General features: G+C 40.0%; 58 protein-coding genes (1 of these 58 running past the window's edge). 21 read left to right on the plus strand and 37 right to left on the minus strand.

Translation table 11 applies throughout. The annotated features are described in order from the left end of the window. Positions 1-206 precede the first annotated feature (206 nt). On the minus strand, positions 207-1634 hold the full coding sequence (gene ccoG / locus AN944_RS14795) for a cytochrome c oxidase accessory protein CcoG (RefSeq protein ID WP_055025417.1): 1428 nt from the start codon (positions 1632-1634) through the stop codon (positions 207-209). Between the two features lie 167 nt (positions 1635-1801). Here ccoG and AN944_RS14800 point away from each other — a divergent pair, with 167 nt between their 5' ends. Continuing rightward, the gene (locus AN944_RS14800) at positions 1802-2149 is read left to right on the plus strand and encodes a hypothetical protein (RefSeq protein WP_055025418.1); all 348 of its coding nucleotides are present in this window, start codon (positions 1802-1804) and stop codon (positions 2147-2149) included. Between the two features lie 83 nt (positions 2150-2232). Next, positions 2233-3135 (plus strand): 1,4-dihydroxy-2-naphthoyl-CoA synthase, encoded by a 903-nt coding sequence (locus AN944_RS14805; RefSeq protein ID WP_055025419.1) that lies wholly within the window; start codon positions 2233-2235, stop codon positions 3133-3135. A 116-nt stretch (positions 3136-3251) separates the two neighbouring features. Here AN944_RS14805 and AN944_RS14810 read toward each other — a convergent pair whose 3' ends face one another. Further along, positions 3252-4400: an endo-1,4-beta-xylanase gene (locus tag AN944_RS14810; RefSeq protein WP_055025420.1), complete on the minus strand. Its 1149-nt coding sequence runs from the start codon at positions 4398-4400 to the stop codon at positions 3252-3254. Positions 4401-4730: 330 nt separating this feature from the next. On the opposite strand from AN944_RS14810, the gene AN944_RS14815 reads away from it, so the two are divergent. Further along, the gene (locus tag AN944_RS14815) at positions 4731-5462 is read left to right on the plus strand and encodes an NrtR DNA-binding winged helix domain-containing protein (RefSeq protein ID WP_055025421.1); all 732 of its coding nucleotides are present in this window, start codon (positions 4731-4733) and stop codon (positions 5460-5462) included. A 209-nt stretch (positions 5463-5671) separates the two neighbouring features. Then, a complete protein-coding gene (locus AN944_RS14820) occupies positions 5672-5866 on the plus strand; it encodes a DUF2061 domain-containing protein (protein WP_055025422.1) in 195 nt (64 codons plus the stop codon). 18 nt (positions 5867-5884) lie between these two features. Here the strand turns inward: AN944_RS14820 and AN944_RS14825 are convergent, their stop codons facing one another. After that, entirely contained in the window at positions 5885-7084 is a 1200-nt protein-coding gene (locus AN944_RS14825; protein ID WP_055025423.1) for a potassium/proton antiporter, read from the minus strand. Between the two features lie 552 nt (positions 7085-7636). Here AN944_RS14825 and AN944_RS14830 point away from each other — a divergent pair. From AN944_RS14830 to AN944_RS14855, 6 genes are all read left to right on the plus strand, one after another. Beyond that, positions 7637-8446: a phosphate ABC transporter substrate-binding protein gene (locus AN944_RS14830; protein WP_055025424.1), complete on the plus strand. Its 810-nt coding sequence runs from the start codon at positions 7637-7639 to the stop codon at positions 8444-8446. 100 nt (positions 8447-8546) lie between these two features. After that, a complete protein-coding gene (gene pstC / locus AN944_RS14835; protein ID WP_055025425.1) occupies positions 8547-9452 on the plus strand; it encodes a phosphate ABC transporter permease subunit PstC in 906 nt (301 codons plus the stop codon). A gap of 2 nt (positions 9453-9454) precedes the next feature. After that, positions 9455-10324, plus strand: a complete 870-nt coding sequence (gene pstA / locus AN944_RS14840) for a phosphate ABC transporter permease PstA (RefSeq protein WP_055025426.1) — start codon at positions 9455-9457, stop codon at positions 10322-10324. Positions 10325-10382: 58 nt separating this feature from the next. Further along, complete coding sequence (gene pstB / locus AN944_RS14845) at positions 10383-11132, plus strand: phosphate ABC transporter ATP-binding protein PstB (RefSeq protein ID WP_055025427.1); 750 nt, start codon at positions 10383-10385, stop codon at positions 11130-11132. A 194-nt stretch (positions 11133-11326) separates the two neighbouring features. Then, positions 11327-11884 (plus strand): porin family protein, encoded by a 558-nt coding sequence (locus tag AN944_RS14850; RefSeq protein WP_144430201.1) that lies wholly within the window; start codon positions 11327-11329, stop codon positions 11882-11884. Between the two features lie 61 nt (positions 11885-11945). Further along, the gene (locus AN944_RS14855) at positions 11946-12197 is read left to right on the plus strand and encodes a hypothetical protein (RefSeq protein WP_055025429.1); all 252 of its coding nucleotides are present in this window, start codon (positions 11946-11948) and stop codon (positions 12195-12197) included. A gap of 32 nt (positions 12198-12229) precedes the next feature. Here AN944_RS14855 and AN944_RS14860 read toward each other — a convergent pair whose 3' ends face one another. The 11 genes from AN944_RS14860 to AN944_RS14910 form a co-directional block, all read right to left on the minus strand. Then, entirely contained in the window at positions 12230-13507 is a 1278-nt protein-coding gene (locus AN944_RS14860; protein WP_055025430.1) for a winged helix-turn-helix domain-containing protein, read from the minus strand. Positions 13508-13632: 125 nt separating this feature from the next. Next, positions 13633-14475 carry an ABC transporter permease gene (locus AN944_RS14865; RefSeq protein WP_055025431.1) on the minus strand — a complete coding sequence of 281 codons (843 nt, stop codon included), beginning with the start codon at positions 14473-14475 and terminating at the stop codon, positions 13633-13635. After that, a complete protein-coding gene (locus AN944_RS14870; protein WP_055025432.1) occupies positions 14459-15409 on the minus strand; it encodes an ABC transporter ATP-binding protein in 951 nt (316 codons plus the stop codon). Before AN944_RS14870 ends, AN944_RS14865 begins: the two co-directional genes overlap by 17 nt. Positions 15410-15411: 2 nt before the next feature. Continuing rightward, complete coding sequence (nosD, locus tag AN944_RS14875) at positions 15412-16728, minus strand: nitrous oxide reductase family maturation protein NosD (RefSeq protein ID WP_055025433.1); 1317 nt, start codon at positions 16726-16728, stop codon at positions 15412-15414. Between the two features lie 4 nt (positions 16729-16732). Further along, complete coding sequence (locus AN944_RS14880) at positions 16733-17236, minus strand: nitrous oxide reductase accessory protein NosL (protein WP_225442133.1); 504 nt, start codon at positions 17234-17236, stop codon at positions 16733-16735. A gap of 93 nt (positions 17237-17329) precedes the next feature. Then, a complete protein-coding gene (gene nrfD, locus AN944_RS14885) occupies positions 17330-18277 on the minus strand; it encodes an NrfD/PsrC family molybdoenzyme membrane anchor subunit (RefSeq protein ID WP_055025434.1) in 948 nt (315 codons plus the stop codon). A 2-nt stretch (positions 18278-18279) separates the two neighbouring features. Then, on the minus strand, positions 18280-18984 hold the full coding sequence (locus tag AN944_RS14890; RefSeq protein ID WP_055025512.1) for a 4Fe-4S dicluster domain-containing protein: 705 nt from the start codon (positions 18982-18984) through the stop codon (positions 18280-18282). 57 nt (positions 18985-19041) lie between these two features. Continuing rightward, positions 19042-19740: a tetratricopeptide repeat protein gene (locus AN944_RS14895; RefSeq protein ID WP_055025435.1), complete on the minus strand. Its 699-nt coding sequence runs from the start codon at positions 19738-19740 to the stop codon at positions 19042-19044. A 49-nt stretch (positions 19741-19789) separates the two neighbouring features. Further along, complete coding sequence (locus tag AN944_RS14900; protein WP_372037830.1) at positions 19790-20581, minus strand: FKBP-type peptidyl-prolyl cis-trans isomerase; 792 nt, start codon at positions 20579-20581, stop codon at positions 19790-19792. A 60-nt stretch (positions 20582-20641) separates the two neighbouring features. Next, positions 20642-21067: a rhodanese-like domain-containing protein gene (locus tag AN944_RS14905; protein WP_055025437.1), complete on the minus strand. Its 426-nt coding sequence runs from the start codon at positions 21065-21067 to the stop codon at positions 20642-20644. Between the two features lie 93 nt (positions 21068-21160). Next, the gene (locus AN944_RS14910) at positions 21161-23182 is read right to left on the minus strand and encodes a cytochrome c3 family protein (protein WP_055025438.1); all 2022 of its coding nucleotides are present in this window, start codon (positions 23180-23182) and stop codon (positions 21161-21163) included. Between the two features lie 477 nt (positions 23183-23659). Between AN944_RS14910 and AN944_RS14915 the strand changes: the two genes are divergently transcribed. The 6 genes from AN944_RS14915 to AN944_RS14940 all read left to right on the plus strand — a co-directional run bounded on the left by AN944_RS14915 (position 23660) and on the right by AN944_RS14940 (position 29223). Continuing rightward, on the plus strand, positions 23660-25648 hold the full coding sequence (locus tag AN944_RS14915) for a heme lyase CcmF/NrfE family subunit (protein ID WP_055025439.1): 1989 nt from the start codon (positions 23660-23662) through the stop codon (positions 25646-25648). Continuing rightward, entirely contained in the window at positions 25645-26082 is a 438-nt protein-coding gene (locus AN944_RS14920; RefSeq protein ID WP_055025440.1) for a cytochrome c-type biogenesis protein CcmH, read from the plus strand. The genes AN944_RS14915 and AN944_RS14920 overlap by 4 nt, the downstream gene beginning before the upstream one ends. Beyond that, positions 26075-26680 carry a TlpA disulfide reductase family protein gene (locus tag AN944_RS14925; protein ID WP_055025441.1) on the plus strand — a complete coding sequence of 202 codons (606 nt, stop codon included), beginning with the start codon at positions 26075-26077 and terminating at the stop codon, positions 26678-26680. Before AN944_RS14920 ends, AN944_RS14925 begins: the two co-directional genes overlap by 8 nt. A 180-nt stretch (positions 26681-26860) precedes the next feature. Next, positions 26861-27220 (plus strand): hypothetical protein, encoded by a 360-nt coding sequence (locus AN944_RS14930; protein WP_055025442.1) that lies wholly within the window; start codon positions 26861-26863, stop codon positions 27218-27220. A 138-nt stretch (positions 27221-27358) separates the two neighbouring features. Continuing rightward, positions 27359-28225, plus strand: coding sequence for a helix-turn-helix transcriptional regulator (locus AN944_RS14935; RefSeq protein ID WP_055025443.1), 867 nt, complete (start codon positions 27359-27361; stop codon positions 28223-28225). 203 nt (positions 28226-28428) lie between these two features. Further along, positions 28429-29223: a hypothetical protein gene (locus AN944_RS14940; RefSeq protein ID WP_374758504.1), complete on the plus strand. Its 795-nt coding sequence runs from the start codon at positions 28429-28431 to the stop codon at positions 29221-29223. A 106-nt stretch (positions 29224-29329) separates the two neighbouring features. Here the strand turns inward: AN944_RS14940 and deoD are convergent, their stop codons facing one another. The 19 genes from deoD to mioC all read right to left on the minus strand — a co-directional run bounded on the left by deoD (position 29330) and on the right by mioC (position 48590). Beyond that, positions 29330-30040, minus strand: a complete 711-nt coding sequence (gene deoD, locus AN944_RS14945; RefSeq protein WP_055025445.1) for a purine-nucleoside phosphorylase — start codon at positions 30038-30040, stop codon at positions 29330-29332. 56 nt (positions 30041-30096) lie between these two features. Beyond that, the gene (locus tag AN944_RS14950) at positions 30097-31323 is read right to left on the minus strand and encodes a NupC/NupG family nucleoside CNT transporter (RefSeq protein WP_055025446.1); all 1227 of its coding nucleotides are present in this window, start codon (positions 31321-31323) and stop codon (positions 30097-30099) included. 478 nt (positions 31324-31801) lie between these two features. Beyond that, on the minus strand, positions 31802-33631 hold the full coding sequence (gene glmS / locus AN944_RS14955) for a glutamine--fructose-6-phosphate transaminase (isomerizing) (protein WP_055025447.1): 1830 nt from the start codon (positions 33629-33631) through the stop codon (positions 31802-31804). A gap of 28 nt (positions 33632-33659) precedes the next feature. Further along, complete coding sequence (locus tag AN944_RS14960; protein WP_055025513.1) at positions 33660-34433, minus strand: DeoR/GlpR family DNA-binding transcription regulator; 774 nt, start codon at positions 34431-34433, stop codon at positions 33660-33662. 173 nt (positions 34434-34606) lie between these two features. Continuing rightward, positions 34607-35974: a bifunctional UDP-N-acetylglucosamine diphosphorylase/glucosamine-1-phosphate N-acetyltransferase GlmU gene (gene glmU, locus AN944_RS14965; protein WP_055025448.1), complete on the minus strand. Its 1368-nt coding sequence runs from the start codon at positions 35972-35974 to the stop codon at positions 34607-34609. Between the two features lie 194 nt (positions 35975-36168). Further along, positions 36169-36597: a F0F1 ATP synthase subunit epsilon gene (locus tag AN944_RS14970; protein ID WP_055025449.1), complete on the minus strand. Its 429-nt coding sequence runs from the start codon at positions 36595-36597 to the stop codon at positions 36169-36171. A 33-nt stretch (positions 36598-36630) separates the two neighbouring features. Further along, a complete protein-coding gene (atpD, locus tag AN944_RS14975; protein ID WP_055025450.1) occupies positions 36631-38022 on the minus strand; it encodes a F0F1 ATP synthase subunit beta in 1392 nt (463 codons plus the stop codon). 33 nt (positions 38023-38055) lie between these two features. Then, on the minus strand, positions 38056-38916 hold the full coding sequence (gene atpG, locus AN944_RS14980; protein ID WP_055025451.1) for a F0F1 ATP synthase subunit gamma: 861 nt from the start codon (positions 38914-38916) through the stop codon (positions 38056-38058). A gap of 51 nt (positions 38917-38967) precedes the next feature. Continuing rightward, positions 38968-40509, minus strand: a complete 1542-nt coding sequence (gene atpA, locus AN944_RS14985; RefSeq protein WP_055025452.1) for a F0F1 ATP synthase subunit alpha — start codon at positions 40507-40509, stop codon at positions 38968-38970. A 14-nt stretch (positions 40510-40523) separates the two neighbouring features. Further along, the gene (gene atpH, locus AN944_RS14990) at positions 40524-41057 is read right to left on the minus strand and encodes a F0F1 ATP synthase subunit delta (RefSeq protein WP_055025453.1); all 534 of its coding nucleotides are present in this window, start codon (positions 41055-41057) and stop codon (positions 40524-40526) included. A gap of 16 nt (positions 41058-41073) precedes the next feature. After that, on the minus strand, positions 41074-41544 hold the full coding sequence (gene atpF / locus AN944_RS14995) for a F0F1 ATP synthase subunit B (protein WP_055025454.1): 471 nt from the start codon (positions 41542-41544) through the stop codon (positions 41074-41076). A gap of 27 nt (positions 41545-41571) precedes the next feature. Next, a complete protein-coding gene (atpE, locus tag AN944_RS15000; RefSeq protein ID WP_012157432.1) occupies positions 41572-41829 on the minus strand; it encodes a F0F1 ATP synthase subunit C in 258 nt (85 codons plus the stop codon). Positions 41830-41861: 32 nt separating this feature from the next. Beyond that, positions 41862-42683, minus strand: a complete 822-nt coding sequence (gene atpB / locus AN944_RS15005) for a F0F1 ATP synthase subunit A (protein WP_055025455.1) — start codon at positions 42681-42683, stop codon at positions 41862-41864. Between the two features lie 12 nt (positions 42684-42695). Then, positions 42696-43079, minus strand: coding sequence for an ATP synthase subunit I (locus tag AN944_RS15010; RefSeq protein ID WP_055025456.1), 384 nt, complete (start codon positions 43077-43079; stop codon positions 42696-42698). Positions 43080-43304: 225 nt separating this feature from the next. Next, entirely contained in the window at positions 43305-44198 is an 894-nt protein-coding gene (locus tag AN944_RS15015; RefSeq protein ID WP_055025457.1) for a ParB/RepB/Spo0J family partition protein, read from the minus strand. Positions 44199-44213: 15 nt separating this feature from the next. Beyond that, positions 44214-44996, minus strand: a complete 783-nt coding sequence (locus AN944_RS15020) for a ParA family protein (protein ID WP_055025458.1) — start codon at positions 44994-44996, stop codon at positions 44214-44216. A 58-nt stretch (positions 44997-45054) separates the two neighbouring features. Continuing rightward, positions 45055-45675, minus strand: coding sequence for a 16S rRNA (guanine(527)-N(7))-methyltransferase RsmG (gene rsmG, locus AN944_RS15025; RefSeq protein WP_055025459.1), 621 nt, complete (start codon positions 45673-45675; stop codon positions 45055-45057). A 119-nt stretch (positions 45676-45794) separates the two neighbouring features. Continuing rightward, a complete protein-coding gene (gene mnmG / locus AN944_RS15030) occupies positions 45795-47684 on the minus strand; it encodes a tRNA uridine-5-carboxymethylaminomethyl(34) synthesis enzyme MnmG (RefSeq protein ID WP_055025460.1) in 1890 nt (629 codons plus the stop codon). Positions 47685-48137: 453 nt separating this feature from the next. Beyond that, complete coding sequence (gene mioC, locus AN944_RS15035) at positions 48138-48590, minus strand: FMN-binding protein MioC (RefSeq protein ID WP_055025461.1); 453 nt, start codon at positions 48588-48590, stop codon at positions 48138-48140. A gap of 114 nt (positions 48591-48704) precedes the next feature. Between mioC and AN944_RS15040 the strand changes: the two genes are divergently transcribed. Continuing rightward, positions 48705-50090, plus strand: coding sequence for a sodium:alanine symporter family protein (locus AN944_RS15040; RefSeq protein WP_055025462.1), 1386 nt, complete (start codon positions 48705-48707; stop codon positions 50088-50090). Positions 50091-50152: 62 nt separating this feature from the next. On the opposite strand, the gene AN944_RS15045 is transcribed toward AN944_RS15040, so the two are convergent. Beyond that, positions 50153-50644 carry a MarR family winged helix-turn-helix transcriptional regulator gene (locus AN944_RS15045; protein ID WP_055025463.1) on the minus strand — a complete coding sequence of 164 codons (492 nt, stop codon included), beginning with the start codon at positions 50642-50644 and terminating at the stop codon, positions 50153-50155. Positions 50645-50743: 99 nt separating this feature from the next. Between AN944_RS15045 and AN944_RS15050 the strand changes: the two genes are divergently transcribed. After that, positions 50744-51946 carry a multidrug effflux MFS transporter gene (locus tag AN944_RS15050; RefSeq protein WP_055025464.1) on the plus strand — a complete coding sequence of 401 codons (1203 nt, stop codon included), beginning with the start codon at positions 50744-50746 and terminating at the stop codon, positions 51944-51946. 191 nt (positions 51947-52137) lie between these two features. On the opposite strand, the gene fghA is transcribed toward AN944_RS15050, so the two are convergent. Together fghA and AN944_RS15060 are read right to left on the minus strand one after the other, a co-directional pair. Beyond that, positions 52138-52974 (minus strand): S-formylglutathione hydrolase, encoded by an 837-nt coding sequence (fghA, locus tag AN944_RS15055; protein WP_055025465.1) that lies wholly within the window; start codon positions 52972-52974, stop codon positions 52138-52140. 113 nt (positions 52975-53087) lie between these two features. Then, a complete protein-coding gene (locus AN944_RS15060) occupies positions 53088-54218 on the minus strand; it encodes an S-(hydroxymethyl)glutathione dehydrogenase/class III alcohol dehydrogenase (protein ID WP_055025466.1) in 1131 nt (376 codons plus the stop codon). A 143-nt stretch (positions 54219-54361) separates the two neighbouring features. Between AN944_RS15060 and AN944_RS15065 the strand changes: the two genes are divergently transcribed. The 3 genes from AN944_RS15065 to AN944_RS15075 all read left to right on the plus strand — a co-directional run bounded on the left by AN944_RS15065 (position 54362) and on the right by AN944_RS15075 (position 57344). Then, entirely contained in the window at positions 54362-55237 is an 876-nt protein-coding gene (locus AN944_RS15065; RefSeq protein ID WP_055025467.1) for a LysR substrate-binding domain-containing protein, read from the plus strand. Positions 55238-55445: 208 nt separating this feature from the next. Next, a complete protein-coding gene (locus AN944_RS15070; RefSeq protein WP_055025468.1) occupies positions 55446-56966 on the plus strand; it encodes a flavocytochrome c in 1521 nt (506 codons plus the stop codon). 24 nt (positions 56967-56990) lie between these two features. Further along, positions 56991-57344: a cytochrome c3 family protein gene (locus tag AN944_RS15075; protein WP_055025469.1), complete on the plus strand. Its 354-nt coding sequence runs from the start codon at positions 56991-56993 to the stop codon at positions 57342-57344. A 214-nt stretch (positions 57345-57558) separates the two neighbouring features. Here the strand turns inward: AN944_RS15075 and AN944_RS15080 are convergent, their stop codons facing one another. Further along, positions 57559-57671, minus strand: the 3' end of a protein-coding gene (locus tag AN944_RS15080) for a LysR family transcriptional regulator (protein ID WP_055025470.1). Its footprint extends 763 nt past the window's final position; only the last 113 of its 876 coding nucleotides appear in the window; the start codon falls outside the window, past its right edge; its stop codon occupies positions 57559-57561.

Below are 57671 nucleotides of genomic sequence, written 5' to 3' on the forward strand. Positions count from 1 at the left end.
AGGTGGTTAAAACCGCTTCAAATCAAGCTGACTCAGTGTTGGCTAGTGCCTGTTGCCGTGTCAGTGGATGCGCATTATAGGGAGATTATAAAACCGTGCAAGGGCTAAATTGAATTAATTTAATAAAACAGGGTTAACAGCTGAGATTTTGAACGAAACGCATAAAAAAGGGGCTAAACAGCCCCTTTTACCTATAATACCTAGGTTTAATCACCAAAAAATCTTGACTCTTGTTTGATAGAAACAGGCTTTCCATCGATATTTGCAACCACAATTAGATTAATTTTTGTCACTGTTCGCTCTAAAGCACCTGGATCAACCGCAATACTGACAGGAAGCGTTAATACTTCTCCAGCTTGTATAGAAACGTCTGTCGGACCGGTCCACTGATAGTTATCTAAACCTGTCATCGAAAGTTGATACTCTTGGGCTTGTTCAGTTTTGTTAAGCAGCTTCAATGTATATGTATTTTCTACAAGCCCGTCATTAGTAATACGATATAAAGCATTTCTATCTCTAATGACATCCATACGCACTGGCGCAATAGTCGCGCTGGCATATACAAAGACGAGTATCATGACTGTTAGCGCTACGCCATAGCCAACAAGTTTTGGCCTAACAATTGTCTCTTTAATATTCTCAAGTTTATTTTCGGTGGTGTAACTTATTAGGCCTTTGTCATAGCCCATTCTTTCCATAGTCGTATCACAGGCATCAATACAAGCACCGCAATTAATGCACTCATATTGCAAGCCATTTCGAATATCGATTCCGGTTGGGCACACTTGCACACATAAATCACAATCTATGCAGTCGCCCAATCCCATTTCTACAGGGTTTGCTTTACGAGATCTTGGCCCTCGAGTTTCACCACGCTTTGCATCATAACCAACTATATAGGTATTCTTATCAAACATAGCAGCCTGAAAGCGAGCATAAGGACACATATGAATACACATAATCTCGCGCATCCAACCAGCATTACCATAGGTTGCTAAAGTAAAGAATACGACCCAGAAGTAGATGCTTAGATCCGCGTTTAGGGTGAAAACATCAATGTAGACTTCACGACTTGGTACAAAGTAAGACACAAAGGTCATTGCTGTTAATAGTGAAACAAGTACCCAAGAAGTATGCTTCGCCGTTTTTCGCCAAAGTTTATTAAAGCTCCATGGCATTTGATCCAACTTGATACGCTTATTTCTGGCACCTTCGAATTTTTCTTCAAACCAAATGAAGATGAACGTCCAAACCGTTTGTGGGCAAGTATAGCCGCACCATACCCTGCCTAGATAAGTGGTCACAAAAAAGAGGCCGAATGCAGCGATAGTAAATAGTGCTGCTAGCAAAGTCAGATCTTGAGGCCAAATAGTCAAACTAAAGATATGGAATTTCTGTTCACCTAGATTAAACCAAACGGCTTGACGGTCTCCCCATGGTAACCATGGCAATATCAGAAAGAATGACATGGTTGCCCAACCAATACGTCTTCTTACTGTTGTCCAAAGTCCGGTTACAGCACGCACATAAATACTGTTACTTGGATTGAAACGATCTGCTTTATTAGCATCTGGCTGATGGATTTTAATCCGCTTTTGTTTGGAAAAATCTTTAGATGTCGATTCTTTTGTCATCTCGATGCCTTACTACTTAAAAAGGGGCAAACTCTATTGTGATTGCAGAAAAAGTTAATATTTTAAATAATAATCTACTGAAACTGCTACACACTCGTTTACAGAGTGTTAATTGAGTATATTATACTCGTATTATTCATGGTTATTCACTTTAATTGGACTAAATGATGAGAGGTTGGATCCTAATCGCACTGATTGCCGGTGTAATTTACTACTTTGCTACCGAAACCGATAAACTCGATGAGCCGATAGCTGAAATACAATCAGTTATGGACAATGCAGATGATAAAATATCTTCAATGACAGGCACAAAAATCATTAGAAAAAGTGACAAGGTCATTAAAATACCTTCAGGTGTAATAGAAAGATTGTCAGGTAAAGAGGTTAGCGCGTTTAAAGACATTTTCACTGACAATGAATCGGTTGCCAATTTTAAATCAGAATATTGTGGTTTTGGATCAAAACATCCTATTTTTGGTAAAGATAACCTTCAATTAATCTGTGACAAGATTTAATTCGAGCTTTACGACATCTGTAATTGACCTGAGATTTAAATCAGCCTAGCCTTTGGATAATCGTTTGAAAAAGGCTAGTAAACATGACTCAACAGGTTTCAGATATTTTTGACCCTTCTCTTTGGGACACAGTTAGTGGTTTCGACTTTGAAGATATCACTTATCACCGAGCAAAAGATCAAGGCACTGTTCGTATTGCGATAAACCGCCCTGATTGCCTCAATTCTTTCCGACCTAAAACAGTTGATGAGCTTTATACTGCGTTAGATCATGCTCGCCAATGGTCAGACGTTGGCTGTGTGCTCATTACCGGTAATGGTCCATCAGCAAAAGGCCAACACTCTTTCTGTGCCGGAGGAGATCAACGCATCCGCGGTAAAGACGGCTATAAGTATGAAGGGGCAGAAGAAGGTAAACCTGATGTCGCCCGTATGGGTCGCCTTCATATATTAGAAGTGCAACGCTTGATTCGTTTTATGCCGAAAGTGGTTATTGCTGTAGTCCCTGGTTGGGCTGTTGGCGGAGGTCATAGCTTACATGTTGTTTGCGATTTAACCCTTGCTTCAAAAGAGCACGCCGTTTTCAAACAAACCGATCCTGATGTCGGCAGTTTCGACTCTGGATATGGAAGTGCTTACTTAGCCAAAATGATTGGTCAAAAACGTGCTCGTGAAATTTTCTTCCTTGGGTTTAATTACTCAGCCGATGAAGCATTCGATATGGGCATGGTTAACCGCTCAATTCGTCACGCAGAGTTAGAAACAGAAGCTTTAGCTTGGGCAAAAGAAATTAACAGCAAATCGCCAACTGCCATGCGTATGCTTAAATATGGCTTTAACCTGCCAGATGACGGTTTAGTCGGTCAGCAACTATTCGCAGGAGAAGCGACTCGCCTTGCTTACGGGACTGATGAAGCACAAGAAGGTCGTGATGCCTTTTTAGAAAAACGCGACCAAGATTTTTCTAAATTCCCTTGGCACTACTAAAACAAGCTTAATTAACTTTAAGTTACTTGTTTCGCCAATAATTGAAAAAGGCGTGGCTTACTTCATCGTAAGCCACGCCTTTTGACTATAAATGCTTACCCTCAATCAAACCTGACTTAGTTTATGATGTCTTTTACAAACGGTTTTAATTGCAGCTCACGATCAAATAACAATGGGTAATCTGTTCGGCCTGTCATTGGCCAATCGTTTCTCCAAGTTTGACCATCATCGACCCCCCAAAATGTCACACGATCGATTTTTTGTTGGTGCTTTATAAATAAATCAATGATTTGCTTATAACGCTGCGCAAGTTGTTGCTCAACATCTGAAGGAAGTCCGTCAGCATAAGGATTAAACTGTTGCTGCAATGCCATATCTAAGCTGATATCTGCGCCTTGATTGTCTTCATCTGGAAAGGGTAATACTGATACATCAACCTCTGTAAACATAACGGTGACTCCTGTATCAGCAAATGCATTAATTGAGTTTTCAACTTCATTCAAATCAGGATAATCCAATGCATAATGCCCTTGAATCCCAACACCATCAATGCGAATACCTTTTGATTGAAGTTGCTTAACTAACTTAACCACCGCTTTACGTTTTGCAGGCTTAAATAAATTGTAGTCATTGTAATAAAGCGCAATATCAGCATCAGCTTGATGTGCATATTCAAACGCTTTTTCAATATAGTCAGGGCCGATGATAGCTAACCACTTTGAATCGCGAAGTGTACCGTCCTCATTAAATGCCTCATTAACAACATCCCATGCTTGCACCTTGCCTTTATATTGCTCTAACACGGTATTGATATGTGACTGTAGTCTTTCAAGTAAAGAGTCACGCTCAAGTAAATTACCCTTCCCGTCTTCAAATACCCAATCTGGCGTCTGCTGATGCCATAACAATGTATGTCCTACCATATACATGCCATGTTTCTGACCAAAACTCACCAATTTATCAGGCGTACTAAAGTTATATTGCTGAGGGCTTGGGTGAATTTCTTCCCATTTCATGACATTTTCAGCAGTTAAACTATTAAACTGCTGAGCAACCAAATCTAATACACCTGGTTTCTTATCTAAGATTTGCGCTTCACTTAATGCTGCACCGATTTTAAATTGTTCAGCAAAATGATCTTTTAATTGTAACTCTGTCTTAGCGTCAGCGGCTTGCAGAGTTACAGGCAAAAGTAGGCAAGCAAGTATTGGTACAAACCTCTTCAAACCAGCGCAGCTTATTAGCGAATTATCAGGTACAAACATATCAATCCCTTTATGTTAATAGTAATAATGAAGTCGCATTTCGATAATCTAAGAAGTGAGGACACGATTCGCTTCATAGGGTAAAACGGACAAAATCTAACAAAACACAACTTATTGTTAAAATGACTATTACATATAATCTTCCTAAAACCAAGATTCATTTCAAGTGATTTTTTGTAAACAACAGAATTCGTTGCGCCCAAAGTGCGCTTAATTTACTCTTATTGATTAAAATTTATTTTTCTTTTTATCGTGATTTCATTAGATTAAGCTAAATAACCTTTATATCTGACCGATATAGCCAACGTTTTACATATGCTAGGTACTATGATGACAGTAAAGCCGATTTTAAATGCCAATGAGTTAGCCCAAGAAGAAGCTTTGCCAGATAACACCATCACGAATGTGTCGGTGGATAATCTTATTTTCTCTATGCATGAAGGTAAGCTGAAAATTCTATTAGTGAAATACAATAGAGGATTAGCGGCAAACAAGTGGGGTCTTATTGGTCATTGGGTAATGATGGATGAAAACCTTGAAGATGCAGCATCGAGGGTTGTGAAACAAACAACAGGTGTCGATAACTTATATTTGGATCAGCTAGGCGCATTTGGTCAAGTCGATCGATACCCTACCCGTCGTATCATTACGGTTGCCTTTTATTCTTTAGTACGTTTTGATGAAACACGTTTAGCCATGGGCAATAACGCCTATGAAATTGAATGGTTTGATGTCTATAACTTACCTCAGCTCGTTTTCGATCACGCAGAAATTATTAAAAGCTCACTGAGTAATCTTAAATATAAAGTCCACCACGAACCAATTGGCTTTAATTTATTACCAGAGAAATTTACCCTGCTGCAGTTACAAGAGATTTACGAATCAATTCTTAACAGTAAGCTCGATAAGCCTAACTTTAGACGCAAGATATTAAAAATGAATCTATTGATCAATTGCAACGAAAAACAAAAGAACGTAGCTCATCGTGCTGCCGCATTATTTTGTTTTGATAAAGTGGTTTACGAGCAGCTTAAACAGTATGGATTTAACTTCGAGTTTTAATTCAATCCGCTAATGAAACGTTATTAAGTCGCCTAAGATACGCTTAAGCGACTTTTTTATTCTTCTCAATCAGATAGATATACACGACCCGACGAGATACTCCAGCTTAATCGAATAAACCTTTTGACTTAATTTGTAAAAAACGCTTTAAGTGGTAATGATAACTGTTATCATTTGAGTCGTTAAAAACAAACTTACTCGAGGTTCACATGAAAAAAACCATGACTTTCGCTATTTTGCATTTCAGTGTTGCATTCACCATTACATATTTACTAACTGGAAGTATTGTCATTGGTGGTGCTGTGGCATTAATAGAACCTGCCGTAAATACAATTGTTTTTTATTTCCATGACAAAGTTTGGAATAAAATAGAGGCAAACAGCTTAGCTAACGCTATCAGCTAGTGCCTCATATTAAGAAAACTACTTTGCAGGTTTGTCTTTTTCAAGTCCTAGCTTATTTGCCAATGGCGCTATCGCTCCACCTTGAATAAAGATAGAAAATAATACAAAGAAAAACACCATATGCACAATATCAATTGCGCCTGGAACACCAGCTGCAGCAGGTATTAACGCAAACACAATAGGTGTTGCCCCCTTTAGGCCTATCATAGAAATGAATAGTCGCTTTTTCCAACTGGCTTTTACAAAAGGTAAATAGCACAGTTGAACAGCAAGCGGCCTTGCAACAAATATGAGTAATAAAGCTGGAAGTATAGATATCCAGAATACGGTCATCAGCGTCTGTGGGAATATTTGTAGACCTAACACAATAAACATTAGTGCCTGAGCCAACCAAGATAAACTGTTAAAAAAGTGCAAGTTAACTTGCTGCCCTCTTTTAATACCGTTGCCAATAACGACACCCGCAATGTAAGAAGCCAATAATATATTGCCCCCCAATAAATCAGCACCGTAAGTCGCAATGATAAAGCTGGCTAATACAAACACTGGTATCAAGCCATACTCTGACAAACTAATCTTATTTAGCAGTGTTACAGCAAGCTTACCAATTAAAAACCCGACAATAATTGCAACAGCGATTTGAGTAAACAAGCTCAAACTTAAAGAAGATACAGTAACCGATTGTGTTGAAGACAGTGCCATCTCGGTTAATACAATAACCATTAGCATAGCTACTGGGTCATTGGTTGCTGACTCAAACTCCAAGACGGTGTCGGTTTCTTCTTTTAACTTTAACTTTTTCGACTCTAAAATCGAAAATACAGCCGCCGCATCCGTTGAAGACACAACAGCGGCAAATAGTAGGCAAATTATAAAATTGAAGTCGAGCAGCAAATATAAAATACAAGCGAAGATGAGAGTGGTAAATATCACCCCAAAGGATGCCAAAACACCCCCTTCTTTATACGCTATCTTAATTTTATCCGTCGAGGTATTAAGGCCACCAACAAAAACAATCACATTTAGCGCTAAGCCACCAATCCATGCAGTTTTGTCCAAATTGTCATAAACAAAATTAAACTCACCATTACCAAGTGAAAGACCCACTCCCATAAAGATGAATAGCGACGGGATCCCTAAGGTACGAGAAGGATGATGCAATAAAATGCCAATAACGATCAAAATAGACATTCCAATCATAATCATTTCTGTGGTCATAACGTCCCTTTTTATTTTGATAAGAAAATGAACTGAGAAGGCCACCAAAATCAAACTTAAGTTATAAAGACATCGCAGCTTATAACTTAATTATTGGCAGTGCTTGAGTGTAATAAAAGTTTAATAAAAATTTTTACGCTAAATAATTTGGCGGCAATATAACATCAATCCTCAAATCCACCTTAACCTAAGCTTAATCCAAGATTAACACTAAAAGCATTTTGCGCTTATTCAGTCAAATTGAACACCATTACACTTCAATAATACTTGGCTTTGACCCCTTCAATAGCAATTTAAGGTATTCAGCGTTTTTTTTGCTGAATTATAGTTAATAAACACATCCGCCACACATAAATATAACATAAAAAAAACATAACCTTAGGTAACTTTAGATAATCCAATTTCAACAAAGAACACTGTAACTTAACTGTCATATTGATCTGTCTTAATGCACTCGCTTCAAATTACAGCGAGAAAGAAGCACCCTAACTTTCAATATCCAAGATGGGTATTAAGTACAAATTTAAGTACAAATAATAAGTGGAATTTGTGATGAAAAAAGTGATTGGTTTATTAACTGCTGTTGGCTTAATGACGGCACCTCTTGTTCAAGCTGGTACAGTGACAGTATCTGGTTCAACATCTGTTGCACACGTTATGGAAGTGCTAGCAGAGAACTATCAAAACACTGCTAAAAAGAATGTTGAAGTACAAAGCACTGGCTCTTCTGCTGGTATTCGTGCAGCGAAAGACGGCACCAGCATGATTGGTATGTCTTCTCGTAACATTAAAGAAAATGAGTTAAACGATACAACAAAAGAAATCGTTATTGCTCGTGACGGTATTGCTGCTGCAGTAAACAAAGCAAACCCAGTTCAAGACTTAACTCAAGAACAAATTTCAAAAATCTACCGCGGCGAAATCAAAAACTGGAGCGAAGTAGGTGGCGAAGCTCGTCCAATCGTTGTAGTAACTCGTGAAAACGGTTCTGGTACTCGTGGCGCTTTCGAAGAAATCATGGACTTACAACGTACTGTTAATGGCCACAAGGTAACGGCTATTACACCTACAGCTCAAGTAGGTAATGGTAACGGTATGATCAAAACAATCGTTGCGAATAACCCATACGCCATCGGTTATATCTCTCTTGGTTCAGTTGATGATTCTTTAGTTGCTCTAAGTGTAGGTGGCGTTGAAGCTACTGACACAAACATTGCAGCTGGCGAATACCAAATTGCTCGTCCATTCATCGTTTTAGTGAATGACCAGCCACACCCGAATGCACAAAGCTTCATCGACTTTATCATGTCAAATGACGGTCAAAGCATTGTTGCTGAAGAAGGTTACATCCGCGTTCAGTAATAACTGACCACGGTATATTAAGAGGAGCTTATGCTCCTCTTTTGTAGTTTCTATCAAATATTAAAAATGATTAATCATCAGTACGACCTCGAGGCATATGATGAATACAGCAACTAAAGTCCAATCACAAGGACTGCAACTTGCACCAAAAAAAGCCATGGACATCAAAGAAATTTTCTTTCATGGCCTTTTCCTATGTTGCGCTATGGTTGGCGTACTATCGGTTTCCACCATCGGATGGTTTGTATTTAACGAAGGTTTACCTGCATTTAAAGAAGCAGGTGTTACTGAGTTTGTAACAGGTAAAGAATGGCTGCCACCAGCACTTTATGGCATTTTACCTATGATTGTTGCCTCAATGATATCAACAGCTGGTGCTGTAATCATTGGTGTCCCTATTGCTATTTTAACCGCTGTATTTTTGGCAGAAATTGCCCCTAAATGGTTAGCAGATTTAGTTAGACCAGCAGTTGAGTTACTGGCTGGCATTCCTTCTGTTGTATACGGATTTTTTGGATTGGTGATTATTGTCCCAGCCATTGAAACGATTTTTAATATTCCTGCTGGTAACACCATTTTGGCGGGAATCATTGTGTTGGCAATTATGATTTTGCCAACCGTCATTACTATTTCAGAAACATCTATTAGAGCCTTACCTTCAGTGTATAAGGAAGGTGCGCTAGCCTTGGGCGCATCGCATATATACAGTATTTTTAAAGTACTGATCCCTGCCGCTAAAAGCGGCATCTTTACAGGCGTTGCACTGGGCGTTGCTCGTGCAATTGGTGAAACCATGGCCATCATTATGGTTATGGGTAACGCACCGGCTATGCCAGGTTCGTTATTGGAGCCTGCACGTACACTTACCGCTAACATCGCAATGGAAATGTCTTACGCAACAGGCATCCATTCAAGTGCACTGTATGCAACAGGTATTGTCTTATTGGCATTTATCGTTTTGCTTAACGGTTCATTGTTATACCTAAATCGCAAGAGAGCGTATTAATCATGTCTAAGTTTACTCAATCAAACTCATTAGTATCGAGACAGAATCAAGATAAATTGCTTCATGGCGCTATTTGGGCTGCTGCCGGTATCACTATCTTATTTTTGTTATGGGTGGTTTGGCACATTCTTTCAAATGGATTAAGCCATGTTAGTTGGGAGTTTATTACTGGTGCCTATACCCGCATTGGCGAAGCTTCTGGTATTTGGGCGATGATTGTATCGACCGTATATATGGTACTACTGTCATTAGCTTTCGCAGCACCAATTGGCATTATGACGGCGATATATCTAACAGAGTACGCCAAGCCTGGCAGTAAAATTGTGCAAGTTATCCGTTTTTGTACTGAGTCACTCGCAGGTATTCCATCGATTGTTTACGGCTTATTCGGTATGACATTCTTTGTCACGACCTTAGGCTTAGGCTTTTCAATCTTGTCGGGTGCATTAACGCTAGCTATGTTGATTTTACCCGTCATCATTCGTACTACGGAAGAAGCCTTAATGGCTGTCCCAATGAGCTACCGTGAAGGTGGTTATGCATTAGGCAGTAGTAAAATTTACACTATTTGGCGCTTAATATTACCAAGCGCTTTACCAGGTATTGTTACATCGGTCATTTTAAGTACTGGCCGCGTTATTGGAGAGTCAGCACCTGTATTTTTAACCGCTGGTATGGTGACTCAAATTCCTGACTCTGTATTAGATTCAGGCCGAACATTGACTGTTCATTTATATAAGTTAACCCAAGAGTTATTTACTCAGCACGAATGGGATCAAGCTTATGCCACTGCAACCATCTTAATTGTATTGGTATTAGCACTAAATTTAGCAACCAAAGTCATTGCTACCCGATTAAATAAATCTTCTTAGCATTAAACAAACGAATAGTAATAACACGTAAAACATCGTGTTAATTAAAGGCCAGATCATGAACAAACTTGAAGTAAGCAACTTAGACCTATTTTACGGCGAAAACCATGCGTTAAAAGATATCTCAATTAACATCCCATCACGCCAAGTGACGGCTTTAATTGGGCCATCAGGTTGCGGAAAGTCAACACTGCTACGCACGCTAAACCGAATGAATGACTTGGTTGCAGGAGTCAAAATTACAGGCACTGTGGCATTCGAAGGTGAAGATATTTATGCCGACGTTGATGTAAAAAACCTAAGAATGCGAGTAGGTATGGTGTTTCAAAAGCCAAACCCTTTCCCGATGAGTATTTATGAAAACATCGCTTTTGGCCTTAAAGCCCAAGGCGTTAAAGATAAAGCCGTATTAGATAAAGTTGTTGAAGACTCATTACGTGGCGCAGCTTTATGGGAAGAAGTTAAAGACAGACTAAATACACCTGCTTTTGGTTTATCAGGTGGTCAACAGCAACGTTTGTGTATTGCCCGCGCGATTGCGATGGAGCCTGAAGTTATCTTAATGGATGAGCCAACCAGTGCACTTGATCCAATCGCAACCCATAAGATTGAAGAGCTAATGGATGAATTACGTAAAAAGTTCACCATTGTTATCGTGACTCACTCAATGAACCAAGCAAAGCGCATCTCGGATAGAACAGCTTTCTTCTGGATGGGTGAATTAGTAGAGCAAGGTGAAACGCACCAAGTATTTAATAACCCACAAGACTCACGCACTCAGGGTTATGTTAGTGGTGAGTTTGGTTAATACGATTGTGTTAATTTGTCACTAAATAGTTGGAAATAAAAAAGCCTTCAATATGATATTGAAGGCTTTTTTATTTAATCAAACAAATAGTTTCATCACCCAAAAACTAAAACGTCAATGACATGCTAACTGGCTTTTAACCTTGATATAAAGACACGCCAATTTTTAAGGCTGATAGTTCAAGGACACTTAAAGTGAAATACATATTCCTCATCATTATGTTGCAAGTTTCGGCTTTGACCACAGCAGAGGAACTTATTGACGAATCTCATCACGTTATCAGTTTAGGTGGTGGCTTAGGAGTATCTCGCTGGGCTGAAGTACATGGTTTTGATGAAGAGAGATTAAACTTAAAACATCATTATGATGTCGCTTACCGTTATCAATTCACTCCTAGTTGGGGAGGCGAAATCGGTTACATGTATCAAAAAATAACTGGCACTCTTATTTTAAACCCGTTGACCAGTGCATACATAGATAAAGTATCTAGCTTTCGTCTTGCGGCTGTATACTCGCAGCCATTATCACAACGATCTTCTTTCTTATTTAAACTAGGTATTGCCCAATATAATGTCATTGCAAATTTAAGATATGATGATGAGCATGTGGATACTGATAATGAAGGTGTTGGAGCATTAACATCCTTAGGTTGGCAATATAATTTTGCACCCAATTACGAGTTTTCTTTGGTTTATACCTATCAGAAGTTTGATACGAATACTTTAACCGCAAATTTTGGTTATCGGTTCTAGTCACTATCAACTCTACTGCGTTTGATTTACCATTTACTCTTCATTGATATCAGGAGCTATTTTGGCTAAACCAAACGCTAAAGGACCAACCCGCACCGTCGATATTTTTTGTGCTAAATGTAAAACCCAGCTATTTAAATACCGCAAGGGCGGAAAAGGTGCATTAGTTAAATGCTTCAAAGAACGTATTGTAGATGACTACACTAAAACCCCTTGTGTGTGTCCACAATGTGAAACACCTTTTGCACGAGATACCTTGGTTCGCGGCACGCCTGCTTTTAAAATAATTGGCGGCAAAGTGACGATGAAATAACCGTTCATCTTTGGTTAAAGGGGAAAGTCTTATTATAAGGAGACTTTTTCATAACGAGTCCAAGTAATAATGTTCTTAAATAGCGGGATTATCCAAACCGCAGTGCCATTGTCATGATAAAGCCGATAAAAATAGAGCTCTTTATCTTTCACATGATGTTTGCGAATACCACGATAAAAGCTCATTGCAGACTCACTCACTTGTTCAGGTAAAATAATATTTTTTTGCTTTACCTTCACCTGAAAGACATCAACTTCAATGTCACCAATAGATTGCCGATACTGCTCAAAGTCGCCACGCAATTTATACTTTATCGGCGTCGTTCGACAATCTTCATCTGTTAAGCAAATCGAATAATAAAATTGTCCACTTAGTGGTGCTTCGTAGATCATCGAAAGCCCCATATCGACTCTAATCAATAACTTATCGGCAACGGGAAAATAAACATCTGAAAAGTAGTGATGTTTATCTATTTCACCATCACTATAATCGACAGGCAGTATTTCTCTATTCACACGGATACGATTTTCCATACTGTCACGCAGTTGATAAAAATGCTCCATATTCAACCCTGCTGGAGTCTCATCTGTAGCAGCAATATTCATCGTATTGGTTTTTATGCAATTCTCTTCAAAATCTAAACACACGGCAAATGAATGAATATTATCATCAGCAAGAGCAAAGCCTTTAAACTGCTCAAAATGAGCAGATTCATTGCTCTCTGGGGCTAAATGTTTTTGCCACGATGACGCATGGGGCTGGGGTTTATTCTTAGGGTATAAAACGGGAACAGATTCTTTTACCCCACCAATATTTAACGAAATACTCGAGTGAGCATCCCAGCTAGAGGCTCTTTTTAAAACCTGATGGTAGTCACTGTAATACCATTGATAGGCGATGATAATAATCGCGAAGACTACGCCCGCAACCTTAATTAGCAATGACACATCAAATAAAGCAGCTTTAATGGATTGCGGATCGTTAACGGCCAACATCGTTACATGAGACTTAGCAACAATACGTATTTGATAACCACGTCGAGCAATGGTCTTTAGTTGAACTTCAGAATAGGGTTCAAGCTTTTTACGTAACGTACTAATACATTGAGTTAATGAAGAATCGGATACAACGCGACCAGGCCATCCCTGTTTTACAAGTGAGTCTTTAGTAGAAATAGCACCTGGTTCAATCAATAAATGCGCTAATACCGCAGATTCAGAAAATGTTAAATCAATAACCTGATTATTAGTACGATCAATGAGTTGCTTCGCATCTGGCGCGAGCTTTAGATAAGAGGTTATGTTTATCACTGTTCGCCTATAGTCTTATGGTTAATATGACATAGGATCAGCATAATTCAGACGGTATACGATTACTGTGACAACTTACTCAAATAACTAAGTAAAAGCAGAATAAACACTGAAAAATCAATTAACTAACTGGATTTAAATGCAACACTTGTAACACAATGCTTCAGCGCAAATAACAGTAAAACAAGCCACAAACAAAGTAAGCCAAACAAGAATGGAACCGTTAACTGTATTTGGCTTAAGGCTCCTTTATCAGCAAAACTGGCATCTATTCCTAACATATTAATCGCTCGATATATGTCAGCAGGGTTAAGAAGCATCATCAAACTAACGAAGCGCTGTGCCTGCAGGCCAAAATCAGCAACAAGTAATGCAAGCAACAACAGATCAAATACCAAAACAAAAGCAAACCACACCATAAATAAAAAACCTAACACTTTCCCCTTTTGCTGAGCATGAACACTCACGAGATAGCTCAGTAAAATAAATACTAAAGCGAGTAAACAGCTACTGATAATCAATTGGCCGTATAAGCGAATAACTAGTGCTGTATCCGCTTGTTCACTTAACAACCAAAATAATAGTCCACTACTACCATAGGTCAGTGTAATCGCGATTATCAGTAAACCTCCGTGAGCAACAAATTTTCCCAATAAAATATCAATCTGGCTTATCGGATAGGTGAGTAAAAGGGACAAGGTACCCGCCTCCCTTTCACCGACAAAAGCATCATAACTAATTAGTATTGCTACGAGCGGAATAATAAATACCGATAAACTGGTTAAACTACTAATTGTGGAAATAAGGGTCCCACCAGCCAGTTCACCACTCACAGCGCTCCCAGCTAAAGTTACCGTAAATGATAAGCCGCCAAACAACACAAATAGTACAACGCTCCAGTGGTTACGTATGCATTCTTGACGTTCTTTTCTGGCAAGAATGTTGACCATTTCAACATGCAATGACATCTTTTACCTCCTGCTGCTGAAAAGACTGATTGGCAAAACTCAACCCGCCTGTTGTAAGTCGCTGCACCTTCATTTTGTGATGATAAATATCAGTCAAACTAGGTAACTTAATATCAAATTCATATGTTGAACATATTTCAGTAAGCAATTGAATAACTATCGATTTATCTTCAGGAAAACAACGCAAAGTTCCTTGAAAATAATATGGGGACAATACCGGTTTTTTTAACACAAGAGTCTCTATATTTGGCACGATAAACGTCACCATGCAGCCACTTTGAGCCGCCAAGGCGTTAATAGATCCATAAGCTAATTGCTCACCACGCCCTAACATCAATGCGACATCTATGTGTTCTTCAATCAAGGCTAACTCATGAGTACAAATGACCACTGAGCATCCTTGCTCTCTTAACTGATTTATTTTTTGATATAAAAATTGAGATGCTTGTGGATCTAAACCTACAGTAGGTTCATCCAATAGGAGCAATTGAGGAGAGGCAATAATTGCTTGAGCAAAGCCCAGTCTTTGCTTCATACCTTTAGAGTAATATTTGACTTGTTTATGCTGGCTTTCCAAAAGGCCAAACTCTTCAAGCGTACAAGTAACAAGTTGAGTATTCACGCCTTTTAAGTCAGCAAAAAACTGCAACACTTGTTTACCTGTCATATTGTCATAAAACTGAATATTTTCAGGCAAATAACCAACTTCCACTCCGCCACATAATTGTTTTATTGGCAAGCCTAGAATATTAACCGTTCCTTGCTGTGGTTCGATCAAGCCTAATAGAATTTTAATGAGTGTCGATTTGCCAGCGCCATTATGACCAAGCAATGCCATCAACTGACCTCTAGCGAGCGAACACTGAATGTTTTTCAAAACAGGTTTACCAGAAAATGAATGTCCTACCTTATCTAGTTCAATTGTATAGGTCATGATTAATCCTTAATTGACAAATCTAATGAAGAGACTAAAGGGTAACTATCTATCACCCCGTTATAATCACTTTTTATCAATAACTTATCTAACCTCTTGAGCAATATAACTACAGGACTTTCCATCAAAAAGTGGGCCTCAGGATAAAGCCAAAAAAGCTTATCAAGTCGATCATTAGGTAAATGAAACTGCTCGCCTATTCCATTACCCGTCATATCCCATCCTTGATAATCACTCCAATAGTTCCCTTGTTGATTTTCGCTCCACTCAACGCGTATGTCGCCAACATATCTCACTTGAGTTTGATTATTGATAAAGTGATTTAAAAAAACTCGATTTAACTCTCCGCCTAACGCCATAGCGACACCGATATCGCAAGCACTTATCAGATTAGACTGCAAAATATTTCCTTGAGAGCCATAAATAAATATCCCTTTACCTGACTCAAATAAATCTGTCGGATCCCCACCTTTCCAATGTATATGGCGTACATCATTATTTTTTATCAAGGAGTCTTGGGTCAGATTAAGTAACACACCAAATTCGCTTGCATGACTGGCTTGATTGTCAATTAGCTGAATATTATTCGCACTCATTAATGCATACCCACCTAAAACTTGGGTGGCGATATTCTGGCTAGCCATATCTCCTTGGGTATACATATAATGAATAGCGTACTGTAACCCTTTGAAGTGGTTATAATTCACTACACTATGACCACCCGACTCGAGATAAACACCGTCTCTGACATTAATGATTTGGTTATTGAGAATTTGGGCATTTTCGCTCTTTTTCAGGTGAATACCATCACCGCGATCAAGTATTGCTAACTGATGATTACCAATAAACTGATTGTGTTGAATTAAAATATGTTCTATTTCTTCGGCATAAATGCCAAATCCATCTCCTGATAGAACAATGTGTTCGATAACAATATTTTCTTGGCCTTTATCGATAAAAATCCCTGCATTGTGTTGATATAAATCCTCCCCCCAATTCTGCAAATGCAAATGGCTCAAATGAACATTAGAAGCATAAATGCTAATCGCATTTCCTTGACTATTGGCCTCTATAATTGCCCCTTCACCAGTTAAATAAATGCTATGGTTAATCAAAAAGTTGCCGCGATAAGTACCAGAAGCCAGATTAATGGTGTCACCGTGATCCACCCGCTTCAATGTATCGGTTAATTCAGTCGCAGTCGTCACTTTATATACTGTAGAATGGCCCTTTTGTGCCGCCATGCTTGTTTGCATCATTCCTAACAAACAAATAAATACGAATACTTTACTTATTACAGCAGCATTACCAGAGCACATTCCATTAATCCTCAGCCAGTAATGCTAAATCAATCTGCTCAAAACGAATGACCTTACCACCATAATTAGCAGCAAACTGATTCGCCCCTTGTTCAGAAGCAAAACTTGCCACAGCAGTCCCCATAACTGCTTCTTTGCTAGACCCATACACATACCAAGCAGAGTTAGCAGATATGAAATGATGATTACTTGGCTTTGCCCAATCTGTTTGCTCAATATCATGTACAGACATCTGTACTATTCGCCGAGTATTTTCTGGCTGCAAAGCATAATTAAACATATCTCTGGTAGAACAAAATTTCGGATTAACAGAACTATTGGCTAACTCAAGCACGCCTTTAGGGCCAGGGTACTTGGTGATCATCATGCCACACATATGACAGCGATCATGTTCGCCAATATGAGGGTGGTAAGCATGAGAATTGTCATCATTAGGACTTAAACAACCCATTAAAAATATGCTCAACATGACAACAGAAACTAACATTGGAGAAAACACGTTATACATAGAATCACCGAAAATGAGAGCAACCCCTCAACCCGATAACTTATCCGCCTAACATAAAAAGGATAAAGTATTTGGCTGAGGACTTGCTTTGCGTTAAATAGCGAAGTTTTGGCCAGCGTAAAGGATGAACATTCGTAAGCACATCATACCGCTGACAACACAGATGCCAGATAGGTAGAAGGCTTTAGCCGAATGACTAAACTTTGTGCCTGTTGCAAAATTAAGTAAAAGTGGACCACCAAAACCTATTCCTACAACACCAAACCAAAAAACAGCAGCCCATGATCCTGTTATAAAAGCATCAAAGGCATATTGAGCGCCTGCATTCCCTGTCGCTAATGACATAATAATCATGAATAGAAACAAGGCTTCAGCAAACATAATTGGCCATTCAGCACCGTGAAGCACTTTCATATCTTGGCTATGTAAGTCTTCTTTAAAAACACTCACAGCCACCATTTTTGCAGCTGCTGCACCAGCGGATAAGCCAGAAGCAACAAACAGTGCCGGTAAGACTGACGTGTTAATCATAGGGAATCGCACTAAAGCCGAAATTAAAAAACCTGTGTATGCACAAACGGCTAACGCCAGTGCCAAAATCGCCATTTCACAAGGACGACGAATACCACGTAGTTTTTCAATTAATGGCATCAATGGCGCTAACATTGATGATTCAGCAATTTCTTCTTCTAAGGCAAACAACAGATTTAATGCCACCAGTGGAATATACGCCATCAACGCAATCACCCCGACCGACATCACTGAGTTCAAGTTGTAATAAACCAAAATCCGCCAGAAAAACAATGGATTGGTTAAGTCCAAGACTAAACACAACATGCCTAACGCAATGGTTACAAATGACACCAAAGAAGCAGCTTTTAAAAATGGCGTATTGATAGTTTGTTTTTTATAAAAGCGAATAAACAGTGCAACAGCTAATGCGCCACCTGAAATCCCTGCAAAAAACAAATAAACAGCAATTGGCCAAGGCCATGCGACCCCTTCAGATAACCCCATTGAGAACTCAATTGTTCCATCCATGACTACACTCCTAATTTAACAATTGGGATATAACGTAAGCTGGGTTCAGTTCCTAAATGCGACTTTATTCGCACAGAGTCCTTAACCTTCAATAACCGGCTTACATATGAAGTGGGATCATTGGCATCACCAAAGATTAATGCATCATATCGACACTGCTGCACACACGCTGGTTGTTCACCTTTGCTTAATTGGCTGTTCAAGCAAAAATCACAATTGTCGGCAACATCAGTATCTTTATTAATAAAGCGAGCATTATATGGACAGGCAGCAATGCAGTATTTACAACCCGCACACTTACTATCATCCATGGTGACAATGTCAGTGTCAGGATCGCGATGAGCAGCCCCTGTCGGACATACTGCTACACACGGGGCATTTTTACATTGCTGGCAAGATACCCGCACATATTTACGCTGACACTCACAGTTATCTTGACCACACTGAGCACATTTTTGCCCATCTATTCCGCCGTTTTGCTGCTCCGTTTTCAGCTTTGCTTCACCTTCGGGTAAATGGTTAGCTTTATTACAAGCTAACTTACAGTCACCACAGCCGACACACTTGTTCTGGTCAAAAACCATGACATAGTGAGGTTTATTCTCGGCATCACTGTCTTTGGTTGAACTACACCCCATGGGGGCAAGTATCAATGAACCCACTCCTAAGCATTTTAGGAACCTTCTTCTTTCTATATTTTCACTCACAACATCCTCCATCTGTCAGCCATATTGCTGACTTATTGCAACCTTTATTGGGTGACTCTACTCAGATGCAGTCACGGCTTGGTTAGCTATTTCTTGCTCAGCTCTAGAAATCGCATTTTTTATAGATGTTCGGTTAACGCTTAGGTTGTTGCTATCCAATAACTGATGCCAATGCTCAATTGCCTTTTGAAAGTCCTTATTCAAAAATGCATCTGTCGCAATGAGTAACAGCGATTGAACTTCATTTGGGTCAATTGCAAGCGCTTGAGATAACACGATAGTGACCTCCAAGCTCATGTCTCGACCATCACGGTAATAAAGCGCATTTGCTTTCATGCCTAACACTTCAGCATCTGTCTTTATTTCCAGTAATTCATTTAATGTTTGTACCGACTTGTCATACATACCGCCTTCTGCATATGCATTCGCCAAGTTAATTAATGCCAGGCGATTATTGGGGTCGATATTAACTGCTCGGGCATTTTTATTAATATCCGCAGCAATAAGGTAATCAATGTGCTCTGCTACGTATCCTGTATTCCAATCATTAAAACGCCCCAATTGGCTATAAATGACGATGGGTACCAGCAGAATTATGAGACAAACAACAAACAGCACCTTGTCATCTTGCTTGGCAAGGGGAACAGATGACTCGGATGAACCTTGCATTTTTGGAGTAACGTATTGGACAGAACGCCATACGATAGTGATGAAAAAGCACAAGGTTCCAATGATGGCTATCAATAAACTATTCATATTTATCTCGACTGCTGATACCACAAACAGATAGGTAAACTCATTGAAATTAATTGCTTGAAGAGCCCATCATTCCACCCATGCCCATACCGCTAAGTCCCATACCATGAGAAGACTCGCTAGGTGACTCAACTTTTAATAATTCAACATCGAAAATCAGAACTGAATTTGGCGGGATAATGCCGACAGTATCATTGCCGTAAGCAAGTTCTGTGGGAATAGTCAGTCGATATGTTGAGCCTTCCGGCATCAATCCAATGCCTTCTTTCCAACCGTCAATAACGGTAAGTAATGGGAAACGATTAGTTTCATTACGTTCATATGAGTTATCAAATTGAGTGCCATCAATGAGCTGGCCTTTGTAATGCACAGTGACCACATCTGATTCAAGTGGGACTTTTCCCTCACCTTGCGTAATGATTTCATACTGCAAACCAGATTCTGTGACCTTTATGTTGTCATTGGTTTTATTGCTCGCTAAAAATGCACGCCCTTCAGCTAAATTTTTACTTGAAAGGGCAGCTAAACGCGCTTCTTTTTCTTTATTGAGCATTTCAGCGCGGGTATTTAAATGAGTCAGAATATCTTCATCTGACATTGAGGTTTCATCTTTTAGTGCATCCACCACACCTTTAATAACGGTATCAACGGTAATATCTCCACCTAACTCCGTTTGATCGTAAATTCGACTCGAAATATATTTACCCACTGACGCTCCCAAGGCATAAGAGACGTTTTCAGTTTCTTGTTGACTACTAGCAGCTGTAGTCATAAATGCCACGCTACATAACAAAGCAACGCTGGTGGTTTTACATGTTTTCTTCATCATTGTTTTCATCATATTTCTCTCTGAGTTACACTTAATTGATTTCAATTTTTTAACCAACGCACTATTTATGGCTTACGGCATCTCTACGGCTCTACCTGATAATCGCCAACCATAAATACCATCATGCATTTGCATGACATTGCTATAGCCCAACTTCATGACTTCATGTGCTGCGATTTCGCTGGCATTACATAAGCGGTTAGCACAATAAAAAACCATGTAGGTTTGTTTGTTTTCAGGTAAAAGTTCTTTCCAATTACTCACATTGAAATAGGTTGCCCCAGGGATATAACCCTCACCCCAAAGCTCTAGGGTATTCACATCAAAAAACAGTACTTCAGGTTGCTCTAGCAAAGCTTCGCCTTGCGCTAAGCTAATGGTTTGCAATGTATGTTCATATTGGTGCGCAGGCCCAAAATCGCCACCACTGCCAGCATTCGCATTAAAGCCTGTTACTCCCAGCATGACTGCGATAGCAACGCCAATATATTTGACCATCTCACTCTCCTTCTAAGCGACTTAAAGAGCTTCGGTGTTGCGGTGCCCTGCAACACCGAAGCTACTGGCTAAGCCATATTGATTAAACGGGTTTTAAATACTGTTTTTATCAATAATTTTCTGTGCCTGTGTTACGTAAGTCAGTGCTGCATCAAGGCGTTTTTGGCTATAACGGAAACCATGAACCCCCCAAGAACCATCGGCTTTAATTAGATCAACCGTTTCTTGTGCTTTTTCAGTCAATAACAAGACCTGAGTTTTGTCTTCGATTGATAACTTAGTGACTTCTAGTAGCTTATCGATGCGAACCAGTGCTTGTTCAACTTCAGCAAACGTTTCTTTAATTGGCTTCTGCCATTTTTGAACTTCGCCGTAGATTTGAACTTGGTCCTTGTAGTGAAGACCCGTATCGAGTTCAGACTGGAATTGACTGTGACAACCTTTATTTTCGACCACGTCGTGATCAGAGATTGCGGTACGCGCACAAGACCACATTAAGTCTAAATAAGTGCGTCCTTCTTCATTCTTAGCCACTGTCCAGCCTTTCCCACCTTCAGGGCCTTGAATGCGTGGTTCACCTTCTGGTGGATTTAATGTTTTACGTTCTGGGTCAACATCAATTTTCCACATGTGGGATTTACGCACGGCGTCAAAGCCTGCTTGATCAGGGAATTGCATCGCTTTAAAGTTTTCACAACTACCCATGTTAGGCATGTGACAACTTTGACAGGTCTGCTGCGAGTGAGTGTCGGTATTGCTAGCAATTAATGTTTGCGCAGCATGACAGTCTGTACAGTCTTTTTTGAGCTTAGGTTTGGTTACACCTGACATCCAACTGCCATCAGTCACCTCATGTGGGTCATGACATGTTGTACAACGCATACCTTGTTCATAATGCTTAGAACCAAACATTTGTGAACCTTCGGTACCACAAGATGGACAAAGGGATTTCATTTTCACCCCAAAAGCAAGCTCAGGTTTGCCTTGCTCTGCCGCATACTCTGTCATGGTTGGGTCATACTCAAAACGTTGATGACAACGTTCACAGTTAGACTGCATTCCACCAGTACCACCATCTAAGTGACCACCAGCGCCATGACACTCTTCACAAGCAATACCTCGTGAAATCGTATGTTCTTGTAATTTTTTAGGATCACCTAATGCATCAAAGAACTCATCTTTAGATTTAAAGTCAAACTTAAAGGTATGGCAGACTTCACAATAAGAACTTGCCGGCTGGAACAACATTTCTGTACGGTATTTTGCACCGTAAGAACTCATGCCTTGTTGGTGAGATCCTGAAGCACCGAAGTCCGCCACTGTGAGAGGAAACTCAGGAATAACATCATTAATTTTTTTAGACATTTCTGGTGTAAGCCACTCAGCCCACCCACGTGAGAATTGGTTTGCACCTGCCACCATTTTACCAGTGCCATCTCGAAGTAGCCCACCTTCAATATGATAAGTACCACGCACTAACCAGCTATCAATAAAGCCATATTTTGTTCGCGGTGTTCCCACCGTGGCATAGATTGCATCAGGGGTAATACCATCAGGCAATATTGAGGTATCTTTGGTGTCATACATGGTTTTATTTAGGTCATTATCCACTTCAGGGTGTTCACCTGGAAAACGGATGGTTTTCGCATGACGTGAGCGCGACCATTTCTCATATTGCAGCGCATGACATTCAGCACATTTTTCTGGGCCAACAAAGTTATTTGGGTAATCAAGAATTGATTTGGCCCCTAAACGGTATTGAATAGCGCGAGGCTTACCATCTAACTTACTGTAGTCTTGACTGTAACCGGTATCTAGATACTCTTCACCGCGGTCACTAATATGGTAATCGCCAACTAAATTCCCAGCTTGCTGATATTTAAACATAGGATGATTTTCAAAAAGAAAATCAAACAACTCAGCTTCTTGAACAATATAGTCTTGAAGTGTTTTTACACCATTAATTTGTTCTGTACCTTCATACTTTGCTAATGATTTTTTTGCAGTTTTTCCCATTTCTGGAATGCTATTGTATTTACCTGCAGCATTTACATTGGCAATGGCACCAAAACAACATAGCGCACTTAACGCCACCTTGAATTTCCATTGTTTCATCATTCACTCCTAAATTTCTTTTGGTTTTTTTATTTGTAATACCTGTCACTAACAGTTCATCCATTTCGCTATTAGTCACTTGGATTAACTAAACCTAACCGTCCATCAAACGATTCTTTACAACTGAGCAAGGCTTATTCTTCATAAAAAAACCGCTAAAAATTTGACCTAGAGCACAACAAAAAATTGATCCAATATCAAAAGTTACCAAAAACAAATAATCAATATAAAACAGATAGATAAATAACCAAGCAGTGGATTTTTGAAACGTTTAAGCATGACTTTAAACTCTCAAAACTTAACAATTAGCCACTTAAGAAATAAAAAGTTGCCACCAACAAAACACCATAAAGTTAACTTGTGGCCGCTCACAAAATGATTAAGGAAATTGAATTATCGTCAGGTAGCGTAAAGCAGAAGAGTATGAAGCAGTGCTTATGACACTGTTTTTTAATAATTAATCTATTAGGTGACTTTATGGCTGCAGAGATAGGCTTACTATTACTCATCATCAGTTTAGTAATATCATTCTTAGTGGCCACACTAGGATTTATCGCCCCTCAATTTGAAAAAAGCCATCATTTATGTGCATCAGCTAACCAACTCATCCCATCGTTAGTGCATCTCAATGCGTTTGCTCTAACCATGTCGATATTGATTCTGGGGCATGCTTTTTGGGTCAATGACTTTTCTCTTACTTATGTGGCGAACCATTCAAATACGCAATTAGCCAACATATTCAAAATTGCTGCTGTATGGGGAGGACATGAAGGCTCAATGCTATTTTGGATTGTCGTAACTGCACTTTGGGGGAGTTTTACTTGTTTCAGAACCCCAAAAATGAACCACTTTGCTTATTACTTTAACGCCGTCATAGCTAGCATCTTATTTGGTTTCTTATTATTTTTACTCTTTACTTCAAATCCATTTGAACGGTTATTGCCGGAAATACCGATAGAAGGAAGAGATTTAAACCCTATTTTGCAAGACATTGGACTGGTTTTTCATCCACCGCTTCTTTTCATTGGTTATGTTGGTTTATCAATTTGCTTTTCAGGGGCTATAGCCACATTACTTTGCCATAAATCGAATATTCAAGAGCATTGTAAACGCATACAACCATGGGCAATAATCACTTGGATAGCTTTAACTGGCGGTAATGCATTTGGTTCTTGGTGGGCATATAACGAATTAGGATGGGGTGGCTGGTGGTTCTGGGATCCTGTGGAAAATGCTTCATTTATTCCTTGGATAGTTTGCACCGCATTAATCCACTCATTAAGGTTAAATCAAAAAACGAATCAAGCGTATTTGAGCAGCTTGTTCCTGTGTATTTTTGGTTTCTTTGTCTGCTTACTTGGCACATTTTTAGTGCGCTCTGGTGTTGTTCAATCAGTGCATGCATTTGCCTCAGATCCTACCCGAGGTGCTTCAATATTATCGCTAATGTTAATCTACTCAACACTTGGTTTTACGTTATTAGTAGCCAAAATCCCTGTGATTGCCAGCATAAAGCCTACCCAGGGAATGACCAAGAGTACATTAATGGTCATTGGTAATTGCTTACTATTAATCACTGCGCTAACGGTGTTGCTTGGCACCTGCTATCCACTTTTATTTGAGACCGTTACCGGGCGAGTTATTTCTGTTGGCGCACCTTATTTTAATAGTGTATTCGTACCATTATTAACATTAATGAGTATTGCCATGGGCGCAGCCCCCTTTCAACCTTGGTTAAAGGAAAACAAACGCAATTCAAAAGTACTGCTCGTACTTGGCGCTATCGTATTTTTGTTATCAATATCAGTTAATCTCCATCTACTAGAGCAAATCGAGTTTAATTTTATATGTGGTGTTTTTTGTATTATTTGGATGACCACCTGTACTGGCTTATTGCTACTTCAGCGATATTTACAAACTCAAAAACTAACCCTCAATGTTGTTGCCATGTTATTAGGGCATACAAGTGTTCTAGTCGCCATTACTGCGGGAACTATTGTTTCTTATTTTGAGCAAGATGAACTGCTACGAATGGGGCCCGGCCAAGGAAAAGAGGTTGCTGGGTATAATTTTATTTATCAACAAACTCGACATGTCGATACTCGAGCATTTACTGCTGTTGAAGCCGTTATTGCAGTTGAAGATCTTGACGGCAAACTTATCAGTTACATCACCCCTCAACGTAGAACCTTTAAAAGCAATGCTGTAGAACTTTCTGCAGCAGGCATTTATCACAGCTTTTTAAGTGACATGTACATTTCTATGGGAACCCAACTCAGTGATGATGAATACCTGATCCGTATTAGTTATAAACCTTTCGTAAATGGCTTGTGGTTAAGTGCTTTTATGATGATGTTAGCTGGTGGAATCGCATGCGTGGTGCACCATCGGCAACAAAGACTCGTTAAAACATATAACCCGCAAAACTCCCATCCATCACTACTGGTTAATAAGGTTAAGCCATGATTAAACTTCTCATGTTTACGCTAATGTTATTTAGTGCAGCAAGTATTGCGGCAGAGCAGATTACTCCCGAACACTTTCAATCAAATAGCCAAGCAGAAATTAAAACAACTGCATTTGATATTGCTAAATCTTTGCGCTGCCCAGTTTCAGCCAATCAAAGTCTGTTTGAGTCCCAAACTAAAATAGCTCATGAGCTCAAAGGCGAAATTTTTTTGCAATTACAGCAAGGTAAAACGAAGCAACAAATTATCGATTTCATGGTCAACAGATACGGCGAAAAAATTCATTACATGCCGATATTTTCATGGGCTACTGCGGGGTTATTTTTACTTCCACTTTTATTGGTTTTATTCATGATGGCCTGGTTTATTCGACTTAATCAAACCTCTCGACATTCCCTGCATTATCAAAATATGGAGTCTACTAATGAATAAGTTATTTGCAACGTTCGGTGTCGTTATTGCCTGTTACTTACCTTATTCTCAAGCGACAATGCCTGAGGAGAAAATATATTCTACGGGTGAGAATATTGAAAAGCCGATGATAATGTCTCGGTTTATTGAAATGACCCATGCACGTAAAGTCGAACATGTGCCATTTACTGATCTTTCAGGTAATGAAGTTTCACTTCAAGCTCATCAAGGTAATCTCGTTATTATGAATTTATGGGCGACGTGGTGCGCTCCCTGTATCAAAGAAATCCCCATGATGGATAAAATAAGAGTCGATAATAAACATCGAAACTTAGTTGTCTTGCCTTTATCAATTGATGAAGAACATGAAAAAGTCGCCGCTTTTTTAACGCGTCATCAACTTGAAGGTTACCCAACTCTGATAGATCCCCAGCAACATGCCAACAAAATGCTGCCCATCAATGTGGTACCAGCGACCTATATATTTGATGGAAATGGCCATTTAGTCGGTTTTTTAAGAGGTTATTTAGATTGGGGAAATAAAGATGTGCAGCCTTTTATTGAACAGCTTATTGAAAAATACGCTGATCCCAGTCCTTTAATCGCTAAAGTAAATTGATCATTGCGTATAAAACAAGCTCAAAATATACGCATTTACGGATTTTAATAGATAAAAAAGCCTAAAAAAATCTGCAGAAGGAGCTTGTTAACAAAATCCGTATCGTTCTTTAATTAACATTTTGCGTTATCAACATCTATTTTTATGAAAAACCAATCCAATTAATAAAGGTTTGAAATTATGAAAAAACTAATAACCGCAGCTATTGTCAGTAGTTTATTTACTAGTCCAGTGTTTGCAGCCAAACAACTTTCAACAGAAGATGCAATTGGTATGGCAGGCTTAATGATATGCGATGTATTTTATAGTGACATTGATACTAAGGAGTCTGCACAACAGGCTGCCATCATCAAAAAGTTGGTAACAGAACAATATAAAACGGGTATAGAAGACATGATGATGACGCAACAGACCAGCGATGAATTAGATCTTTATATTGCTCAATTTAAAGCATCAGATGAGCCCAAGAAAGTACAATTATGTCAGGATGCAATTAATTACACGCAAGACAGTACTGTCGCAAGTTTAGGAATGAGGTAATCACTTTATAACCTAAGAATTTAGCTAAGTATTTACATATTATCGCGCAACCTAATCATGATGAACTTTCATATAATGGCTTGCTAGGGAGTGTCTAATTCCACTACACTTTTATGATTGAACTAGTGGAGTTTAACGTTGAATATACCCGATATTGGCTTTAACCATCAGCAATCAGATGAGGAAGAACTTGAGATAATTGATCTTGCATCATTATATCAAAGAGCCAATATCGACCACGACCCACGGCTTCCTCATAAAGTGAACTTCTTTATGCTCATTTATATTGAGCAAGGCGAAGGCGTTCACATGATTGATTTCAATGATTACCCTTTTTGTGCAGGCTCTGTCTTACTGGTTCAGCGAGAACAGGTTCATGCATTTGATTTTTCTACTAAGCCGCAAGGTAAAGTGCTTATTTTCACACAGGCATTTTTAGATCAAGTCCATGCCAATATGCGCTTACCTAAATACACCCCAACACACCTTAATCAACAGCACTCACCACTATTAAAACTTGATAAACAAACTTACCAGCGAACCCGTTTATTGATTGAGCAAATCACTATTGAGTTTAATCATCAACAAACTGATCCTCTCATCGTTATGTATCTGTTCTCAGCGCTGGCATTGATACTACATCGATTAAGGCCTGCTGCGAAACATGACAACATGTCATTAGAGCAAAATGTAAAACTTGCACGCTTTTTTGAGTTAATGCAGCAACACTTCCGGAAAACTCGAGATGCAAGCTGGTATGCCAACCAAGTTAATACTACTTATAAAACCTTAAATCATATTTGCAAGCTGGCAACAGGATTAACCGCTAAACAAATGATTGATGCTTTTACTGTTATAGAAATCAAACGACATATAGTCATTTGTAAAAAGCCTTCTCAGCAAGTTGCTTATGATTTTGGTTTTGACGATGCCAGCAATTTTGTTAAGTACTTTAAAAATCAAACTAATATCACACCAAGTCAGTTTTTAAAGCAGGTTGGTTAATAATAAACATCCTGCTTTAGGTTCGATATTCACCATTTTTACACTCAAATACACTCTGCCAAGTGACTCCTGTGATCGCTAATATTGTTCTCAAGCAAATTGAGGACAACACAATGACAACACCTAATCTTGTTAAACATTCACTTTTAGCGGCCAGCCTTTTTAGCCTTATCGCATGCACATCAAATCAGGAAATAATCACTATGACAGACTCAAGCGCACAAACATTATCTAATAAGCAAAAAGCAGTAGCGGTTATATCAAGTATCGAAACGGGCGAGCAAACAGCGATTGGTTACATCAATCCAGAAAAGTATATCCAACATAACTTAGCTGTTGCGGACGGATTAGCAGGGTTCGGGGCTGTACTGCAGCAACTCCCAAAAGGAAGTGCAAAAGCCAAAGTTAAACGTGCATTTCAAGATGGTGATTACACCTTCACTCACACAGAATATAACTTTTTTGGTCCCAAAGTAGGTTTTGATGTATTTCGCTTTGAAGAAGGTAAAATTGTTGAGCACTGGGATAACCTGCAAGCAATCGCCCCCGCTAATCCAAGTGGTAGAACGCAGCTCGACGGTGCGACTGAAGTAACCGATTTAGATAAAACTGATTCGAATAAAGCGATTGTTGCTGATTTTGTCGCAACCATATTAATGAAAGGTGATATGAGTAAGATTAATCAATTTATTGATAATGATGACAATGCTTATATTCAACACAACCCAGCAATTGCAGACGGCCTTAGTGGCTTAGGTAAAGCGTTAGGTGAACTTGCTGCTGCGAATATGCCTATGGTGGTCAGTAAAAACCATAAAATACTCGGAGAAGGTAACTTTGTATTATCGATTAGTGAAGGAACCTTTATGAATCAACACGTTGCTTTTTACGATTTATTTCGCTTAGATAACGGCAAAATCGTTGAACATTGGGACACCATTGAAACCATTCCCGCTCAAACAGAGTGGCAAAACAGTAACGGTAAATTCGGCTTTTAATATTCAGTGTCATCACCGATAAAACAACAATGCCGAACTTACTTCGTAAAAGAAGTAAGTTCGGCATACTTATGTTCAAGCTTATGTTCAAGCAGAATGAACTCGGTTAATCGATATGACTAACTGCCTCTAAAGTCAGTTTAATCATTTCATTTAACGTTTGTTGACGCTCTTCCGCTGTTAAGTGAAGACCTTGTCTAATATGATCGGTCACCGTCATCATAGCAAGTGCTCGTGCGCCATATTCTGTTGCGACGCCATAAAGACCTGCTGCTTCCATTTCAACACCTAAAATGCCGTATTTTTCCATCAAGTCATATCGGCTTTCATCTTCACAATAGAATAAATCCGAAGAATATAGATTACCTACGTGATAACTCGCACCTTGTTTTTCTGCAGCATCTGTTGCTAAGCGCAGTAAACCAAAATCAGCAATCATGGCAAAATCAGTATTAGCAAAGCGAGTGCGGTTAACGGTAGAGTCGGTACTCGCGCCCATTGCCATTACCACATCCATTAGTTTGATTTTGTCGCTAACGGCGCCGCAAGAACCAATACGGATAATGTTTTCTACGCCGTACTCTGTAATAAGCTCTTTGGCATAAATAGAAATCGAAGGGATCCCCATGCCTGAGCCCATAACAGAGATAGTTTTACCATTATATTCGCCGGTGTAACCCAGCATATTACGTACATCTGTCACAAGTCTTGGGTTATCTAAAAAGTTTTCTGCAATGTACTTTGCACGTAACGGATCGCCAGGCATTAATACTGTTTTAGCGAAAGCGCCCTCTGGGGCATTAATGTGTGGGGTCATGCTCTTACTCCAATGTTGCCAACTAAGACCTTAGCTGGCATAAAAATATTAGTGTTCTAGTTAGCTAAACTAAATAATAAGCCTGCAATGGTTCCGCTCATTAAGTTAGCTAGTGCTGCAGCAATCAATGCTTTCATACCAATTTCACTTAAATCATGGCGGCGCTCAGGGCACAGAGCGGCCAGTCCACCAATCACCATGGCTAATGAGCCAAGGTTAGCGAAACCACATAAAGCAAAACTGATGATAATTTGAGTTTTAGGCGACAAATCTTCGGCGACTTTTAAGAAATCAATATAAGCAACAAACTCATTGATCACCATTTTCTGGCCAATAAACGAAGCAGCTTGAGTCGCCTCACTCCACGGCACTCCCATTATCCAAGCTAATGGTGCTAAAAAATAACCTAAGATTGCTTGCATGGTGATATCACCATGACCAAACCAACCACCAACACCACCAATTAAGCCATTAACCATGGCTATTAAGCCAACAAAGGCAATGAGCAAAGCTGAGACCGCAAGCACTTGTTGCATCCCCATAGCTGCGCCGCTTGCTGCTGCATCCAAGACATTGGTAGGCTTGTCTTCTTGTTCATCCATGACTTGCTTAATATCATTGCGTGGCGTTTCTGTTTCAGGCCACATTAACTTAGCAAAGAGTAATCCAGCAGGAGCCGTCATAAAGGCTGCGGTAAGAACGTATTTAATGTCCACGCCCATTTGTATGTAACCAATCATGGTGCCACCAGCAACAGAAGCGAGGCCACCAGTCATCACAGCAAACAATTCTGAGCGAGTCATATGTTTTACAAATGGACGCACCATAGATGGCGCCTCAATTGGGCCGACAAAAATATTGGCGGTTGCTGATAATGATTCAGCACGGCTAGTGCCTAATAGTTTAGAAAGCCCACCACCAATAACGCCGATAATCAGTTGCATAATGCCGAGGTAATACAGCACAGCAATTAGCGCACTGATAAAGACCACAACAAAAAGGACGTTAATAACAAAGATAAAACCAACACTGAATTTAGCTAAATCACCAAATACAAACGCTAAGCCTTCATTACCATAGTTGATCACATGCATTACTGCGCTAGATGCGCCATCCAACATGCTTTGCCCCATCGGTAAATACATGACAAATGCACCAAATGCGATTTGAAATGCGAGTGCACCGATTACCGTTCTTGGCTTAATTGCACTGCGTTTTTCTGACAATAAAATAGCTAAACCAATCAAGGCACACATGCCTAGTAAACTGATGAAAACTTCCATACATTTTTGACTCGTGAAACGATTTGATACATGCAGTTTATCGAGCAAATAAACGGACTCAAGCCTTGTTTGTCGTCAAAAATAACTATTTTAGTAAAAGATAAGAATGTGGAGAAAATGCCGAAATAGCACCTAAAAAACCAAAATAAATACTGCATTTAACAAATATGAAAAACACATAAAAATCACAAAACAAACATTTCTAAACCAATCCATAAGATGTGTAAACATTCACTTTTCACCCTGTAGAGAAGCCATATTCAATAAAGCAAAATTTCGCTCTTTTAATTGTGTTATTGGTATATCAATTCTGAAATTAAACTACTTAAAATTGAGTAAAAATAGCGCATTTTGGCGCTTAAGAAATACAAATAAAAAACCTCCACATAAGCAAGGCTTACGAGGAGGTTTAAAGGCTGCACTAATAACAGTTTTGATGCGTGAGTTTTGCCTTAACTGTTGCTAACACGCCAAAATATTATTCTACCGTGACTGATTTCGCTAAGTTACGTGGCTGATCCACATCAGTGCCTTTAATTAATGCCACATGATATGACAATAACTGTAATGGAATGGTGTAGATAAGCGGCGCCATAAACTCATCACAATGTGGAACCGGAATCACCTTCATGGTGTCATCAGATTCGAACTCTGCATCTTTATCAGCAAAGACGTACATTAAGCCACCACGGGCACGGACTTCTTCAACATTTGATTTAAGCTTTTCAAGCAATTCATTATTTGGCGCGACAACAATAACCGGCATATCGGCATCAATCAGTGCTAATGGGCCGTGCTTTAACTCACCCGATGCATAAGCTTCAGCATGAATGTAAGAAATCTCTTTTAACTTAAGCGCACCTTCCATCGCGATTGGATATTGATCACCACGACCTAAAAATAAAGCATGGTGCTTGTCAGCAAAGTCTTCTGCAAGTTCAGCAATCGCATCATCTAAACTTAACGCTTGCTCTACTTTAGGAGGCATAGATTGTAAGCTTTGAGTGATCTCAGCTTCCATCTCTTCGGTCATACCGTTATGGCGACCAATTGCAGTGGTTAGCATTAATAAACCAGCAAGTTGTACTGTAAAGGCTTTCGTGGATGCCACACCAATTTCAACACCGGCTTTCATCATATAAGCCATATCAGACTCACGAACTAATGAAGAACCTGGCGCATTACAGATAGTTAAGGTCGCTTTATAGCCCATCTCTTTTGCTAAACGCATCGCCGCTAAGGTATCTGCAGTCTCACCAGACTGAGAGATAGTCACTAACAGGCTGTTAGGGAACATATGTGATTTGCGGTAACGGAACTCAGACGCAATTTCAACATTACACGATACGCCAGCCCAGTCTTCTAACCAATAACGGGCTGCCATACCAGCATGATAACTGGTACCACATGCTATGATTTGCACATGCTTTATGTCTTTTAAAAATTCTGCCGCATTCTCACCAAATGCTGAATCTAACACTTTACCAGCAGCTATTCGGCCTTCAAGAGTATGGGCAATTGCTGTTGGTTGCTCATAAATTTCTTTAAGCATGTAATGACGATACTCGCCTTTATCGCCAGCATCATGAGTCACTTCAGATTCTTTTACCTCACGCTCAACCGGATTACCATCAACATCAAAAATACTGACTTCACGACGAGTAATTTCAGCGACATCACCTTCTTCTAAAAAAGCAAATGAACGTGTTACAGGTAATAGGGCTAACTGATCAGAAGCAACAAAGTTTTCGCCTAGGCCATAACCGACAACCAATGGGCTACCACTGCGAGCAACAACCATACGCTCGCTATCACGACGATCTACAACGACTGTTCCGTATGCACCTTCAAGCTGTTTTACTGTGGCCTGAACTGCAGCCAGTAACGTGTCATGGCTTTTTAATTCATGGTGAACTAAATGACAAATCACTTCTGTGTCAGTATCTGATGCGAAGGTATAACCTAAGCCTTTTAACATCTCACGCAGTTTGTTGTGGTTTTCAATAATACCATTGTGCACGACCGCAATATCACCTTCCGATAAATGAGGGTGTGCATTACGTTCACTCGGTTCACCGTGAGTTGCCCAGCGAGTATGAGCAATACCCGTTCCACCTGCTAAAGGAGAAGTTGCTAGTGCATCATCTAGTTCTTGTACCTTACCGACTCGACGAGTCCGTCCTAATTCACCTTGATTGATGATGGCAACACCTGCGGAATCATAACCTCGATACTCAAGACGCTTTAAGCCTTCTACTAAAATTTCTGCCACATCCCTTTGCGCTACTGCACCTACAATTCCACACATAATTTAATACCTAATTTATAAAACTGATTTATTTGTTTTTATATGGCGCTAATAAGACTTTAACGCCATATTGAGTAATTTTGTTGACCATATCCGCAGGTAATCTGTCATCAGTCACTAAAACACTGATGTTTCCCCAGGCAAGCTCGAGGTTGGGAATTCTGCGACCAAACTTATCTGATTCAAGCATCACAATAACCTCTCGTGATACTTCAGCCATCACTTTACTGAGACCAGTTAATTCATTAAACGTAGTTGTTCCACGCTCAAGGTCAATACCATCAGCACCAATGAAGAGTTGATCAAAGTTATAAGAGCGCAGTACTTGTTCGGCAATTTGTCCTTGGAAAGACTCAGAATGCGGATCCCAAGTACCACCGGTCATCAATAAAGTCGGTTCATTTTCTAATTCATGAATAGCATTCGCTAATTGCAGGGAATTAGTCATGACTAATAAGCCCCGCAAATTATCAAGCTGCTGAATAAGACCTGATGTTGTACTGCCACTATCAATAATAATGCGATTATGATCTTTAATAAGTTGCGCAGCTTTTTTAGCAATAGACAACTTATTTGGAGCAATTTTGGAGCTAAACTGTTGAGTAACCTCATCAGGAACAGCAACTGCGCCACCATAACGACGCAGCAATAATCCTGCTTCTTCTAATGTCGCTAAGTCCTTTCGGATTGTGACTTCAGAAGTTTCAAACCGTAACGCCAACTCATCAACACTCACCTCACCTTGTTGAGATAAAATACTGATAATATTATGTCTGCGTTGTTGTGTATTACGTTTGTTCATAATAACCATAAGTTTCGATTCGAAAGATAATTATAAACAAACGAAACTTTTTAGACAATATTTCAAACAATTAATATCCAGTTTCATTAGGCATAAAAAAACGGCCTGTTTTAACAGACCGTTTATAAATTTGATTAATAAACTGATTTTATGTCAGTTTTTAAAGCTCAACTTTATGATTTAGGCTTTTTGACTGGTCTTGCCCAACCACTAATGTGACGCTGTTTAACACGAGTAATAACTAACTCACCCTCACCGACATCTTTAGCAATCGTAGAGCCAGCACCTAATGTGGCCCCTTTACCAATGGTCACAGGTGCAATAAGTTGCGAGTCGCTACCGACAAACACATCATCTTCAATAGTCGTTTGGAATTTATTTGCACCATCGTAATTACACGTAATAGTACCAGCACCAATATTTACACCGCGACCAATACTCGCATCACCTAGGTAAGCTAAATGACCCGCTTTAGACCCCTCACCCAATACCGCTTTTTTCATTTCAACAAAGTTACCAATATGGGCATCTTCTTTGAGTTCTGCACCTGTGCGTAAACGAGCAAATGGCCCAGCACTAGCAGCTTTACCTAGCTTGGCGCCTTCGACTATTGAATAAGGTTTAATTTCAGCGTTATCAGCAATCTCACAGTCAATAAGAATGGCACCAGCACCAATCGTCACGTTATTACCAATCGTCACTTTTCCTTGGAAAATAACATTGATATCAATCATTACATCCATGCCGACGCTGACATCACCGCGAATATCAAGTCGAGCAGGATCACGAAGGTTTGCACCTTCAAGCATTAATTTTTCAGCCGCTCTTGCCTGATAAGCTCTTTCAAGTTGTGCAAGTTGAATGCGATTATTCGCCCCTTCAACTTCTACAGCTGATTCAGGTTGGGCTGTATCGATGGCCACACCATCTTCTTTTGCCATGGCAACAATATCCGTTAGATAGTATTCACCTTGAGCATTAGCATTTGATAAGCGACCTAACCAAGATTTAAGTTGTTTACCAGGAACCGCCATGATGCCTGTGTTTACTTCTTGAATCAGTAACTGCTCAGCATTAGCGTCTTTTTGCTCAACAATACCAACCACGTTACCCGCTTCGCGAACAATTCGACCATAACCTGTTGGGTTAACTAAATTGACCGTTAAAATAGCCATACCGTTTTCTGGTCTTGCTGCTAATAACTTTTCTAAGGTCGACTGCTGTATTAGAGGCACATCACCATAAAGAATTAACACGGTGTCGTCGTCATTAATGTTTGGATTAGCTTGAGCCACAGCATGGCCAGTACCTAATTGCTCAGCTTGTAGAACCCAATTTACAGCTTGTTCACCTAAAACAGTTTGAAGTTTATCTGCGCCATAACCATAAACCAGCTGAATAGCATTACTACCAAGCGAATTAGCGGTATCAATAACATGTTGTACCATGCTTTTATGAGCAATGGGGTGTAGTACTTTTGGCAAGTCTGAACGCATCCGTGTTCCTTTACCAGCAGCGAGAATGACAACATTTAATGACATCAGGATTCCTTGAGCAACAATTGAGTTAGTAGCCGTTTATTTTATCGCAGATATTGAATGTTAGAAATGGAAATGTGCAGTTCTCTGCTTATTCTGGTTCATTAGCTATGGTTAGTGATACACCTGGTGAGAGACATTTAAATAACAGACACAAAAAAGGCGACCCAAGGGTCGCCTTTTTAAAACAATAACCTTTATCTGGCAATGTTCTTTTTGATGGTTTCAACAACACGAAGTTGAGCTAAAGATTTAGCTAATTCGATTGTTGCAGCTTCGTAATCAAAGTCAGCGCCTGCATTAGCGATACTCGCTTCTGCGCGTTGCTTAGCTTCAAGTGCAGCTTGCTCATCAATATCATCGGCACGCATAGCGACGTCAGCAAGTACAGAAATTGAAGTTGGTTGTACTTCCAGGATACCACCTGATAAATACAATACATCTTCACTTCCATCTTCCTTAATCATGCGCGCCATGCCAGGTTTGATTTTAGTTAGCAAAGGAGCATGGTTAGGCATAATACCTAACTCACCTTCAGTACCGCTCACTTCTAAGAAGGTCACGTCACCGCTGTACATGCTGTTCTCTGCACTTACTATATCAAGTTTGACTGTCATGGCTGCCATCAAGATCTCCTAAAATACTAAGCTAATGCTCAGTTATTTCTTTTTGTTAGCTTTCTCGACAGCTTCGTCGATTGAACCAACCATGTAGAACGCTTGCTCTGGAATGTGATCAAACTCACCATTCAAGATACCCTTGAAGCCACGGATAGTGTCTTTAAGAGAAACGTACTTACCAGGAGAACCTGTAAAGACTTCTGCTACGAAGAAAGGTTGAGATAAGTATTTCTCAATCTTACGTGCGCGGAATACAGTTGTTTTATCTTCATCAGATAATTCATCCATACCCAAGATAGCAATAATGTCTTTTAGCTCTTTGTAGCGTTGAAGTACAGTTTGTACGCCGTTTGCTACATCGTAATGCTCTTGACCAACAACTAATGGATCTAATTGACGAGAAGTCGAATCCAGTGGGTCAACCGCTGGGTAAATACCTAGCGAAGCAATGTTACGAGACAGTACAACAGTCGCGTCTAAGTGAGCGAAGGTTGTTGCTGGTGACGGATCGGTTAAGTCATCCGCAGGTACATATACCGCTTGTACAGAGGTAATAGAACCAGACTTAGTTGAAGTAATACGTTCTTGTAGAACACCCATTTCTTCAGCTAGTGTTGGTTGGTAACCTACTGCAGAAGGCATACGGCCTAATAGTGCAGATACTTCAGTACCGGCCAAAGTGTAACGGTAGATGTTATCAACGAATAACAGTACGTCACGACCTTCGTCACGGAATTTTTCAGCCATTGTCAAACCAGACAATGCTACACGTAAACGGTTTCCTGGAGGCTCGTTCATTTGACCATATACCATGGCTACTTTGTCGAGAACGCCAGAATCTTTCATTTCGTAGTAGAAGTCGTTACCCTCACGAGTACGCTCACCAACACCAGCGAATACAGAAAGACCTGAGTGTGCTTTTGCGATGTTGTTGATTAATTCCATCATGTTGACGGTTTTACCAACACCAGCACCACCAAATAAACCAACTTTACCACCCTTAGCGAATGGACAAACAAGGTCGATAACCTTGATACCAGTCTCTAAAAGTTCAGTTGTGTTTGACTGATCTTCGTATGAAGGTGCTTCACGGTGAATTTCATAACGCTCTTCTTCACCAATGTCACCCGCTTCATCGATAGGCTCACCCAATACGTTCATGATACGGCCAAGGGTTGCAACCCCAACCGGAACAGAAATTGGTGAACCTGAGTTTGCTACCTCTAGACCACGACGCAGACCATCAGAAGAACCCATAGCGATGGCACGAACTACACCACCACCTAGCTGTTGCTGAACTTCCAGCACCAAGCCATTACAGTCGCCTTCACCTGTGATCTTCAGAGCGTCATATACCTGAGGTACAGAATCTTGTGGAAACTCTACGTCCACAACCGCGCCAATTACTTGGACAACAGTACCTGTGCTCATGATTAATCCTCTAAACTTTATTAGTTACCTAACCTAAACCGCTGCAGCGCCTGAAACAATCTCCGACAATTCTTGCGTAATCGCAGCTTGTCGTGCCTTGTTATAGACTAATTGCAGATCATCGATCAGCTCACCAGCGTTATCAGTTGCAGCCTTCATTGCTACCATACGGGCAGCCTGTTCAGACGCAATATTCTCAACAACACCTTGATAAACTTGAGACTCAACATAACGAGTCAACAATACTTCCAAAATATCTTTTGGATCTGGCTCGTAAATGTAATCCCAAGGATACTTAGCTACTTCTTCTTCCGATTTAGGTAAAGGTAGCAGCTGTTCGATCACAGGAGTCTGAGTCATAGTATTCACAAATTTGTTGAATACGATAAACAGACGATCCAGTTTGCCTTCGTTGTAAGCTTGTAGCATAACTCTCACGGTACCGATTAAATCGGCTAACTTAGGCGCATCGCCTAAACCTGAGGCATGGGCAGAGATTTCTCCACCAAAGCTATTGAAGAATTGCACACTTCGTGCACCAATTGGACAAAATTCAACTTCTGCCCCTTGGTCTTTCCAATCCTTCACATCTGACACAACCTTTTTGAAAAGGTTAACGTTCAGACCACCACAAAGGCCACGGTCGGTTGACACAACAATGTAACCAACCCGCTTGGCATCTCGAACTTCCAAATATGGATGTTTATATTCAAGAGTACCTTGCGCTACGTGACCGATCACCTTACGCATATGCTCTGCATATGGACGGCTCGACTCCATGCGATCCTGCGCTTTGCGCATTTTGCTGGCAGCCACCATTTCCATTGCAGAAGTGATCTTTTGAGTGTTTTTAACACTCGCGATCTTGGTTTTAATCTCTTTAGCGCCGGCCATTTCTACTCTCCAATCTGGGACCTGAGGCGCCTTACGACACCTCGATAATTATTACCAGGTTTGGGTTTCAATGAACTTGTCCAGGCCAGCTTTTAATTGACTTTCAATGTCTGCGTTGTAATCGCCAGTTTCATTAATAGTATTAACAAGCTCAGCATGTTCGCTGTTCATGAATGAAAGCAGAGCAGCTTCGAAGCTACCGATTTTACTTAATTCAACAGTCTTCAAGTAGCCTTTTTCAGCCGCGAAGATTGAGATAGCTTGGGCAGCGATGCTCATTGGAGCATATTGCTTTTGCTTCATAAGTTCGGTAACACGCTCACCATGCTCAAGTTGAGCACGAGTTGCATCATCTAAGTCAGATGCAAATTGTGAGAACGCAGCAAGCTCTCGATACTGTGCTAACGCGGTACGAATACCACCAGACAGTTTCTTGATGATCTTAGTCTGAGCCGCACCACCAACACGAGAAACAGAAATACCAGGGTTAACAGCTGGACGTAAGCCAGAGTTAAATAAGTCAGTCTCAAGGAAGATCTGACCATCTGTAATAGAAATTACGTTGGTCGGTACGAATGCAGATACATCACCTGCTTGGGTTTCAATAATCGGTAACGCAGTTAAAGAACCGGTTTTACCTTTTACTTCACCGTTAGTGAATTTATCTACGTAGATTTCGTTTACACGTGAAGCACGTTCTAATAAACGAGAATGTAGATAGAATACATCACCTGGGTATGCTTCACGTCCTGGTGGACGCTTCAATAGTAGAGAGATCTGACGGTAAGCAACTGCTTGCTTAGATAGATCATCATATACGATTAAAGAATCTTCACCGCGGTCACGGAAGTATTCACCCATTGAACAACCTGAGTAAGGTGCTAAGTATTGTAATGCTGCAGCTTCAGAAGCTGTTGCTACTACAACGATAGTGTTAGCTAGTGCACCGTGCTCTTCAAGCTTGCGTACTACGTTAGCAATTGTAGAAGCCTTTTGGCCTACAGCTACGTATACACATTTAATGCCTGAATCTTTCTGGTTGATAATTGCATCGATAGCCATCGCTGTTTTACCAGTCTGACGGTCACCAATGATCAATTCACGTTGTCCACGACCAATTGGGATCATAGAGTCAACGGCTTTATAACCAGTTTGGATTGGTTGATCTACTGATTGGCGCTCAATTACACCAGGAGCAATTACTTCAACAGGAGAGAAACCATCGTTATCGATTGGTCCTTTACCGTCAATTGGCTCACCAAGGGTGTTAACTACGCGGCCTAATAAACCACGACCTACTGGTACTTCAAGAATACGACCAGTGGTCTTAACTTTTGCGCCTTCTGCTAAATTAGCATAAGGACCCATTACTACGGCACCGACAGAATCACGTTCTAAGTTCAACGCGATTGCAAAACGGCCACCAGGCAGTTCGATCATTTCACCTTGCATTACATCGGCAAGGCCGTGAATGCGAATGATGCCGTCACTTACTGCAACGATTGTACCTTCGTTGCGAGCTTCACTAACGACGTCGAACTGCTCGATCCGCTGCTTAATCAGATCGCTGATTTCAGTGGAATTCAGTTGCATGCTCAAACTCCCAATTACGATTGTAGCTTATCAGACAAGCGCGATAAATTACCGCTAACCGAGCCATCGATGACTAGGTCGCCTGATTTAATAATTACACCGCCAATAAGCGATGCATCTACACTACAATTCAGCTTAACTTTGCGTGCGAGACGTTTCTCAAGAGAAACACTAATTTGCTCTTGTTGCTCAGAGCTCAGCTCAGTCGCTGAAACAACAGTTGCTTCAACTTCTTTAGCCCACTCATTGCGGTATTCAGCAAAAAGTAAAGATACTGTTGGTAGTATCTCTAAACGACCGTTTTCAGCCATCACCTTAATAAGGTTCTGACCTTGCGCATTCATTTGCTCACCACATACTTCGATAAATAGTGAGGCAAGTTGTGCACTAGCCAATGAACCACCAAGCAACGGTTTAATTGATTCGTTTTCACTTACCAATGCCGCGAAGTTAAGCATTTCTGCCCAATCTTCAATTGCTTTGTGTTCAACAGCAAAATCAAAAGCTGCCTTTGCATAAGGACGAGCAATGGTGCTTATTTCAGCCATAACTCCGATTCCTTAATTAAATTTCAGCAACAAGTTTATTAACTATGTCACTGTGAGCTTCTGGATCAATCGAACGTTGAAGAATTTTCTCTGCACCAGTTACGGCAAGAGTAGCAACTTGCTTACGCAAGTCATCTTTAACGCGATTACGTTCGTTTTCAATTTCAGCTTGACCTTGAGCGATGATTTTCGCACGTTCGGTATCAGCTTCAATTTTAGCTTCTTCAACTATTTGAGCTTTGCGCTTATTAGCTTGCTCAATAATTTCATTAGCAGTCGCCTTCGCTTCTTTTAGTTGCTCATTAGCTTTCGCTTGAGCCAACTCTAGATCTTTTGCAGCACGTCCTGCATCAGCTAGCCCATCGGCAATTTTCTTCTGGCGTTCTTCGATAGCGTTCATCAATGGCGGCCATACAAACTTCATGCAAAACCACACGAAGAGTGCAAAAGAAATCGCTTGGCCTAGCAGGGTAGCGTTAATACTCATAACGACAACTCCTTCTAAGGGGGGCGATTAGCCAGCTAATTGACCTAAGAATGGGTTAGCGAATACGAAGAATAATGCAACACCAACTGCAATCATTGAGATCGCATCAAGTAGACCAGCTACGATGAACATCTTAGTTTGTAATGCTGGAGCAAGTTCTGGTTGACGAGCTGAAGCTTCTAAGAACTTACCACCTAAGATAGCAAAGCCAATACCAGTACCTAGCGCTGCTAAGCCAATCATGATTGCAACAGCTATTGCTGTAAAGCTAATTACAGTTTCCATTTTATCTCCGATAAATAACTAATTTTATTAAATTAATGTTCTTCATGTGCCATGCTTAGATATACAATCGTAAGCATCATGAAGATAAACGCCTGCAGCACAATAACCAAAATATGGAAAATAGCCCAAGGCACTGATAATGCGAACTGAGCCCACCAAGGCATCAGTGCTATCAGAATAAAGATCAACTCACCTGCATACAGGTTACCAAACAGACGAAGCGACAATGAAATCGGCTTCGCAACCAAAGTAACTGTTTCCAAAATCAAGTTAACTGGAATCAGTGACCAATGGTTGAAAGGTTGTAAGGTCATTTCTTTTGTGAAACCACCAAATCCTTTAACTTTAATACTGTAAAAAACAATCAACGCAAACACACTCAAGGCCATACCTAGAGTTACGTTTAAGTCAGTTGTTGGTACAATTTTAAGGTAAGGAACACCTAAAAATCTGTTTGCGGCTTCAGGTACAAAGTCAACCGGAATTAAGTCCATTAAATTCATCAGGAAAACCCAGACAAAAATAGTCAGACCTAATGGTGCGATAACCGCGTTACGACCATGAAATGAGTCTTTAACGATTTTATCTACACCTTCCACGCACATTTCAACGAAACATTGAAATTTACCTGGAACGCCAGTTGTTGCTTTTTGTCCTACTTTGAAGAATGCCCACAAAAATAGAACCCCAAGACCTACTGAAAACAAAAGTGAGTCAATGTGCCAAGTCCAAAACCCGGCATCTTGACATGCATAGTTAAAAGCAATTCCGCCATCAGCAGAACACATTTTCGCATTAGTCAGGTGATGCTGGATATACTCGGAAGCATTTAATGCTTCACCAGTTGTCGCCATGATTAATCTCACTTAATTTTGCTTGAAGTATAAAGGGGCTGTCCAAGGTATTAATAGCGCCAACAAATAACAGCTAAATAACGGCATAAATGGCGTTTTCAGCATGCCAAATGCAATGGCGAATAACACAATGGTTAGCAGCAACTTTACCGCTTCCCCCAAGAAAAACATCCAAACGACTTTTCCTGACGCTTTAGCTCCCGCATGAGAGAAAGCAAGGGTTGCGAATACAAAATTAGGGAGTACAGCAATGAGACCACCTGCTAAAGCAGATAAGCCATACTGAGCTCCCCACAGAGCGAAAAATAAAATTGAAGTTCCCCCAGCTACCGCCGCCTGCAACAACACTATTCTATAGGCTGACCACCGGCCACGACGCGCTAAAACCTTACTCAATTTTTAATCTCCGCATTAATGCTTATTTCTCTTCTGGGCGGTTAATGTGATCATTAACAACTCAGACAGGAAAAAAAGCATGCAAAGTATACCTTTTCACACCTTGTTTGCAACTTTGATGAGAGGTTAAACAGTGATATTAGGCGTGATTTGAGACTAAATTTCTAAAATCTCAAATTTACGCCTTGTTACAAAGTTACTATTGAAATGACTTTGTTGGAGGATTTAGTGGATTTTGCTAAGTATTCCATCTAATTCAGCAAGATCTTGGTAGTTTATTACAATTTTACCTTTACCTTTACTGCCATGATTTATAGCCACTTTAGCACCTAATTTTTCAATTAACTGTTGCTCCAAGCGGGTTACATCATGATCTTTAGCTGGCTTTTCGGCTTCTTTGGTAGGATTTAGGGCTTTATTCACTAATCGTTCAGTTTCACGAACTGTCATTTCTTTAGAAGCGACTAATCGAGCAAGGTTTGTTTGCTCATCACCTTCAATAGCCAATAATGCTCGAGCGTGACCCATATCAATATCGCCATACTCTAATAAACGTTTTACTGGCTCATTTAAACTGTTTAATCGTAATAAGTTAGAAACACTTGCTCTAGATTTTCCGACAGCATCAGCCGTTTGTTGATGGGTTAATTCAAATTCTTCAAGTAAACGTTGTAATGCAATGGCTTCTTCCATTGCATTAAGGTCTTCACGCTGGATATTTTCAATCAAGGCAATTGCTACGGCGGATTCATCAGGTACTTGCTTAACAATACAAGGAACTTGCTCTAATTGAGCAATTTGCGATGCTCTCCAACGACGTTCGCCAGCAATGATTTCGTATCTTTCAGCATCAACTTTACGAACAACAATAGGCTGAATGATACCTTGTGACTTAATAGATTCAGCTAATTCATCCAGTGCTTCTGGTGACATATCTTTACGCGGCTGATATTTACCAGATTGCAATAAATCCACATCTAGCATTAATAAACCATCTTCTTTCGGCGCTTGGTCGATATTGATGTTAGGTTGAGTCTGTTCTGTTTTTCTATTCGCAGCGCTACTATTGCTTAGTAATGCATCCAAACCTTTACCTAAACCACGTTTTTTTAACGTCATTTTATTCCCTTACGCTTACTTTGATTCTGTTTGTTGCTCTGCACGGCGAATAATTTCACCCGCTAAAGCTAAATAGGCTTTGGCGCCAGCACTTGATTTATCATAATACATCGCAGGAGCACCAAAACTAGGCGCTTCAGCTAAACGGATATTTCTTGGAATAACGGTGCGATATACTTTTTCGCCAAAATGTTGTTTTAGCTGATCGGACACATCATTAGATAAACGATTTCGAGGATCATACATGGTTCGTAAGATCCCTTCGATGCTCAAATTAGGGTTAACCATCGCACCTAATTTGGTGATGGTATCGATCAATGCAGTTAAGCCTTCTAATGCATAGTATTCACACTGCATTGGCACTAATACAGAATCAGCGGCAGACATCGCATTGACCGTCAACATGTTGAGCGACGGCGGACAGTCAATAAAAATGAAATCATAATCATCTTTTACTGCTGCCAAAGCATTTTTTAATCGAATTTCTCTTGCAAAAAACTCCATCAGCTTAATTTCTGCTGCAGTTACATCACCATTACCCGCAATAAGATCATATTTACCGGTCGTATCTTTGATCACTATCTCTTCGAACGGCTTTTCTTCAACAAGCAATTCGTATGCGGTATTTTCAACTTCATATTTGTCGACACCGCTGCCCATAGTGGCATTACCTTGCGGATCAAGATCGATTAACAGCACTTTGCGTTTTGTGGCTGCAAGTGATGCTGCTAAATTAACACAAGTTGTTGTTTTTCCAACGCCACCTTTCTGGTTGGCTACGGCAATGATTTTACCCACGTGTTCACCCTAAGGACTTATTTACGATGTCCGATAATATTTATTTTTTTCCTGACTATTATTTCTTGGTCAGTTTTAACAGATGTCTTTGTTCATCGAGCTTTGGCACTGTTAACGAAATGGTTTCAGTGACTGTAAACTCGTTAGGAATACTGGCCATTTCTGCATCACTAAGTTGGCCTTTAAGCGCATAAAATTGGCCATTGTCAGCTGGTAAGTGATGACACCAAGTCAACATGTCTTCAATTGATGCAAAAGCACGGCTAATTACGCCATCAAATTTTTGCTCGGGCTCATAAGCCTCAACACGACTTTCAACTGAAGTAATGTTATTGATCTTTAATTCAAATTGAACCTGTTTTTGAAAACGAATACGTTTTCCTAAACTATCAAGTAACACAAACTCTTTATCGGGATTAAGAATTGCTAGTGGGATCCCAGGTAAACCAGGTCCAGTCCCAACATCAATAAAACGCTGCCCTTTAAGATAAGGAGAAACCACTAAACTGTCCATAACATGACGGATTAACATCTGTTCAGGATCTCTAACCGAAGTTAAGTTATAAGCTTTATTCCATTTGTTTAGCATGGTAACAAACCCAACAAGCTGTTGTTGTTGAGTTTCTGTTGCTGATATACCAGTTTCAGCAAGATAAATCTTAAGTTGATCGGCTAACACGCTAAGTGACCTCTAAATCAAAGGGAATCGTTAATCATCGGGTATTATGAATGGCAGAAATGACTAAGGGAAGTCTCAATGCTTCCCTTATTGGTTAAAACACAACTTTTTACTGCGATTTATGCGCTTTTACGTAATAAACCACGTTTTTTAAGGTGTACAAGCAAAATTGAAATGGCGGCTGGGGTCATTCCAGAAATACGTGAAGCTTGGCCAATGGTTTCAGGTTTATGCTCATTCATCTTAGCAATGACCTCATTCGACAAACCTTGCACTTCTTGATAATCCAAATCCAATGGTAAAACAGTCGTTTCATGACGGATTGCTTTGTCAATTTCACCTTGCTGTCTTTGAATATAGCCTGAATATTTCACTTGGATCTGAACTTGCTCTGCAGCACGCGGATCGTCAACACCTGGGCCGAAACCTTCTAAACTCATTAATTTACTGTAATCCATTTCTGGACGACGTAATAAATCTTCAAATGATGCTTCACGTGAAATAGGTGTATTTAATTCAGGATTCAATACATCCAGTAACGGTGAGTTTTTATGAACCCAATTACTGCGTAAACGCTGTAATTCAGTTTCAATTAACTCTTGTTTTTCACTAAACTTCTGCCAGCGCTCATCATCAACTAAGCCTAATTCACGGCCTTTTTCAGTGAGACGTAAATCAGCATTGTCTTCACGAAGTAACAAACGGTATTCAGCACGACTGGTAAACATGCGGTAAGGTTCTTTTGTGCCAAGTGTTGATAAATCGTCAACCAATACGCCAATGTATGCCTGATCGCGTCTTGGACACCAAACTTCTTTGCCTTGTACTTGCAACGATGCATTCATACCAGCTAACAAACCTTGTGCACCCGCTTCTTCATATCCGGTTGTGCCGTTAATTTGTCCAGCAAAGAATAAACCATCAATATTTTTAGTTTCTAAAGAGTTTTTAAGATCTCTTGGATCAAAATAATCATATTCAATGGCGTATCCAGGACGAATGATCTCAGCATTTTCCATACCTTGAATAGATCTAACCAAATTTAATTGTACATCGAAAGGTAGACTTGTTGAGATCCCATTAGGGTAGATCTCATTAGTGGTTAACCCTTCTGGTTCAATAAAAATTTGATGGGAGTTTTTGTCTGCAAAACGATTAATTTTATCTTCGATCGATGGGCAATATCTTGGACCAATTCCTTCAATAACACCTGAGTACATTGGGCTACGATCGAGTCCTCCACGAATAATATCGTGAGTTTTTTCATTGGTATGTGTGATGTAACAAGAAACTTGTTCAGGATGCTGGCTAACATCACCAATGAATGACATGACAGGTAACGGACTGTCACCTTTTTGTTCTTGCATTTTATCGAAATCAATCGTGTTTGCATCAATTCTTGGTGGCGTGCCCGTTTTTAGACGTCCAACACGAATTGGTAATTCTTTTAGTCTATTAGCGAGTGCAATTGCAGGTGGATCACCTGCTCTTCCGCCGCTGTAATTTTCTAAGCCGATATGAATTTTACCACTTAGGAAAGTACCGGTTGTTAATACAACGCTTGGGGCTTCAAATGCTAAGCCCATTTGAGTAACAACACCTAAAACTTTATTGTTTTCAACAACTAAATCGTCTACAGCTTGTTGAAAAATACGTAGATTGGGTTGATGTTGTAAAATTTGTTGTATTTTTTGACGATACAAAGCTCTATCAGCTTGTGCACGAGTCGCTCTAACAGCTGGGCCTTTGCTTGAATTTAATGTTCTAAATTGGATACCTGCAAAGTCAGTTGCGGTTGCCATTGCACCGCCTAAGGCATCAATTTCTTTTACCAAATGGCCTTTGCCAATCCCACCAATGGCTGGATTACAAGACATTTGTCCAAGGGTATCAATATTGTGTGTCAGTAATAGGGTTTTTGATCCCATTCTGGCAGCAGCTAAGGCTGCTTCGGTTCCGGCATGACCACCACCAACAACAATTACATCAAACCGTTCATGAAAATGCATTTTGTAACCTTGGATAAAATAAATTTCTAATTTAGATCTTTAAACGAAAGACTCTCTGAGCCGAGTATTTTAGCACCTGGTTTGCTTTTCGGGAATGATCAATTTTCGTCTTTCGATCAGAGGAGGTTTGCTTAATAGATCTTAAGATCTTTTTAAAGATCTCTTTGTTATGTTTATTATTAGGATCGTACTTTTCTGTGGGTAAGCCTAATTTTTCTTTATATTCAAAGGGTAATAGATAAACGATCTTGTGATCTAACTGCGATCTAATTCAATATAAGTTGGGGATAGATCGGCTACTTATCCACAGGGGGGATCTTTAAGCAGATCAGGTGTGGATCAATACAAAGTTATGATCGGATAAAATAATACCTTATCCACATAGTTATCTTGTAAATTAACTTATTGTGGATAAGGTTGACTATTATTGTGAGTATAAATGAAGATATTAACTTAGTTAGTGGGAGTGATCGACGATTGCCATTGAGCTAACCAAGCAAGCGCGGCATCTTCAGGTACTGGATCCATTTGAACATCGATTTGGATCTTATTCACAAATGAGACTGCACCGAGTTGATCTAACCTTGAAATTATTTTTTCTGGGCCTTGGCAAAAAGTATCGTAACTTGAATCACCAATAGCGCATAACGCATATTTTAGCTCTGTAAGATCATCATTTGTGGCGATCAATTGTTGATAAAAAGGCGCTATATTGTCGGGAAGATCACCAGCTCCATGTGTAGAACTGACGATCATCCATAGAGATTTTGGGTCTAATTCAGATAAATTAGGAGCGAGATGTATTTGAGTTTCGTGGCCTAATTTGTCTAATTCTGCAGCCATATCGTCTGCTACATATTCAGTACCACCTTGCGTTGTACCGACTAAAATTTCGATTTTTGCCATATTATTGCCTTTGAATTAACCGTTAATTGTCATAGTTTACGCTGATTTATCATTGCACAAAGCGGTTTTTGTCCGTATTTTCAATAGTTACATTTAACAAAAATATAACTTTTCATGTCTCTTGTTTCTATTACTGCCCAAATAGCCGATTTAGCTTGGGGCCCACATATGTTGGTATTACTTGTGGGTGGAGGGCTTTTTTTCCTTATTTATTCGAGGTTTATTCCGTTTCGATATATTGGTCATGCCATTAATATTGTAAGGGGTAAACATCCAGATAAAGGTGCAGAAGGGCATATTAGTCACGCTGGTGCACTCTCCAGTGCAATGGCAGGTACCGTTGGAATGGGCAACATCGGCAGTGTCGCTGTCGCAATCATGGTGGGTGGTCCAGGCGCTATTTTTTGGATGTGGATCAGCGCCATTGTTGGAATGGCGACCAAATTTTTTACTTGTACCTTAGCGATAATGTATCGAGGTAAAGATGAAAATGGCGATGTACAAGGTGGCCCTATGTACATTATTACTCAAGGGTTATCTAAAAAGTGGCACTTTTTAGCAGTTTTCTTTTGTGTTGTAGGCCTAGTGGGTAACTTTCCATTATTTAACTCTAATCAACTGGTACAGATTATTCGTGAATGGCTAATTGTAAAACCAGGATATTTTCCAGCTAATGAATCTACTTTTTGGATCGATTTATCACTGGGTATCGTCGTTATGCTGATTGTTGCTAGCGTTATTTTAGGCGGGATCAAACGTATTGCATCTGTGGCATCAAAGGTGGTGCCATTGATGATCCTCATTTATATGAGCTGTGCTTTTTATGTTATTGCGACTCATATAACTGAAATACCTCATTACTTTGCATTAATTTTTACTGAGGCTTTTTCATTAAACTCAGTTGGGGGCGGCATATTAGGTACGATGCTAATTGGCATTCGTCGTGCGGCTTTTTCAAATGAAGCGGGTATTGGTACCGAAGTGATGGCTCATGGTAGTGCGAGAACCAATGAACCTGTTAAAGAAGGCCTTGTCGCTATGCTTGGTCCAGCCATTGACACTTTGTTAGTGTGTACTGCAACAGCAATGATAATTTTGATTTCTGGGGTTTGGCAAACAGGTGAAGCACAAGGTGTTAATTTATCTGCCCAAGCGTTTGAAATGACAATGCCAGGAGTAGGGCCTTATCTGTTGATATTGTGTGTGGTGTTTTTCAGTATCAGTACCATTTTTACTCAAGCATTTTATGGTGGACAGTGCTTTGCATTTTTATTTGGTCGTCAACGGTTACGTTTATATCAGTACTTTTTCTTGTGTGCGATTTTATTTGCTGCAACGGCAAGTATTCAAGAAATTGTTAATATTATTGATGCGGCATATGCCTTAATGGCTATTCCGACGATGACGTCTGCTATTTTACTTGCGCCAAAGGTGAGGGCAGAATCTAAACGTTACTTTGCTAAACTTACCAATAAGTCATTGACTACAAATCATCATTAATGAATAGAAATAGATAAAATGCCAGCTAACATTTAGCTGGCATTTTTTATTGATGTTGAGTGTTAATTCCAACTCAAGAGTAGTTTACTAAGTAGTGTATCTAGCTGTTTTATCTCATCTTCTGACAAAATTGCTAATTTTTTTTGTTCATTTTTATGAAGTTCAACGATGATAGCGTCAACCAGTTCTTTTCCCATTGGTGATAACTTAACCAGCTTACTACGTTTGTCGTCTGGATTATCCAGTCTTTCTATTAGCTCAGCTTGCTTCATCCTGTTTAGGACTTTTGTTAAACCGCCTGAACTGAATAGCAGAGAGTGATAAAGGGTGGTTGGTGACAAGCAATAAGGCTCGCCACTTCTTCTTAAGGTTGCCAGAATACCGAAGTCTGCACCTTGTATTTGGTAATGACCTAATAGCTCTTCGAGATCTGTTCTGATGTGATGATGAGCTCTGAGCAATTTCAGAATCGACGGAGAAATATGGTCGTATGCTTCAGGCCAATTAATTTTTGTTGATTGTAAAATGCTATCGACACTTTCCTGTTTTGGCAAAATCTATTCATTTAATCAGTGGGTGTTGCAAGTAATATATCTTGCTAGAAAGGTAAAATCTAGCTAGTATCTTTCTGGAAAGGTACTTTAGAGGTGTAAATGCAACAATCCATATCTAAAAGCTTAATTCTGTTACTTGCTGCTGTTTTTGCGATGACTCCATACGCGATCGATAGTTATCTGCCAGCGATTCCAATCATTGCAACTGATTTCAATGTCGACACTTCTTTGATTGCGATTACCGTCAGCATGTATGTTTTCGGGATGGCAATTGGTCAGTTAGTCGGCGGACCACTATCTGATAAATATGGCCGTCAGCCAATTATGTCATTAGGTTTACTGGTGTTTGGTGTATGCAGTTTAGTGTTGGCTTTAGTCGATTCTCTGGCGTTTTTTTGGCTTTGGCGTTGCTTGCAATCAATTGGTGGTGGTATGGCTGTTGTTGTTGTACCTGCAACTATTCGTGATAATGCAGAAGGAAAAGAAGCGGCGAAAGTATTCTCACTTGTTATGCTAATTATGATGATAGCCCCTTCTATTGCTCCCGCCATTGGCACCTTAATCATGAAAATATCCAGCTGGCATTGGATTTTCTTATCATCTGCAATTTTCGCAATCCTTGTGGCAATCTGTGCATTTTTTATTATGCCAAAGCATATAAAGGCTAGTAATACTATGCCTAGTACTAGCTTTAAAAGTGTTCTTAAGTTCAAACCTGCACGGGGATATTTAATTGCACAAGTGTTTTCTTATGCGCTATTAATCACGTTTATTACCAATGCACCTTTTGCTTATTTAGTTAAGTTTGGTGTTAGCGAAACGCTCTTTTCAGGGTTATTTATTGCTAATGTTGTGGGAGTTGTGATCATCAATCGTTTAAATGCTTATTTGCTTAATCGTTATGATGCTGAACAAATGCTGTTGGCATTTTTAGGGTTAAAAGTGTTCGGTGGACTTGTTTTGTTCTGTTCAATTTTGATTATGCCAAATAATCTATGGTTTGCTGTTTCTGGCTTTGTTATCTGTATGGCGGCGACTGGTGGGACAATATCTAATGCAAGTGTAAGCTTTTTAAAGCACTTTGGTAGAAGTGCAGGTACTGCTTCAGCGTTAATGGGAGCTATGCAGTTTTTCATCGGCGCAATTATTAGTGGTATAACAGCATTACTGTTGAAAGACGCTTTATGGCCCATGGTGCTGATCATGTTTGGATGTTCGGTTATTGCACTTTTAGCGACATTAAAGGCTAATGCACTTAACAGAAAAATGACTGAGACAAAGATGAGTTATTGCGTTAATTAGTCTTTCTATCAAGTTATTTTCTTCATTATCAATGCGTGTAACTGCCTATATAAAAGCCTCAATGTTATTCACATTGAGGCTTTACTATCTTTATAAGGCTGTTATTTCTATTTTGAAACTCTAACTATGTTTCACATGGAACAATGACCTCTTTTTTAGGTAAAGGCTCATTGATCATTGTCGTTTTCTATTTATAAATACTTTGCATGGAACCTTAAATGGTCTTCGATAAAACTACTAATGAAGTAGTAGCTATGATCGTAGCCTTCTTGCATACGCAGGGTTAAAGGGTATTCCTGTTCTTTGGCTGCATCGACTAATACTTGTGGTTTTAACTGCTCTGCTAAGAAATTATCATCGCTACCTTGGTCCACCAGCATTGGAATAGCGGCTTGAGTAAGCTTCATTAATTCCGTGCTGTCATATTCAAGCCAATCTTGTTTATCTGTACCTAGATAACCAGTAAAAGCCTTTTGTCCCCAAGGGCAATTAATAGGATTACAAATCGGGCTGAATGCTGAGATTGACTGATAACGCTGCGGATTTTTAAGACCGATACTGATAGCACCATGACCGCCCATTGAGTGACCACTTATGCTGCGCTGCAGAGAAACAGGAAAGTGTTGTTCAATGAGTTCTGGCAACTCGTTCACAACGTAGTCATACATTTGATAATGGGTATTAAAAGGGGCTTGAGTTGCATTGACATAAAAACCTGCGCCTAGACCAAAATCATAAGCTCCTTCGCTGTCGTCTGCGACATTCTCACCACGTGGGCTAGTATCTGGTGCCACAATGGCAATACCCAGTTCCGCAGCTGTTCGTTGAATACCTGATTTTTGCATAACATTTTCATCGGTGCAGGTTAAACCTGATAACCAATAAAGCACAGGTACTTTTTGAGTTGCCGCTTGTGGTGGTAAGTAAATGGCAAAACGCATTTGGCAATTTACCGTGTCTGAATGATGGTTATATTGCTTTAACCAGCCACCGAAAACTTTATTACTGCTGACATTTTCTAACGTCATGTTGTTATCACTTCTTTTGAAAATGCCTTATCAACTGATAAGGCATATGGTTGTCTTAAGGTGTTCAATTCAGAATATGTTAGCGTTCTGAATGGATAACATTTGCGCAGAGCTTACTTGTCGAAATGAATGACAGAGCGAATACTTTCTCCGCTGTGCATTAAATCGAAAGCATCATTAATTCCTTCAAGCCCCATAGTGTGAGTGATGAAGTGATCTAATTTAAACTCACCATTTAGATACTGCTCAACAATGCCTGGTAATTCACTGCGCCCTTTAACACCGCCAAATGCGCTGCCTTTCCAGACTCGGCCTGTCACCAACTGGAATGGACGAGTTGAGATTTCTTGTCCTGCACCAGCAACACCAATAATCACAGACTCTCCCCAACCTTTATGACAACACTCAAGTGCACTGCGCATCACATTGACGTTACCGATACATTCGAAAGAGAAATCAACACCACCGTCGGTTAGCTCTACAATGACATCTTGAATAGGTTTATCGTAGTTTTTAGGGTTAATGCAATCTGTCGCGCCAAGTTTAGTAGCTAGCTCAAATTTAGATTCATTTAAGTCAATACCAATAATACGTGAAGCCCCAGCCATGGTAGCGCCAATAATTGCTGATAAACCAATGCCACCTAAACCAAATATGGCTACGGTATCGCCTTTTTGAACCTTAGCGGTATTAAGTACGGCGCCCATACCTGTAGTGACACCACAACCTAATAAACAGACTTCTTCTAGTGGCGCATCTTTATTCACTTTTGCAAGTGAGATTTCAGGTAATACGGTGTACTCGGAGAATGTTGAACAACCCATATAATGGAAAATTGGCTCACCATCTTTATAAAAGCGAGTAGTACCATCAGGCATTAAGCCTTTACCTTGGGTTTCACGTACTGCGCTACATAGGTTGGTTTTACCTGATGTACAGAATTTACATTTACCACACTCAGCGGTGTAAAGAGGAATAACATGGTCACCGACTTTAACGCTAGTGACTCCTTCACCGACCATTTCAACAATCCCGCCACCTTCATGGCCCAGAATTGCCGGGAAAACACCTTCTGGATCATCACCTGATAGGGTAAATGCGTCAGTATGACAAACACCCGAAGCGATAATCTTTACCATCACTTCTCCCGCTTTTGGGTACATGACATCAACTTCTTCAACTGATAAAGGTTGTCCTGGTCCCCATGCAACAGCGGCTTTAGACTTAATAAATTGTGCTGACATTGTGTTTGTCCTTATTAAAGATGAACGACTAAATTGAATCTACTTAGTGTAGATGAGATTTTGTAGTGATAGATCTATTGTATTTATTTTCTGTCAGTTGATAATAAGCTTAAATTACAAATGACTTTTACAGGTGAGTAATAATGCTGCCATGGGAAGGGGTTTATGAGTTTGTCGCAGTAGCTGAAACGGACAGTTTTACCGCTGCTGGTAAGCGTTTGTCTATTTCAACAGCCCAAGTTAGCCGTCAAATTAGTCAGATTGAAAATAGGTTAAATACTAAACTTTTTTACCGTACCACCAGAAAAGTCTCTCTGACAGAAGAAGGGCAAGTTTTTTATCGGCATTGTAGGCAGGTGATTGATGGTCTCGAAGAAGCTGAGCGAGCCATCAGTAGCCTGCAAAATAAACCGCAAGGGTTAATCAAGCTGACTGCACCAGTGACCTATGGTGAGAAGTTTATCATGCCGATTGTGACTGACTATATGCAGCAATATCCTGATGTCGAAGTGATTTGTGAATTAACAAACAGGCAATTAGATTTAGTTGAGGGCGGTTATGATTTGGCTATTCGCTTAGGCCGATTACCTGACTCTAGTATGATGGCAAAGCGGCTAACCAGTCGTGAGCAATTTGTGTGTGCTGCACCTGAGTATATTAATCGCTTTGGTGCGCCATATTCTTTATCGGAACTGAGTCAGCATAATTGTTTAATCGGCTCGCAATCTCACTGGCACTTTAATGAATTAGGTAAGCCGAGAAGTATAAAAGTACATGGGAACCTGCAATGCAGTAGCGGTATTAGTTTATTGGATGCGGCATTAAAAGGCCTGGGAATTGTGCAATTACCAGGTTATTACGTTAAACAGGCTATTGCTGACAATAAGCTAAATGTACTACTGGCATCTTTTCAACAAGAAAAAGAAGGCATATGGGCTTTGTATCCACAAAACCGTCATCTATCTCCTAAAGTCAGATTATTGGTAGATAAACTCACTGAATGTTTACCTAAGCAGTAATCTGTTATTGATTCATCTTGCTTTGAAGTAGCGGTTTGGAACCTATTCCAAATCGCTATCTCACATCCATATTTGATTAAAATATGCGCTGTGGTTCATTTCTGTAAATCTACCTATTTAGATATAAGTAAACCTTGGTTGATTCCCTTTTTGGAATTGATTCCATCTTTATGATGAAGGAGTCAATTTAAAAAAAGGGTGATGACCTATGAGTAATGTAGATCTGTTAGGACGCCGTAAATTTATCGCAGGGCTTGGTGTTGCAGCGGGTGCTGCAATGGTGGCTCCAGCGATGGCTGTTTCTGAAAAAGCAGACGGTGTTAAGTGGGATAAAGAAATTGAAATCGTCATTATTGGTTCTGGCTTTGCAGGGTTAGCAGCAGGAATTGAAGCGACGAAATTGGGTGCCAAGGACGTTCATATTTTTGAAAAAATGTCCTATTTTGGAGGTAACTCAGCCATTAATGGTGGTTTATTTGCTGCACCAGGTACGCCAATGCAATCAAAAGAAGGCGTAAATGATTCTGTAGATCGTATGGTTGCAGACCAATTAGCGGCTGGACGTGGTATTGCTGACGAAGCTTTACTACGCCATGTTGCTGAGCATGCTATGGAAGCATTGCAAATGACCTTTGATGCAGGGTCTGAATATCATCCATATTTACAGCAACTCGGCGGTCATTCGGTTGCTCGAACTTACCAAACAACGGTGAGTTGTGGTGCTGGTATTACTCAACCTTTGTTACATAAATGCCGTGAATTGGGTGTGCACACCCATAACCGTTCTAAGTTTGAAGGCTTCCTTGTCGGCGAAAAAGGTGAAGTGTTAGGCGTTAAAATGCGTGATAACTATCACTTTGGCGAAGATCAACCAGGCAAAGTGATTAATATCCGTGCAAAACGTGGCGTGATTATGGCGACAGGAGGTTTTGCTCAAAATGTAAATCTGCGTATGGCGCAAGATCCAACGTTAACCTCTGAAGTAGGTTGTACCAATGCACCAGGTGCTACAGGCGAAGGCATGTATGAAATGTTCCGCCTTGGTGCCGTCCCCGTTCATTTAGCACATATTCAGTCTGGCCCTTGGGCGTCACCTGATGAAGGTGGTTTTGGTTATGTATCTAACTATTCTATCTATAACTTCCCTCATTCTATTGCGATTAACCGTTTAACTGGTCAACGTTTTATGGATGAAATTGCTGACCGCAAAACGCGAGCTGATGCTGAACTTGCGTGCCGTGATGAACAAGGAAATGCATTACCACCTATTTTAATCACTAGCTACAAAGATTCTAAAAAGCATCCTAATACCAAAAAAGTCATTAAGTACAACGTGGGGTGGAAGTTTGACTCTGTTGAGGAATTAGCTTCGCATTTTAATGTGCCGTTAAAAGCACTCAAAACTCAAATTGAAGAATATAACCAATACGTTAAATCTGGTGAAGATAAGCAGTTTGGTAAAAATATGACTAAGGCTGCAGGTAAGTATATTGAAGCGCCTTTTACCGTTGTGCGTTTATGGCCAAAAGTGCATTACTGCCAAGGTGGCGTTCAAATTAATACCAAAGCAGAAGTAAAAGACAGCTTCACGGGTGTGGCGATTCCAGGGCTTTACGCTGCTGGTGAAGTCTGTGGTGGTATCCATGGTGTAAGCCGCTTAGGAAGTTGCTCTATTCCTGAGTGTATGGTCATGGGAATGACTGCTGCTCGTAGCATGATGAAAGCGTAACCCAATTTACAAGAGGAATTATTGATGAACACATTAAAGATAATGCTTGCATTGGGATTATTATGTTTAAGTAGTGCCAGCGTTCAAGCAGTAGAAATTAGAGACCATCATAAGGAAGTGATTGGTAAGGATTGTAAAGCTTGTCATGATCAGGGGATTAAACAATTCCCTTCAGATCAAGCTTGTCAGCAGTGTCATGATGTTGATGAGTTAGCTGAAACAACAGCGCGTAGTGAAGAAGACAAGTGGCAGAATCCACATAATAACTTGCATTATGGCAAAGAGTTACCTTGTCAAGAGTGTCATGGTGAACATAAAGCGAAAAAGCCTATTTGTAGTGATTGTCACACGTTTAAATACGACAAACATAAAGAATAGTTCTTTACTGTTTTAGTTAACTTATAACAGCAGATAAGTCAGCAGTTGCTTATCAATTGCCTCCCCCTTTGGGTAAGATAATTGCTGATAATCAAAGCCTCTAATTCATCATCTTAGGGGCTTTTTTTATGTTTTTTATTGAGGTTTATTTGTAGGTTTTATTAATAAGTACAACTTATGCTTTGATATCGAACCTTCAGCAAGGCGAGTTCACTTATTCACTGTCATCATTATGATGTGCTAGGTTTTCTACATTGGCTTTAATCAACGAAATTAACTGTAAGGTTGCATCTGTTTGGGTATCAGGATTGAGATAAAGTGCTTCGT

Origin of the sequence: Shewanella sp. P1-14-1 (genome assembly GCF_001401775.1) — a bacterium.
GTDB classification, from domain to species: Bacteria; Pseudomonadota; Gammaproteobacteria; order Enterobacterales; family Shewanellaceae; genus Shewanella; species Shewanella japonica.

Coding starts and splice junctions, on each gene's coding strand:
- ccoG (WP_055025417.1), bottom strand. CDS start 1,634: ATGACAAAAGAATCGACATCTAAAGATTTTTCCAAACAAAAGCGGATT.
- AN944_RS14800 (WP_055025418.1), top strand. CDS start 1,802: ATGAGAGGTTGGATCCTAATCGCACTGATTGCCGGTGTAATTTACTAC.
- AN944_RS14805 (WP_055025419.1), top strand. CDS start 2,233: ATGACTCAACAGGTTTCAGATATTTTTGACCCTTCTCTTTGGGACACA.
- AN944_RS14810 (WP_055025420.1), bottom strand. CDS start 4,400: ATGTTTGTACCTGATAATTCGCTAATAAGCTGCGCTGGTTTGAAGAGG.
- AN944_RS14815 (WP_055025421.1), top strand. CDS start 4,731: ATGACAGTAAAGCCGATTTTAAATGCCAATGAGTTAGCCCAAGAAGAA.
- AN944_RS14820 (WP_055025422.1), top strand. CDS start 5,672: ATGAAAAAAACCATGACTTTCGCTATTTTGCATTTCAGTGTTGCATTC.
- AN944_RS14825 (WP_055025423.1), bottom strand. CDS start 7,084: ATGACCACAGAAATGATTATGATTGGAATGTCTATTTTGATCGTTATT.
- AN944_RS14830 (WP_055025424.1), top strand. CDS start 7,637: ATGAAAAAAGTGATTGGTTTATTAACTGCTGTTGGCTTAATGACGGCA.
- pstC (WP_055025425.1), top strand. CDS start 8,547: ATGAATACAGCAACTAAAGTCCAATCACAAGGACTGCAACTTGCACCA.
- pstA (WP_055025426.1), top strand. CDS start 9,455: ATGTCTAAGTTTACTCAATCAAACTCATTAGTATCGAGACAGAATCAA.
- pstB (WP_055025427.1), top strand. CDS start 10,383: ATGAACAAACTTGAAGTAAGCAACTTAGACCTATTTTACGGCGAAAAC.
- AN944_RS14865 (WP_055025431.1), bottom strand. CDS start 14,475: ATGTCATTGCATGTTGAAATGGTCAACATTCTTGCCAGAAAAGAACGT.
- AN944_RS14870 (WP_055025432.1), bottom strand. CDS start 15,409: ATGACCTATACAATTGAACTAGATAAGGTAGGACATTCATTTTCTGGT.
- nosD (WP_055025433.1), bottom strand. CDS start 16,728: ATGTGCTCTGGTAATGCTGCTGTAATAAGTAAAGTATTCGTATTTATT.
- AN944_RS14880 (WP_225442133.1), bottom strand. CDS start 17,236: ATGTATAACGTGTTTTCTCCAATGTTAGTTTCTGTTGTCATGTTGAGC.
- nrfD (WP_055025434.1), bottom strand. CDS start 18,277: ATGGATGGAACAATTGAGTTCTCAATGGGGTTATCTGAAGGGGTCGCA.
- AN944_RS14895 (WP_055025435.1), bottom strand. CDS start 19,740: ATGAATAGTTTATTGATAGCCATCATTGGAACCTTGTGCTTTTTCATC.
- AN944_RS14900 (WP_372037830.1), bottom strand. CDS start 20,581: ATGATGAAAACAATGATGAAGAAAACATGTAAAACCACCAGCGTTGCT.
- AN944_RS14905 (WP_055025437.1), bottom strand. CDS start 21,067: ATGGTCAAATATATTGGCGTTGCTATCGCAGTCATGCTGGGAGTAACA.
- AN944_RS14910 (WP_055025438.1), bottom strand. CDS start 23,182: ATGAAACAATGGAAATTCAAGGTGGCGTTAAGTGCGCTATGTTGTTTT.
- AN944_RS14915 (WP_055025439.1), top strand. CDS start 23,660: ATGGCTGCAGAGATAGGCTTACTATTACTCATCATCAGTTTAGTAATA.
- AN944_RS14920 (WP_055025440.1), top strand. CDS start 25,645: ATGATTAAACTTCTCATGTTTACGCTAATGTTATTTAGTGCAGCAAGT.
- AN944_RS14925 (WP_055025441.1), top strand. CDS start 26,075: ATGAATAAGTTATTTGCAACGTTCGGTGTCGTTATTGCCTGTTACTTA.
- AN944_RS14930 (WP_055025442.1), top strand. CDS start 26,861: ATGAAAAAACTAATAACCGCAGCTATTGTCAGTAGTTTATTTACTAGT.
- AN944_RS14940 (WP_374758504.1), top strand. CDS start 28,429: ATGACAGACTCAAGCGCACAAACATTATCTAATAAGCAAAAAGCAGTA.
- deoD (WP_055025445.1), bottom strand. CDS start 30,040: ATGACCCCACACATTAATGCCCCAGAGGGCGCTTTCGCTAAAACAGTA.
- AN944_RS14950 (WP_055025446.1), bottom strand. CDS start 31,323: ATGGAAGTTTTCATCAGTTTACTAGGCATGTGTGCCTTGATTGGTTTA.
- glmS (WP_055025447.1), bottom strand. CDS start 33,631: ATGTGTGGAATTGTAGGTGCAGTAGCGCAAAGGGATGTGGCAGAAATT.
- AN944_RS14960 (WP_055025513.1), bottom strand. CDS start 34,433: ATGAACAAACGTAATACACAACAACGCAGACATAATATTATCAGTATT.
- glmU (WP_055025448.1), bottom strand. CDS start 35,974: ATGTCATTAAATGTTGTCATTCTCGCTGCTGGTAAAGGAACACGGATG.
- AN944_RS14970 (WP_055025449.1), bottom strand. CDS start 36,597: ATGGCAGCCATGACAGTCAAACTTGATATAGTAAGTGCAGAGAACAGC.
- atpD (WP_055025450.1), bottom strand. CDS start 38,022: ATGAGCACAGGTACTGTTGTCCAAGTAATTGGCGCGGTTGTGGACGTA.
- atpG (WP_055025451.1), bottom strand. CDS start 38,916: ATGGCCGGCGCTAAAGAGATTAAAACCAAGATCGCGAGTGTTAAAAAC.
- atpA (WP_055025452.1), bottom strand. CDS start 40,509: ATGCAACTGAATTCCACTGAAATCAGCGATCTGATTAAGCAGCGGATC.
- atpH (WP_055025453.1), bottom strand. CDS start 41,057: ATGGCTGAAATAAGCACCATTGCTCGTCCTTATGCAAAGGCAGCTTTT.
- atpF (WP_055025454.1), bottom strand. CDS start 41,544: ATGAGTATTAACGCTACCCTGCTAGGCCAAGCGATTTCTTTTGCACTC.
- atpE (WP_012157432.1), bottom strand. CDS start 41,829: ATGGAAACTGTAATTAGCTTTACAGCAATAGCTGTTGCAATCATGATT.
- atpB (WP_055025455.1), bottom strand. CDS start 42,683: ATGGCGACAACTGGTGAAGCATTAAATGCTTCCGAGTATATCCAGCAT.
- AN944_RS15015 (WP_055025457.1), bottom strand. CDS start 44,198: ATGACGTTAAAAAAACGTGGTTTAGGTAAAGGTTTGGATGCATTACTA.
- mnmG (WP_055025460.1), bottom strand. CDS start 47,684: ATGCATTTTCATGAACGGTTTGATGTAATTGTTGTTGGTGGTGGTCAT.
- mioC (WP_055025461.1), bottom strand. CDS start 48,590: ATGGCAAAAATCGAAATTTTAGTCGGTACAACGCAAGGTGGTACTGAA.
- AN944_RS15040 (WP_055025462.1), top strand. CDS start 48,705: ATGTCTCTTGTTTCTATTACTGCCCAAATAGCCGATTTAGCTTGGGGC.
- AN944_RS15050 (WP_055025464.1), top strand. CDS start 50,744: ATGCAACAATCCATATCTAAAAGCTTAATTCTGTTACTTGCTGCTGTT.
- fghA (WP_055025465.1), bottom strand. CDS start 52,974: ATGACGTTAGAAAATGTCAGCAGTAATAAAGTTTTCGGTGGCTGGTTA.
- AN944_RS15060 (WP_055025466.1), bottom strand. CDS start 54,218: ATGTCAGCACAATTTATTAAGTCTAAAGCCGCTGTTGCATGGGGACCA.
- AN944_RS15065 (WP_055025467.1), top strand. CDS start 54,362: ATGCTGCCATGGGAAGGGGTTTATGAGTTTGTCGCAGTAGCTGAAACG.
- AN944_RS15070 (WP_055025468.1), top strand. CDS start 55,446: ATGAGTAATGTAGATCTGTTAGGACGCCGTAAATTTATCGCAGGGCTT.
- AN944_RS15075 (WP_055025469.1), top strand. CDS start 56,991: ATGAACACATTAAAGATAATGCTTGCATTGGGATTATTATGTTTAAGT.